General features: G+C 48.1%; 60 protein-coding genes and 1 riboswitch (1 of these 61 running past the window's edge). Of the genes, 49 read left to right on the forward strand and 11 right to left on the reverse strand.

What is annotated here, in order from left to right; genetic code table 11:
- Both ACFVRY_RS14565 and ACFVRY_RS14570 read left to right on the forward strand, forming a co-directional pair.
- On the forward strand, nt 1-191 hold the 3' end of the coding sequence (locus ACFVRY_RS14565; RefSeq protein ID WP_387500902.1) for a three-Cys-motif partner protein TcmP. It extends 910 nt beyond the left edge of the window; only the last 191 of its 1101 coding nucleotides appear in the window; the start codon falls outside the window, past its left edge; the stop codon is at nt 189-191.
- Nucleotides 192-233: 42 nt separating this feature from the next.
- Nucleotides 234-980, forward strand: a complete 747-nt coding sequence (locus ACFVRY_RS14570; RefSeq protein ID WP_387500903.1) for a DUF5131 family protein — start codon at nt 234-236, stop codon at nt 978-980.
- 419 nt (nt 981-1399) lie between these two features.
- Here the strand turns inward: ACFVRY_RS14570 and ACFVRY_RS14575 are convergent, their stop codons facing one another.
- Together ACFVRY_RS14575 and ACFVRY_RS14580 are read right to left on the reverse strand one after the other, a co-directional pair.
- Complete coding sequence (locus ACFVRY_RS14575) at nt 1400-1627, reverse strand: hypothetical protein (RefSeq protein WP_387500904.1); 228 nt, start codon at nt 1625-1627, stop codon at nt 1400-1402.
- 114 nt (nt 1628-1741) lie between these two features.
- On the reverse strand, nt 1742-2584 hold the full coding sequence (locus ACFVRY_RS14580; protein ID WP_387500906.1) for a hypothetical protein: 843 nt from the start codon (nt 2582-2584) through the stop codon (nt 1742-1744).
- A gap of 220 nt (nt 2585-2804) precedes the next feature.
- On the opposite strand from ACFVRY_RS14580, the gene ACFVRY_RS14585 reads away from it, so the two are divergent.
- Genes ACFVRY_RS14585 through ACFVRY_RS14595 form a run of 3 tightly spaced genes read left to right on the forward strand, consistent with a single transcriptional unit; the run spans nt 2805 to nt 3623 of the window.
- Nucleotides 2805-3002, forward strand: a complete 198-nt coding sequence (locus tag ACFVRY_RS14585; RefSeq protein ID WP_387500907.1) for a hypothetical protein — start codon at nt 2805-2807, stop codon at nt 3000-3002.
- Complete coding sequence (locus tag ACFVRY_RS14590) at nt 2995-3282, forward strand: helix-turn-helix domain-containing protein (protein WP_387500908.1); 288 nt, start codon at nt 2995-2997, stop codon at nt 3280-3282. Before ACFVRY_RS14585 ends, ACFVRY_RS14590 begins: the two co-directional genes overlap by 8 nt.
- A gap of 14 nt (nt 3283-3296) precedes the next feature.
- Complete coding sequence (locus ACFVRY_RS14595) at nt 3297-3623, forward strand: YolD-like family protein (RefSeq protein ID WP_387500909.1); 327 nt, start codon at nt 3297-3299, stop codon at nt 3621-3623.
- Between the two features lie 16 nt (nt 3624-3639).
- Here ACFVRY_RS14595 and ACFVRY_RS14600 read toward each other — a convergent pair whose 3' ends face one another.
- Nucleotides 3640-3861: a helix-turn-helix domain-containing protein gene (locus tag ACFVRY_RS14600; RefSeq protein WP_387500910.1), complete on the reverse strand. Its 222-nt coding sequence runs from the start codon at nt 3859-3861 to the stop codon at nt 3640-3642.
- Nucleotides 3862-3989: 128 nt separating this feature from the next.
- Between ACFVRY_RS14600 and ACFVRY_RS14605 the strand changes: the two genes are divergently transcribed.
- The 23 genes from ACFVRY_RS14605 (at nt 3990) to ACFVRY_RS14715 (ending at nt 26371) form a co-directional block, all read left to right on the forward strand.
- Nucleotides 3990-4232, forward strand: coding sequence for a DUF7667 family protein (locus tag ACFVRY_RS14605; RefSeq protein ID WP_387500911.1), 243 nt, complete (start codon nt 3990-3992; stop codon nt 4230-4232).
- A gap of 347 nt (nt 4233-4579) precedes the next feature.
- Nucleotides 4580-5044 (forward strand): ferric iron uptake transcriptional regulator, encoded by a 465-nt coding sequence (fur, locus tag ACFVRY_RS14610; RefSeq protein ID WP_066363568.1) that lies wholly within the window; start codon nt 4580-4582, stop codon nt 5042-5044.
- 203 nt (nt 5045-5247) lie between these two features.
- Nucleotides 5248-5481 (forward strand): DUF4227 family protein, encoded by a 234-nt coding sequence (locus ACFVRY_RS14615; protein ID WP_387500912.1) that lies wholly within the window; start codon nt 5248-5250, stop codon nt 5479-5481.
- A 165-nt stretch (nt 5482-5646) separates the two neighbouring features.
- Nucleotides 5647-6570, forward strand: a complete 924-nt coding sequence (gene xerD / locus ACFVRY_RS14620) for a site-specific tyrosine recombinase XerD (RefSeq protein ID WP_387500979.1) — start codon at nt 5647-5649, stop codon at nt 6568-6570.
- A gap of 163 nt (nt 6571-6733) precedes the next feature.
- On the forward strand, nt 6734-7912 hold the full coding sequence (gene deoB, locus ACFVRY_RS14625; protein ID WP_387500913.1) for a phosphopentomutase: 1179 nt from the start codon (nt 6734-6736) through the stop codon (nt 7910-7912).
- A 47-nt stretch (nt 7913-7959) separates the two neighbouring features.
- Complete coding sequence (locus ACFVRY_RS14630) at nt 7960-8784, forward strand: purine-nucleoside phosphorylase (protein ID WP_387500915.1); 825 nt, start codon at nt 7960-7962, stop codon at nt 8782-8784.
- Between the two features lie 58 nt (nt 8785-8842).
- Nucleotides 8843-10174: a pyrimidine-nucleoside phosphorylase gene (locus ACFVRY_RS14635; RefSeq protein ID WP_387500916.1), complete on the forward strand. Its 1332-nt coding sequence runs from the start codon at nt 8843-8845 to the stop codon at nt 10172-10174.
- A gap of 232 nt (nt 10175-10406) precedes the next feature.
- Nucleotides 10407-11453 (forward strand): acyltransferase family protein, encoded by a 1047-nt coding sequence (locus ACFVRY_RS14640; RefSeq protein ID WP_387500917.1) that lies wholly within the window; start codon nt 10407-10409, stop codon nt 11451-11453.
- 277 nt (nt 11454-11730) lie between these two features.
- Entirely contained in the window at nt 11731-12657 is a 927-nt protein-coding gene (locus tag ACFVRY_RS14645; protein WP_387500980.1) for a class I SAM-dependent methyltransferase, read from the forward strand.
- Nucleotides 12658-12863: 206 nt separating this feature from the next.
- The gene (locus ACFVRY_RS14650; RefSeq protein WP_387500918.1) at nt 12864-14066 is read left to right on the forward strand and encodes a D-alanyl-D-alanine carboxypeptidase family protein; all 1203 of its coding nucleotides are present in this window, start codon (nt 12864-12866) and stop codon (nt 14064-14066) included.
- Nucleotides 14067-14246: 180 nt separating this feature from the next.
- Entirely contained in the window at nt 14247-14600 is a 354-nt protein-coding gene (spoIIAA, locus tag ACFVRY_RS14655; RefSeq protein ID WP_066363552.1) for an anti-sigma F factor antagonist, read from the forward strand.
- Entirely contained in the window at nt 14597-15052 is a 456-nt protein-coding gene (gene spoIIAB / locus ACFVRY_RS14660; protein WP_387500919.1) for an anti-sigma F factor, read from the forward strand. Before spoIIAA ends, spoIIAB begins: the two co-directional genes overlap by 4 nt.
- Nucleotides 15053-15063: 11 nt before the next feature.
- Nucleotides 15064-15819: an RNA polymerase sporulation sigma factor SigF gene (gene sigF / locus ACFVRY_RS14665; protein WP_387500920.1), complete on the forward strand. Its 756-nt coding sequence runs from the start codon at nt 15064-15066 to the stop codon at nt 15817-15819.
- 572 nt (nt 15820-16391) lie between these two features.
- A complete protein-coding gene (locus ACFVRY_RS14670; RefSeq protein WP_387500921.1) occupies nt 16392-16955 on the forward strand; it encodes a TetR/AcrR family transcriptional regulator C-terminal domain-containing protein in 564 nt (187 codons plus the stop codon).
- 303 nt (nt 16956-17258) lie between these two features.
- Nucleotides 17259-18122: a glycerophosphodiester phosphodiesterase family protein gene (locus tag ACFVRY_RS14675; protein ID WP_387500922.1), complete on the forward strand. Its 864-nt coding sequence runs from the start codon at nt 17259-17261 to the stop codon at nt 18120-18122.
- A complete protein-coding gene (locus ACFVRY_RS14680; RefSeq protein WP_387500923.1) occupies nt 18119-18871 on the forward strand; it encodes a glycerophosphodiester phosphodiesterase in 753 nt (250 codons plus the stop codon). The genes ACFVRY_RS14675 and ACFVRY_RS14680 overlap by 4 nt, the downstream gene beginning before the upstream one ends.
- 50 nt (nt 18872-18921) lie before the next feature.
- A complete protein-coding gene (locus ACFVRY_RS14685) occupies nt 18922-19986 on the forward strand; it encodes an ABC transporter ATP-binding protein (protein WP_387500924.1) in 1065 nt (354 codons plus the stop codon).
- Nucleotides 19983-20861, forward strand: coding sequence for a carbohydrate ABC transporter permease (locus ACFVRY_RS14690; protein WP_387500925.1), 879 nt, complete (start codon nt 19983-19985; stop codon nt 20859-20861). The genes ACFVRY_RS14685 and ACFVRY_RS14690 overlap by 4 nt, the downstream gene beginning before the upstream one ends.
- A 17-nt stretch (nt 20862-20878) precedes the next feature.
- A complete protein-coding gene (locus ACFVRY_RS14695) occupies nt 20879-21700 on the forward strand; it encodes a carbohydrate ABC transporter permease (protein ID WP_387500926.1) in 822 nt (273 codons plus the stop codon).
- 27 nt (nt 21701-21727) lie between these two features.
- Entirely contained in the window at nt 21728-23053 is a 1326-nt protein-coding gene (locus ACFVRY_RS14700) for an extracellular solute-binding protein (protein ID WP_387500927.1), read from the forward strand.
- 208 nt (nt 23054-23261) lie between these two features.
- The gene (locus ACFVRY_RS14705; RefSeq protein WP_387500928.1) at nt 23262-24956 is read left to right on the forward strand and encodes an oleate hydratase; all 1695 of its coding nucleotides are present in this window, start codon (nt 23262-23264) and stop codon (nt 24954-24956) included.
- A gap of 379 nt (nt 24957-25335) precedes the next feature.
- Entirely contained in the window at nt 25336-25752 is a 417-nt protein-coding gene (locus ACFVRY_RS14710) for a contact-dependent growth inhibition system immunity protein (RefSeq protein WP_387500930.1), read from the forward strand.
- 106 nt (nt 25753-25858) lie between these two features.
- Nucleotides 25859-26371, forward strand: coding sequence for a hypothetical protein (locus ACFVRY_RS14715; protein ID WP_387500931.1), 513 nt, complete (start codon nt 25859-25861; stop codon nt 26369-26371).
- A gap of 272 nt (nt 26372-26643) precedes the next feature.
- On the opposite strand, the gene ACFVRY_RS14720 is transcribed toward ACFVRY_RS14715, so the two are convergent.
- On the reverse strand, nt 26644-26778 hold the full coding sequence (locus tag ACFVRY_RS14720) for a hypothetical protein (protein WP_387500932.1): 135 nt from the start codon (nt 26776-26778) through the stop codon (nt 26644-26646).
- Nucleotides 26779-26914: 136 nt separating this feature from the next.
- On the reverse strand, nt 26915-27892 hold the full coding sequence (locus ACFVRY_RS14725; RefSeq protein WP_387500981.1) for an ABC transporter substrate-binding protein: 978 nt from the start codon (nt 27890-27892) through the stop codon (nt 26915-26917).
- A 303-nt stretch (nt 27893-28195) separates the two neighbouring features.
- Here ACFVRY_RS14725 and ACFVRY_RS14730 point away from each other — a divergent pair, with 303 nt between their 5' ends.
- The 4 genes from ACFVRY_RS14730 (at nt 28196) to ACFVRY_RS14745 (ending at nt 33277) form a co-directional block, all read left to right on the forward strand.
- Complete coding sequence (locus tag ACFVRY_RS14730) at nt 28196-29254, forward strand: FecCD family ABC transporter permease (protein ID WP_066363520.1); 1059 nt, start codon at nt 28196-28198, stop codon at nt 29252-29254.
- Nucleotides 29255-29256: 2 nt separating this feature from the next.
- Entirely contained in the window at nt 29257-30285 is a 1029-nt protein-coding gene (locus tag ACFVRY_RS14735; RefSeq protein WP_387500982.1) for a FecCD family ABC transporter permease, read from the forward strand.
- A 111-nt stretch (nt 30286-30396) separates the two neighbouring features.
- Nucleotides 30397-32112 carry an ABC transporter ATP-binding protein gene (locus ACFVRY_RS14740; RefSeq protein ID WP_066363518.1) on the forward strand — a complete coding sequence of 572 codons (1716 nt, stop codon included), beginning with the start codon at nt 30397-30399 and terminating at the stop codon, nt 32110-32112.
- Between the two features lie 124 nt (nt 32113-32236).
- Nucleotides 32237-33277 (forward strand): NAD(P)/FAD-dependent oxidoreductase, encoded by a 1041-nt coding sequence (locus tag ACFVRY_RS14745; protein ID WP_387500933.1) that lies wholly within the window; start codon nt 32237-32239, stop codon nt 33275-33277.
- A gap of 771 nt (nt 33278-34048) precedes the next feature.
- Here the strand turns inward: ACFVRY_RS14745 and ACFVRY_RS14750 are convergent.
- Both ACFVRY_RS14750 and ACFVRY_RS14755 read right to left on the reverse strand, forming a co-directional pair.
- A complete protein-coding gene (locus tag ACFVRY_RS14750) occupies nt 34049-35017 on the reverse strand; it encodes an ABC transporter substrate-binding protein (protein ID WP_387500934.1) in 969 nt (322 codons plus the stop codon).
- Nucleotides 35018-35168: 151 nt separating this feature from the next.
- Complete coding sequence (locus tag ACFVRY_RS14755; protein WP_387500935.1) at nt 35169-36770, reverse strand: helix-turn-helix domain-containing protein; 1602 nt, start codon at nt 36768-36770, stop codon at nt 35169-35171.
- Nucleotides 36771-36944: 174 nt separating this feature from the next.
- Here ACFVRY_RS14755 and ACFVRY_RS14760 point away from each other — a divergent pair, with 174 nt between their 5' ends.
- The 8 genes from ACFVRY_RS14760 to ACFVRY_RS14795 all read left to right on the forward strand — a co-directional run bounded on the left by ACFVRY_RS14760 (nt 36945) and on the right by ACFVRY_RS14795 (nt 44079).
- Complete coding sequence (locus tag ACFVRY_RS14760) at nt 36945-37304, forward strand: (2Fe-2S) ferredoxin domain-containing protein (RefSeq protein WP_387500936.1); 360 nt, start codon at nt 36945-36947, stop codon at nt 37302-37304.
- 416 nt (nt 37305-37720) lie between these two features.
- Nucleotides 37721-38857, forward strand: a complete 1137-nt coding sequence (locus tag ACFVRY_RS14765) for a glycoside hydrolase family 88 protein (protein ID WP_387500937.1) — start codon at nt 37721-37723, stop codon at nt 38855-38857.
- Between the two features lie 217 nt (nt 38858-39074).
- On the forward strand, nt 39075-39884 hold the full coding sequence (locus tag ACFVRY_RS14770) for a GNAT family N-acetyltransferase (RefSeq protein WP_387500938.1): 810 nt from the start codon (nt 39075-39077) through the stop codon (nt 39882-39884).
- A 48-nt stretch (nt 39885-39932) separates the two neighbouring features.
- Nucleotides 39933-40448: a DNA topology modulation protein gene (locus tag ACFVRY_RS14775; protein WP_387500939.1), complete on the forward strand. Its 516-nt coding sequence runs from the start codon at nt 39933-39935 to the stop codon at nt 40446-40448.
- Nucleotides 40449-40536: 88 nt separating this feature from the next.
- Entirely contained in the window at nt 40537-41694 is a 1158-nt protein-coding gene (locus ACFVRY_RS14780; RefSeq protein ID WP_387500940.1) for an AI-2E family transporter, read from the forward strand.
- 20 nt (nt 41695-41714) lie between these two features.
- On the forward strand, nt 41715-43193 hold the full coding sequence (locus tag ACFVRY_RS14785) for a carboxylesterase/lipase family protein (protein ID WP_387500941.1): 1479 nt from the start codon (nt 41715-41717) through the stop codon (nt 43191-43193).
- A complete protein-coding gene (locus tag ACFVRY_RS14790) occupies nt 43193-43678 on the forward strand; it encodes a DinB family protein (RefSeq protein WP_387500942.1) in 486 nt (161 codons plus the stop codon). The genes ACFVRY_RS14785 and ACFVRY_RS14790 overlap by 1 nt, the downstream gene beginning before the upstream one ends.
- A complete protein-coding gene (locus ACFVRY_RS14795) occupies nt 43675-44079 on the forward strand; it encodes a VOC family protein (RefSeq protein ID WP_387500943.1) in 405 nt (134 codons plus the stop codon). The genes ACFVRY_RS14790 and ACFVRY_RS14795 overlap by 4 nt, the downstream gene beginning before the upstream one ends.
- Nucleotides 44080-44257: 178 nt before the next feature.
- Here ACFVRY_RS14795 and ACFVRY_RS14800 read toward each other — a convergent pair whose 3' ends face one another.
- Nucleotides 44258-44698 carry a hypothetical protein gene (locus ACFVRY_RS14800; RefSeq protein ID WP_387500945.1) on the reverse strand — a complete coding sequence of 147 codons (441 nt, stop codon included), beginning with the start codon at nt 44696-44698 and terminating at the stop codon, nt 44258-44260.
- A gap of 301 nt (nt 44699-44999) precedes the next feature.
- Between ACFVRY_RS14800 and ACFVRY_RS14805 the strand changes: the two genes are divergently transcribed.
- Both ACFVRY_RS14805 and ACFVRY_RS14810 read left to right on the forward strand, forming a co-directional pair.
- Nucleotides 45000-46058 carry an alkene reductase gene (locus ACFVRY_RS14805; protein WP_387500946.1) on the forward strand — a complete coding sequence of 353 codons (1059 nt, stop codon included), beginning with the start codon at nt 45000-45002 and terminating at the stop codon, nt 46056-46058.
- 156 nt (nt 46059-46214) lie between these two features.
- Nucleotides 46215-46709 (forward strand): MarR family winged helix-turn-helix transcriptional regulator, encoded by a 495-nt coding sequence (locus tag ACFVRY_RS14810; RefSeq protein ID WP_387500947.1) that lies wholly within the window; start codon nt 46215-46217, stop codon nt 46707-46709.
- Between the two features lie 154 nt (nt 46710-46863).
- On the opposite strand, the gene ACFVRY_RS14815 is transcribed toward ACFVRY_RS14810, so the two are convergent.
- Nucleotides 46864-48408, reverse strand: a complete 1545-nt coding sequence (locus tag ACFVRY_RS14815) for an N-acetylmuramoyl-L-alanine amidase family protein (RefSeq protein ID WP_387500948.1) — start codon at nt 48406-48408, stop codon at nt 46864-46866.
- A gap of 490 nt (nt 48409-48898) precedes the next feature.
- On the opposite strand from ACFVRY_RS14815, the gene ACFVRY_RS14820 reads away from it, so the two are divergent.
- Genes ACFVRY_RS14820 through ACFVRY_RS14835 form a run of 4 tightly spaced genes read left to right on the forward strand, consistent with a single transcriptional unit; the run spans nt 48899 to nt 52395 of the window.
- The gene (locus tag ACFVRY_RS14820; RefSeq protein WP_387500949.1) at nt 48899-49861 is read left to right on the forward strand and encodes a metal ABC transporter solute-binding protein, Zn/Mn family; all 963 of its coding nucleotides are present in this window, start codon (nt 48899-48901) and stop codon (nt 49859-49861) included.
- 1 nt (nt 49862) lies between these two features.
- Entirely contained in the window at nt 49863-50597 is a 735-nt protein-coding gene (locus ACFVRY_RS14825; RefSeq protein ID WP_387500950.1) for a metal ABC transporter ATP-binding protein, read from the forward strand.
- On the forward strand, nt 50594-51520 hold the full coding sequence (locus tag ACFVRY_RS14830) for a metal ABC transporter permease (RefSeq protein ID WP_387500951.1): 927 nt from the start codon (nt 50594-50596) through the stop codon (nt 51518-51520). Before ACFVRY_RS14825 ends, ACFVRY_RS14830 begins: the two co-directional genes overlap by 4 nt.
- Nucleotides 51520-52395: a metal ABC transporter permease gene (locus tag ACFVRY_RS14835; RefSeq protein ID WP_066363472.1), complete on the forward strand. Its 876-nt coding sequence runs from the start codon at nt 51520-51522 to the stop codon at nt 52393-52395. Before ACFVRY_RS14830 ends, ACFVRY_RS14835 begins: the two co-directional genes overlap by 1 nt.
- Before the next feature lie 41 nt (nt 52396-52436).
- Here ACFVRY_RS14835 and ACFVRY_RS14840 read toward each other — a convergent pair whose 3' ends face one another.
- Nucleotides 52437-53465 (reverse strand): PstS family phosphate ABC transporter substrate-binding protein, encoded by a 1029-nt coding sequence (locus ACFVRY_RS14840; protein ID WP_387500952.1) that lies wholly within the window; start codon nt 53463-53465, stop codon nt 52437-52439.
- Between the two features lie 201 nt (nt 53466-53666).
- A riboswitch (FMN riboswitch) is annotated at nt 53667-53816 on the forward strand.
- 129 nt (nt 53817-53945) lie between these two features.
- On the opposite strand from ACFVRY_RS14840, the gene ACFVRY_RS14845 reads away from it, so the two are divergent.
- Nucleotides 53946-54899 carry a DMT family transporter gene (locus ACFVRY_RS14845; RefSeq protein ID WP_387500953.1) on the forward strand — a complete coding sequence of 318 codons (954 nt, stop codon included), beginning with the start codon at nt 53946-53948 and terminating at the stop codon, nt 54897-54899.
- On the opposite strand, the gene ACFVRY_RS14850 is transcribed toward ACFVRY_RS14845, so the two are convergent.
- Entirely contained in the window at nt 54859-55110 is a 252-nt protein-coding gene (locus ACFVRY_RS14850) for a hypothetical protein (RefSeq protein ID WP_387500954.1), read from the reverse strand. The two genes, ACFVRY_RS14845 and ACFVRY_RS14850, sit on opposite strands and share 41 nt — an antisense overlap.
- A 58-nt stretch (nt 55111-55168) precedes the next feature.
- Here ACFVRY_RS14850 and ACFVRY_RS14855 point away from each other — a divergent pair, with 58 nt between their 5' ends.
- Both ACFVRY_RS14855 and ACFVRY_RS14860 read left to right on the forward strand, forming a co-directional pair.
- Nucleotides 55169-55834 carry a stage V sporulation protein AA gene (locus ACFVRY_RS14855; protein ID WP_387500955.1) on the forward strand — a complete coding sequence of 222 codons (666 nt, stop codon included), beginning with the start codon at nt 55169-55171 and terminating at the stop codon, nt 55832-55834.
- Entirely contained in the window at nt 55831-56256 is a 426-nt protein-coding gene (locus ACFVRY_RS14860) for a stage V sporulation protein AB (RefSeq protein WP_387500956.1), read from the forward strand. Before ACFVRY_RS14855 ends, ACFVRY_RS14860 begins: the two co-directional genes overlap by 4 nt.
- Nucleotides 56257-57245: the final 989 nt, after the last annotated feature.

The raw sequence follows: 57245 nt of genomic DNA on the forward strand, positions 1-57245 counted from the left end.
GGAGATTCTCTAAGCAAAAAGTAGAAATAGAAAAGATTGAGGATTTTGTTCTTTGTGATACTCCGTACCGAAAAGCTCACTTAAAAAGAAGTACCTTGGTTCCAATGGAAAAAAACTTCGAGTTAAAAGTTTTAACGGAGAGAAAAAAACCATGGAGTTATCCTGCTGGAACAATAATAGAGTTTATTTAATAAAAAGGAACTCATGTTCCCGTTGACTGTGATATAATTTACATGAAAGGAGCGATTAATATGGCCGGAAACTCACACATAGAATGGACCGAGGCTACTTGGAATCCAGTGACGGGATGTTCAAAGGTGTCTGAGGGTTGCAAGAATTGTTATGCTTTGACTATGGCTAAGCGATTGAAGGCAATGGATAATCCGCGATATGTGAACGGATTTGATGTAACTCTTCATCATGATTTGATTGAGATGCCGTTGAGATGGAAAAAACCTAAAAAAATATTCGTTAACTCAATGTCCGATATGTTCCATGAGAATATTCCTTTAGACTTTATCAAAGAGGTATTCAAAGTGATGAACGAAGCTCATTGGCATACATTTCAGATTCTTACAAAAAGGTCACAGCGACTTTTAGATGTAAGTGCTGAGTTGAAATGGACGGATAATATTTGGCAAGGTGTAAGCGTTGAGAATAACAGAGTCACAGATCGTATTGATCACCTACGCCAGACTCCGGCAAAAGTTAAATTTCTCTCATGTGAGCCTTTACTTGGCTCATTGCCTAACTTAAATCTTGATGGAATTCATTGGGTAATTGTTGGGGGTGAATCTGGTGCTCGAGCAAGGCCGATGAAAGAAGAATGGGTTTATGAGATACGGGATCAATGTGTAGAACAAGAGGTAGCGTTCTTCTTTAAGCAATGGGGAGGCGTTCAAAAGTTTAGAAATGGTCGCTTACTTGATGGACGAACTTGGGATGAGTACCCGGAAGTAGATAATGTAATTAATGCATAAGTCAGGACACCTTCGGGTGTTCTTTTTTGCGTTCAAGAAAATTTAACTTATGGTCACATACATAATCCAAATTTATTTAGGTGTTTTTCTATTTTAATTGTCAGTGATAGCGAAATGTGATAATGTATATACTGCAAGTCCGAAAGCTCTTGGTTAACGTGAATTCGCGTTTACTGGGGGTGATGAATATGAAGATAGATCCTCGATTTATTTTAATGTGGATTCTAATGGTTTTAATAGTGGCGATGGGTTTCGTAGTTTGGATGGTTAAATATTAACTAAAGATGCTTTTGGACCGGTACCCTCTTCTTTCGGGGAGGATATCCGGTCAAAGGAATAAATATATATAGAATGCATGAAAAAAAGTTCTGTCACGAGGTACTTCGGACAGAACTTTTTTCAATTGGGAGGAATTGTCTTTATTCATTTGTCTCACCTTCCACACGTAGTCTTATCACTCGCGAGATACTCTCCACATCATTTATCGGTACCCATATCGGACCATCAATCGTGTTGATTTTTACTCTCTCTGGATCCGCTGATACCTCTGCAATACCCTTTATCTTCTCCCCATTCGTGAGCCATGCGACAATCATTTCCTGTCTAACAGCAGCAACTTTCAGACTCTGCTTCAGTTTCCTATCCATAATCCACCTCAGCGTTTTTGATTAGTATAAAGTATCTTTAAAATAGAATCGAGGATTTAGATTACATTAATGCAAAGAACAACCCGCCGGGTTACCTGACGGGTTGTTTCCAAATTATTTAGCTGTGTATTCACTTACTTCAAAGGTCAGGATCTTATCGAAGATCACATAATCAGTACGTTTGCTAAATGGTCCCTTGTTATTATCATGCTTGTTGATACCATATCTAGCTGATCCGGAAGCTGAATCGTACCAACTTAGGAAGGCTGCGACCTCAGACATTGGCAAGTCGAACTCTTTCTCAAGCCCTGTGTTCATTGTTACAACAAGGATTGCACGGTCACCTGATGGTTGTTCAGGTGTTGGTGAAGGGCTTACTATTGGTGTAGGCTCAATGGTTGGTTCTGGCGATGCTGTTGCAGTTGGATCAGGAGATGGCGTAGGTTCTGGTTCAACATATCCAGGATCAAGTAACTCTCCAACAATATCTATTGCATCAATTTGTGTGTAACCTGCGTTTAAACTTTTGATAGTCACAGTATGATTCCCTAAAGGCAAATCCAGTTTTTCATAGACAAGAGCTATATCAACGTTAGGGGATCCAAGGCCGGAATATTGTTCAACTACACCATCAATTGTAATTGTTTTTTGCGAGCGATTTGAATTTATAATGTCTATTATTCTAAGACTTGAACCATAAAATTTAAAAGTAACCGTCTCTCCAACCTTTGTTGTGTAATGCATTGAACCTTTGTATAAATGTGGTTGATTAGATACTTTCCACCCCTGACTCCATACGAATCCTGGGTTCGTATCGTCTATGCGTACCCATCCTTCTTCTGGTTGAGGAAGAGTCGTTCCAACAGAAGCAGCAGTTGCGGTTTTCTGAAAAACAAAGAACGATAATACCATGATTAGAGATAAGACTAGAGTCAAACCTCTTTTCCAATTTTTCAAAACTTTCATCTCCTTTAATATGTATACTTCAAGCCTATACTAATCAAGGGCGAACAAACAGTCTGTTTTTCGACAGAAATTTACAATAGACTAAAGAGTTAAGAAATACTTAATAAATTCAATAATTTCCTAAATGGTGAATAAGTTATATGTTGCATGTGGAACGTAAGTTTGCATATAATACAAACAAATGTTCTTATTTTATCGGAGGCGATCAATCATGAAAATGAGCATCGGCCAAATTATCGAAATCATCTACCTGGACAAAGCAGGCAAGATCACGCAGCGGAAGATCGAAGTAAACGGCATCCGTGAAGGCCGCATCCGGGCCGCCTGCCTGACTACTGGCGCACCACGGGTATTCTTGGCGTCCAGCATCCTTTCATGGCAGCCTGTGACGGAGGAGCGCCATGCTTAGTGATACTGCTCGCAAGTTGCTGATGATCATGCGGCATTCGTCAGTACATCACGGACATATGCCGACCATTGCAGAGCTTGAAACGAAGAGTGGAAGAACGCAGGATAAGATAAGGCTTGGGTTACAGGAATTGGTTGATGAAAAATACATTCAATGGCAGCCCGGCAATCCACCTGAGAGTGCTCTAATACTTGAGGGATGGGAGCGAACCGAGGATAGGCCAGCATCAGTAACCTGGGGCATGGATGGGGGCCAAATCGATTACTGGACCGATTATTAGGAAGGGCGGACATCATGGTACGTAAACTAGAAAGTATATTTGACTGCAGCCGGATGATGCTTCCGGAACACAAGATACGAATTATCAGTGACGAGAGGGCGCAGAGCCTACGTAGCAAGCCGGTGCTTGACTCACAAGAGTGGGAACTGATCGATCAAGTACTCGCTTACTCAAAGCGGTACAGGGAGCAGATAACGATAACTCAATTTGACCCAGTGCGGGATATTAAGATTCGGGGTGTGGTGCTGGCCGTGGATAGGCAGCTGCGGCGGATAAAGCTGCAGATGGAATACGACTACGACTGGATCAAGATCGACGATGTAATTCAAGTGACTACATAAACAATACCCCACCGGATTATTCTGGCGGGGCTTCTTTGTCTTCTATGTATTCCAGCAATTCTCCGGTACTGACCTTTAAATGCTTACAGAACCTGTCTAGCGTCTCCATATCCACGCGCTTGGACGTATCATGGTACAGTCCGGACACCGTGTTAATGGCAAGTCCAGTTTCTCTGGCGACGCCCCTGATGGACTTCCCCTGCTGATCCATTATCTCTTTGACATGGTTAACGATCACGGACAGGCCTCCCTTTTCCAAAAGTATACAGCAGCAGAAAAAATGTATCAACAAACTCATACGTGTATCATCTTCCTGATACGACTGCATACAATGTATTAGGATGATGATACAGGAGGTTGGTTATTATGTTGCCCGTACATTTAAGGTTGGCGGAGATCTTCTATATTAATATGAAGGAAGCACTCACTCTGGAGGAAGCGAAGGAGCTGCAGTACTGCTTGCGGGAGAACGCCAGATACTGCTGGGATTACCTGATGATCGAGAACCAGTCCAGATTGGCAGGTGCTACGAATGATCATGAATGGCAGCTGGAACTGCAGCGGAAGTTAGAGGTTCTGAGGTTGACGGGGAGGGTGCCGAAGATTTAACATGATCCTATAGCTTTAAATAGAAGCTAAATCCGCTAAAGCTCATACTACGTGATTCTCGTCTATAAAATCACGGGAAAGTCACATTTTATCTTTTACTAGGTTTCAATGCGTTTTACCAATCATGCGATATATATCCGTGATCTCAAAATATATGTCATAATTGAACTATATTTCAGCACGTTTAATCGGCCTCATGATGCGCTGGGTCACTCCATCGCTAGTACAAGCCCTGTCCCTATTAACCGTTCATTAAAACCGTTTGACTTCTCAAAGCGACTCCCCCTATAATAAAAGAAGTGGTTTGAAGCCCGGTGTGGTTAATTTTCCAAGGGGGAGGGAGACAGGTGGAAGCCCGGATAGATAAAATCAAACAACAGTTACAATCCCAAGGATACAAGCTTACACCCCAACGGGAAGCGACCTTAAGAGTGCTACTGGAGAATGAAGAGGATCATCTGAGCGCTGAGGACGTGTTCATGCTCGTCAAGGAGAAGGCTCCCGAGATCGGTTTGGCGACCGTATATCGTACCCTGGAACTGCTCAGCGAGCTTCATGTCGTAGAGAAGATCAACTTCGGTGACGGCGTGGCAAGATACGACCTGCGCACAGATACAGCGAAGCATCATCATCACCATCTAATCTGCGTGCAATGCGGCAGTATGGACGAGATCCGTGAGGATTGGTTGGGTCCGCTGGAAGAGCGACTGGAGAAGGAGTACAATTTCTCGGTGCTTGATCATAGACTTGACTTTCATGGAATATGTCATCGCTGCAAGGACAAGAACAATACGGACGGCGAGCCGTCCTAAGCAAGATTATAGATGAAGATTTACCGCACAAAGCTCTCCTACGGCTAGATGGCCGGGGAGAGCTTTTTGAATGAATGTGCTGGTTTTCTTGAATCAGGGGTAAGATACATAACGTTCCATTCCATCGCATAAGTTGAAGGACGGGCCTATTTGAAAGGTCAGAGAAGCCTGATTCTTGTCAATAACGTGGAGGGGGAATATTTGTGATCGTTTCTTTGCCCAAAACGGTGCGTCGGATGTATTTTCTGCTTATGTTTGTGCTGTTGAGCTATTTGCTTTATCATTTCATGAGCTTCATCGGCGAGTGGATCAATCCGATCCAGCAACAAGACATCCCGGAAGGTACCGCGGTCCGGGCCTTTCATGATGCCTACTATGGCAGTGAAGGTATGAACGCGGGGGAGCGCCTGCGCTACTATTACTGGTACGGCGAGTGAGAGCGGCCGAAGTAGAAGCAGGAAATAGATTGAACCATGTCGAATGAAGCTAAGGAGCTTGGGTATAATCTGGCCGAGTCCTTCTTGGCAGCATCATTTGAAAGTCATGCCAAGGAGAGGCAGACTGCCACAAGCGTAGCTGCGTTAGACAGGAGCGTGAATGAGATGAGGTCACACTTGCAGCCCTTTATGCTTTATTTGTCCAGGGATAAAGGTTTGTCAGCGAATACGCTGGAATCCTACGGGCGGGATGTGTCGCAATTTCTGGATTTTGCGGAAGGGCGGGGCGCAGCATCACCGGATGAGATCAGAAAGCCGCTGGTTATGCTGTATCTCGGCTCACTGGGCGCGGCAGGCAAGGCTGCCTCGACGGTGAACCGGAATACAGTGTCGCTCCGCGCTTTTTTTCATTACTTAATGAAGGAACAATTGATGTTTCAGGACCCGACGCTGGAGATGGAATCCATTAAGCCGGATAAGAAGCCGCCGATGGTATTGACGGTGGCGGAGATTGAGAAGCTGCTGGCAGCGCCCGATCAGAGCAGCCCTCAGGGGATGCGCGACAAAGCTATGCTGGAGCTGCTCTACGCTACAGGCATTCGCGTGTCGGAGCTGATCTCTCTGGATGTCGGCGATGTGCATACCGGCATGAAATATGCCCGCTGCACAGGAACCTCCGGCAAAGAGCGAGTGGTCCCTATTGGCGTAATCGCTGCAGAGGCGGTAGCGGTATATACTACTGATATGCGAGACAAGCTGCTCCGACATCATCTGGAGGAGCCGGCATTATTTCTGAACAGTCTGGGTGGTCGCTTGACAAGGCAGGGCTTCTGGAAAGTCATCAAGAAATATGCGCGTGAAGCCCATATTCAGCAGGACATAACGCCGCATACCTTGCGTCATTCCTTCGCAGCCCATCTGCTAGAGGGTGGTGCGGATCTGCGCTCCGTACAGCAGATGCTTGGACATGCAGATATTTCGACGACTCAGATTTATAGCGGCATTGCCCGCAAGAATATGAAGGAAGTCTATGAGCAGCATCATCCAAGAGCATTGGGGCAAGAGGTCAAAGATGCTTTTTATGAGTAATATGGTTATGATGGAATCATACTGAAAAGATAGGCCTTCCGGGAATAGTCGGCGGCCCTCTTTTCACGAAGAACGGATACAGTCCTTATAGAGGCGGTACAACCGTTTCTTCCTGTTGGATAGAGCAATCAAATCAGTCAGATAACGAAGGAGTGAGACGGTCATGTCCTCATTTAAACGGATTGGCTTTATAGTTCTTGACAGTGTAGGGATCGGCGAAGCGCCGGATGCGGCAGGCTTTGGAGATGCTGGTTCTCATACGCTTGGACATATTTTGGAGCGTGTGCCGGGCTTGAAGCTGCCTAACCTGCAGAAGCTCGGGTTGGCCAATATCGCCCCGCTTCCACCGCTTGCACCAGTGGAGTCACCAACCGGATATTACGGTAAAATGCAAGAAGTATCCGTAGGCAAGGACACGATGACCGGCCACTGGGAGCTGATGGGACTGAAAATTGAGGTGCCGTTCAATGTGTACCCGGATGGCTTCCCGGCAGAGCTGATCGAGAAATTCGAGCAGGCAACTGGCCGTAAGGTGATCGGGAACAAGCCAGCCTCTGGTACCGATATTCTGGTGGAGTACGGGGAAGAGCAGATGAAGACGGGTGCCTGGATTGTGTATACCTCGGCAGATAGTGTGTTCCAGCTTGCCGCACATGAGGATATCATTCCGCTCGAGGAACTGTATGCGGCTTGCAAAATCGCCCGAGAGCTGACCATGGCTCCCGAGTTCTCCGTAGGCCGTGTCATTGCCCGCCCATATGTGGGCGAACCGGGACATTTCGTGCGTACGCCGAATCGCCATGACTATGCGGTGAAGCCGCCGGAACCGACCGTGATGAATGCGCTCGAGGATATTGGCAAGGATGTTATTGCCGTGGGCAAGATCAATGATATTTTCACAGGAGAAGGGGTTACCGCTTCTTATCCGACGAAGAGCAACGAGCATGGGATTGAAGTTACCATAGAGGAGCTAAGAAAGCCATTCAATGGATTGTTGTTCACCAACCTCGTGGATTTCGACTCCCTGTACGGACACCGCCGGGACCCGGAAGGTTACGGCCGGGCGCTTGAAGTGTTCGACCAAGCATTGCCCGATATTATCGCTACACTGGGCGAGGATGATCTGTTGATTATTTCGGCTGACCACGGTAATGATCCAGTTCACGCTGGAACGGATCATACCCGCGAGTATGTGCCGTTGCTTATTTACAGCCCATCGCTGACAGCTCCGGGTAGTCTGGGCATTCGCCATACCTTCTCCGATGTTGCAGCAACCATTGCTGATAATTTCGGAGCTAAGGCGCCGAAGTATGGGACGAGCTTCCTGGCAGAATTACAATAGAAATAAAGCATTACAACTGCTTTACCAACTTCAAGGGGGAAATGACAATGAACGTAGTTAGCCAAAATCAGATTCAAGAAGCAGCAGTCTACATTAAGGGAAAAAGCACGGTAGCACCAGAAATCGGTTTGATTCTCGGTTCGGGTCTTGGTGTACTGGCTGACCTGATCACTGACGGGATCTCGATTCCGTATCATGAAATTCCACACTTCCCGGTGTCCACAGTAGAAGGACATGAGGGCGAGCTGTTGATCGGTACGATCGAAGGCCGCCGTGTGGTGATGATGAAGGGCCGCTTCCACATGTATGAAGGGTACGGACCGGAAACAACAGCATTCCCGGTACGTGTGATGAAGGAGCTTGGTGTAACCAGCTTGCTGGTGACTAATGCTGCGGGCGGAGTGAACACGGAATACGCGCCAGGCGATCTGATGCTGCTTACCGACCACCTGAACCTTACCGGACGCAACCCGCTGATCGGGCCGAACGACTCGGCACTTGGCGTACGCTTCCCGGATATGTCAACGGCATACAGCCCACGCCTCATCAAGGTAGCCAAAGAAGCGGCTGCGGCGCAGAACTTCGAGTTCAAGGAAGGCGTATATGCCGGAGTTCTCGGACCTTGCTATGAGACGCCAGCAGAGATCAGAATGTTGCGCACGCTTGGCGCTGATGCTGTGGGTATGTCGACCGTATCAGAGACGATTGTTGCCCGTCATGCGGGTATTGAAGTGCTGGGTATTTCCTGTATCACCAATATGGCGGCCGGAATTCTCGATCAGCCACTTGATCATGGTGAAGTTATGGAGACAGCTGAGCGCGTACGCGAGAGCTTCTTGAAGCTGGTACTGGGCTTTATTCCAAACATGTAGTCACGGCTACATCTGTGGACTTTATTATCTATCCCGCATTCCAAGTGGAGGTTACAGGATGAGAGCAGTAGACATTATTCAGAAGAAAAGAGACGGCGGCGAGCTTAGCAGCGAAGAAATTGCTTTTCTGATTCAAGGCTACAGCCGTGGCGATATTCCGGATTATCAGATTGCATCTTGGGCGATGGCGGTATACTTCCAAGGGATGAATGCCCGGGAGACCGGAGATTTGACGCTGGAGATGGCCAAGTCTGGTGATCAGGTAGATCTTAGTCCTATCGCAGGTATCAAGGTGGACAAGCACTCAACCGGCGGTGTCGGCGATAAGACGACCGTTGTATTGGCGCCTCTTGTCGCGGCTGCTGGCGTACCTGTCGCCAAAATGTCGGGGCGCGGCCTCGGTCATACCGGCGGCACCATCGACAAGCTGGAGTCCATCTCCGGCTTCTCGGTGGAGATGGACCGCGAGCGCTTCTTCGCCCAAGTCGGCGAAATCGGCGCCGCTGTCATCGGCCAGTCGGGCAATATTACGCCTGCCGACAAGAAACTGTACGCGCTCCGTGACGTTACCGCTACGGTAGAGTCCATTCCGCTCATCGCAAGCTCCGTCATGAGCAAGAAGATTGCCGCTGGAGCTGATGCCATCGTGCTCGATGTCAAGACCGGCAGCGGCGCCTTCATGAAGACACTGGATGATTCCATTGCGCTGGCACAGGCCATGGTTGACATCGGCACGCATCTGGGCCGCAACACGGTTGCGGTCATCAGCGACATGGACCAGCCGTTAGGTTACGGCATCGGCAATGCACTGGAGATCAAGGAGGGCATCGAGACCCTAAAGGGCCAAGGTCCGAAGGACCTCGAAGAAGTCAGCCTGATCCTGGGCAGCCACATGCTGGTGCTGGGCGGCAAGGCGCGCAACGAAGCTGAAGCACGGACCATTTTGAAGTCTCACATCGCGGACGGTACGGCGCTGGAGAAGTTCAAGCAGATGGTAGTGGCGCAAAGCGGAGATGTGACGCAGATTGAATCCCCGGACAAGCTCCCGGCAGCGAAACGCCTGATCGAAGTCAAGGCCGCTGCAGCAGGATATGTGGACGGCATCCAGGCTGAGGAAATCGGCATAGCCGCCATGCTGCTCGGGGCTGGACGTGAGACGAAGGAATCGGTGATCGATCTTGCAGTCGGCATTTACCTGACTAAGAAGGTGGGCGATGCTGTGGCAGCTGGTGAGACGCTTGCGGTTCTGCATGTTAATGATGCCTCGGAAGATAAGGTAGCTGAAGCTGAGCGCAAGGTCATTGAAGCTTACCGGATCTCTTCCAGCCCGGTGGTACCACCGCCGCTTGTCTATGCGTTGGTTACCAAAGACGGCGTCACACGCTATTAAGAGGTACTGTTGTACCTATGCCTATAGGGAAAATGAACGATAGCAGTATTTGGGTTAATACTCTGGGTCATCCGGTCAACGGATGGCCCATTTTTTAATGGAATGGTGACGTTCCCTCTAGGTCCTCAGCATGAAAGTTTCAGGAAATAATCATTTAAAATTGAAATGATCATCTCCCTCCCCTATACTATGTTTTCAAAAGAGACTACATCTGTGAGGAGCTGGAGTGCGTATGGAGAAAAGGCGGGAGCTGTGGATTGACGCGGCCAAAGGCCTAAGTATTATTTTTGTAGTGATGGGACATTCGGGCGATGCCTTTGCCAATCATTATTTGTCCTGGTTTCGGATGCCGTTGTTCTTCTTACTGAGCGGGATGGTATTTAAGCCAGTGGACCCCGCACGCTACATAGGCTGGGCAGTGAAACGGACGAAAGGGCTGATGACACCTTATTTGGCCTATGGGCTGCTGATCACGACAGTTTTGCTCTTATTCACATTAAATTTAAAAGGGTTTGCTGAAAATATCGCCAGACTGCTTTACGGAGGACTGTCGCTGACCGGTCCCTACGGTGTGTTCTGGTTCATTACCTGCCTGTTGTTCACACAACTGATCTTCGGGTACATTACCCGTTTCCGCGGCGTGACCCAATTCCTCTTGATCGCCTCATGTTACCTGCTTGCCCATGTGATTTCTATGACTTCCCTGAAGAACTTCAATCTCCCTTGGAACATCGATGTGTCCTTGCTGGCGATTACTTATTATGCCCTAGGGTATTACGGGAAGAAGGCGATTCCGGCCATCATTGGCCGCTGGTTCATTGTTCCGTTCATCTTACTGGCTAGCGCGGCTGCGTTCTATTTGGACCATACCGGGGTAATCAGCTATAGCCTGAATATGAAATACAAGCAATATGATGCGCTGCTGCTGGATCTGATCATTCCGTTAGTCATTTCATTGACCATCTGTGCCCTGGTGTTCTGGCTCTCGAAACTGTTGCCGCTGAAATGGCTGGGAGATTTGGGACGCAATACGATTGCGATCATGTACCTGCATTTGCCGATCAATTATGGTCTGAAGCATTTGCTGGGGACGGATTATGGGCTGGTACCGTTCACGTTGGTGGGTGTAGTCATTCCGCTGCTCCTTGCTATGGTGATTGTCCGTTTTCCAGTGCTGTCGAGACTCTATCTCGGTCACAGTGGCAAAAGCCGCCCTGCTGTAAGCTACAGTGAACGCGGAGCGGCCCGGAATGCCGTTAGCACCGAATCCATTTCATAAATCCATAACCTTTTTGAGCCATAATTGGATCGAAAGCAATGTCAAAAAAGCTTTAAACTACCACCTGCTTTGAGCGGGTGGTAGTTTAAGAAAGATCATATAGTATAACTGATAGAAGTTGAGACTGACTGTCCGTACTTTTACATCTACCAAAACATTTTCAATTTGGGAGGAAAACGTATTGAAACCAACAGAGTCTAACGTAACAGCTTTAGGTTCAGCATTTGACCGAACATACAATAGTGAAAGCGACATACCAGAAGAATTAGATGCTTCTGTGGAAACAGATTCAGAACAAAATGGGGCTAGTTTAACTTCCTTAGTATCAGCTTTTGGTAGGGCGTATCATAGTAGGTATGATTCACCGAAAGTGGTAGATGATTTTATTGTAAATAAGTTGATTTCCAAAGAGGAATTTTCAGCTATCAGTAAAAATTTGATTGACGGTATACAATTTTTTAATAAAGATATCGGAGAAAGGTTTAAAGATGAATCAGATCAAATTTTAAAATGGATTACACAAGTTCAGGTATCTTCAATACCTCTAGCACGCTCTGCCTATTGTGAAAAAGTGTTACTTGATGAAGTAAAGTCTGGCCTAAAGCAGTATGTCATACTAGGCGCTGGCCTGGATACTTTCGCACTCCGGTTTCCGGAATTACAAAGCAGTTTAAAGATCTTTGAAATTGATCATCCGGATACACAAGTGTTTAAGAAAAAAAAGCTAGCCGCTGCTAAATTCGACATCCCTGATCATCTTTATTTTGTACCAATGGACTTTACTACTGAATTTTCCCATCAGAGCTTAGTAAAGGAAGGATTTGAAAACGAGAAAACGTTCTTTAGCCTGTTGGGTGTCACATATTATTTATCAAAAGAAGAGAACGCTGCTTTGATGCAACATTTTTTTGAAAATGTCCCATCAGGTAGTTCTATTGTGTTTGATTATGCAACTGAAAAACTTTTTGAAGAAAAAGGAATGTCTAATCGGGTGGAAAACCTAGTGAAATTTGCTGAAGCAAGCGGGGAACCGATGAAATCAGGATTTACATGGGATGAAATTACAAGCATATTGGAAAAGTCAGGATTGCAGATTAAAGAGCATCTATCACCTGAAATGATGAACAAACTCCTATTTAAGAATAGGACGGATTATTTGTCTGCATTCGAGACAGTACATTATATTCATGCTGTAAAAAAATAGTTTTTTAAGCCTAAAGCCTATTAAACATTACTTCCAAGTCGCTAGTTATCGCACCTTATTCGGATTGAAATCCGCCTGATGAAATGGATTCTGCCGGAAAATAATTCAGATTTTTTCCCTGCAAAATGGAATATTAATGTCCCTTTCTGACGAAACTGGAACACAGTACCTGTGAAATGAAGGTTAACGTTCAGGAGGGGACTTTTGTGAGAAAAAAACGTTGGACAGCTTTGCTACTGGCATTCTGTATCAGTACCGCGGCCCTGGGTCCGGCCTCAGGTGTTTTTGCGGAGGGAAAAAGTAAGGCTAAGGGTGGCACGCCTGCCGCTGTTGACCTGGCCCCAGGGGCGCGTTCCGCCATCCTGATGGATGCGGGTACCGGTACAGTGATCTATGAGAAGAACAGTCATGACAAGCTGCCACCGGCCAGTATCACCAAGATTATGACGATGCTGCTGACGGTAGAGGCGCTGGATGATGGCCGGCTGAAGCTTGATGACAAGGTTCGGACGAGTGAATATGCGGCGTCGATGGGCGGCTCGCAGATTTTTTTGGAGCCAGGTGAAGAAATGACGGTGGATGAGATGCTGAAAGGCATCGCGATGGCCTCCGGTAATGATGCTTCTGTGGCGATGGCGGAGAAGCTGGCCGGCTCGGAAAGTGCCTTTGTCGATATGATGAACAAGCGGGCGGAGGAACTGGGACTGAAGGATACCCATTTCGCCAACTGCAATGGTCTTCCAGCTACCAACCATTACTCTTCAGCCCACGATATCGCCGTTATGAGCCGGGAACTGCTGAAGCATGAACGGATTATTAAATATACCGGCTCCTATCAGGATTATCTGCGCAAGGATTCGTCCAAGCCGTTCTGGCTGGTGAACACGAACAAGCTGGTCCGCTTCTACACAGGAGCAGATGGTTTGAAGACCGGCTATACTTCGGAAGCTAAATTCTGCCTGTCCGCTACAGCTGCAAGAGATGGTCTGCGCGCCGTGGCCGTTGTGCTGGGCGAGCCGAACACGAAGACCCGCAACAGCGAGGTGTCAGGCATGTTCGACTACCTGTTCTCGCAGTATAAACTGCATACGATCCACAAGGCTGGTGACACTATCGCCACGCTTAACATTGAGAAGGGCGTGAAGAAGACGTTGCCGATTACAGCCAAGGATGCCTACAGCGTTCTGCTGAAGAAAGGTGTCACTCAGGAGGGCATCCGTCATGAATTGGTGCTGCCGGAGAGTATTAAAGCGCCTGTTGCTGAAGGGCAGACTGTCGGCAAGCTGGTCGTATACCAAGGTACAAGTGTGATCAAGGAATATGAACTGAAGGCTGGCGAGGCGGTGCCGAAGGCAGGCTGGTGGAAGCTGTTCAAGCGGACGGCTGGGTCGCTATTCACAGCGGATTAATTCCGTACATTTTGTAGATGCCCCCTATGTATTCTGTAGATTCATAGGGGTTTTCTTCTAGTTTTGTCGGGAGGCAGGATTCCTGATTTGCCGCGTAGAAAACCTTGTCTTGTGAAGAGTGAGCAAGTGATTCCTGTTCATGGGCAGTTTTTCAAAGCAACGAAGAGGAGAGTGGCAAGCATGAATTCTCATGTGGAAATGGAGCATCACCGGGGTGTGCTGATTGTCCGTTTGTCAGGGGAGCTGGACCATCACGCCGCCGATTATGTACGGATGGATATGGATGAAGCGATTATGCGGGGCCAGGTCGAGCATCTGGTGCTGAGTCTCAAACATTTGCAGTTCATGGACAGCTCGGGCCTTGGTGTTATTCTGGGAAGGTACAAGCTGATTCGCGCTAAAGGTGGCAAAATGGCGGTATGCGATGCGACCGCACCCGTACAGCGGCTGCTTGAAATGTCGGGCCTGTTCAAGATTATGCCCTTATATGACGACGAGAGCGCTGCACTCTCGGATTTGGAGGTTGCGTTATGACTAATAGCCAAGCCGATAACTTCATGCATGTGCAGTTCGCTGCGCTCTCGGAGAATGAGTCGTTCGCACGTGTGGTGGTGGCGGCTTTTGTCTCCCGGCTTGATCCAACGATGGATGAGCTGAATGATCTAAAGACAGTCGTGTCGGAGGCCGTCACCAACTGCATTATCCACGGGTACGACAGTGACCCCAGCGGCGTTGTCAGCATCTCGGCATCCATTGATAACGAGACCGTACGCTTGACCATTGAGGACAAGGGACGGGGGATCGAGGATCTGGAGCTGGCACAGCAGCCACTATATACCTCCAAGCCGGAGCTGGAGCGGTCGGGAATGGGTTTTACCATTATGGAAAATTTCATGGATGAGTTTGAAGTAACCAGTGAACCGGGGCGAGGTACCTCCATCACAATGAAGAAAACCATCGTCTCGAAAAAAGCTTTATACAATTAGGGGTTGGAGCCATGGATGCTGAAGCTAAAAAAGCTCCGCCGACCTATTTGGACGATGCGGAGGTCAAACGTCTTATCGCGCTTAGTCAGGCCGGGGATAACCTGGCCCGCGACACGCTCGTAAGCTGCAATATCCGCCTGGTCTGGTCGGTGGTGCAGCGGTTCATGAACCGCGGATATGAGCCTGACGATTTGTTCCAGATCGGTTGTATCGGACTCTTGAAGTCCGTTGATAAATTCGATCTCAGCTATGAGGTCAAATTCTCTACCTATGCCGTGCCGATGATTATCGGTGAGATTCAGCGCTTCTTACGCGATGATGGCACTCTGAAGGTCAGTCGTTCCCTCAAGGAGATGGCCAACAAGGTGCGCAAGATGAAGGATGAAATGTCCAAGACGCTGGACCGCTTGCCGACCATCGGCGAGGTGGCCGAAGCACTGGGCGTAACACCGGAAGAAATCGTATTTGCTCAGGAGGCCAACAAGCCGCCAACCTCGATTCACGAGACCGTGTTCGAGAACGATGGCGATCCCATCACCCTGATTGACCAGATTGCCGATGAGAGCCAGGAGCGGTGGTTCGATAAGCTGGCGCTGAGCGAGGCCATTGGTGCCTTAAGCGAGCGGGAGCGGCTGATCGTCTACCTGCGCTACTACCGGGATCAGACGCAATCCGAAGTCGCCAGCCGTCTTGGCATCTCTCAGGTTCAGGTGTCGAGGCTGGAGAAGAAGATCCTGGCGAATATCAGGGAGCAGATTGCCCAGTGAGCCATAAATGGGTAAAGTAGGAGTATGACGATAAAAGGATTCAGATAACAAGGTGACTTCTACATCTGTCAGAAGTCATCTTTTTTCATGAGTGAATTGTACTTTTTTTCACATGTAAATGGAATGATCTATAGCATCTTAAACTAATGTTGACTGAGTACCGTTTTTAATGCTGATACGTTCAACTAATAAGCAAGAGAAGACCGCACTGATGTATGACAAGCACTCTTTATTAATGTGAATTCTTTGCTCCCGTATCTATAGAAAAAGTTGGCTTATGGGCATAAGCCGCACAGCGAGGAACGAAGGAATGTTGTAGAATCGAAGCGTTCAACTTTAAGGTTTTAAAAACGTTGATTTACGCACAAAAGCCGCACAGCGGAGGGGCGAAGGGATGCTGGAGAAGCGAAGCGCTCGCCTTTAAAGTCCGATTTCAACATTAACAAAATTCAATCACTGAAATCGGACTTTAACAGCGATCGTAAGCACCCTTCGCCCCGCAGCGTTCACGCCCACGTAAGATGACGCACGTTCTTAAAACACCAATTTAGCTCACCCCAAGGAGGTAACACATGTCTAATTCGCAGATTACGAAAAATGCCCTGGCTCGTTCGTTGAAAAAGCTGATGCTGACGAGACCTCTCCCTAAGATTACAATCGGCCAGATCACCGATGATTGCGGTCTGACCCGGCATACCTTTTATAATCATTTTCACGATATTTATGAGCTGCTCGGCTGGGTCTATCAGACAGAAATTATTGAGGGATTGGAGCAATATCGCAATTATGCTGGCTGGCAGCAGGGCTTCCGAAGCGTGCTGCACTACACGAAAAAGAACAAAACCATATGCCTCAACACCTTTCATTCACTCGGCCGCGAACATCTGGAGAAGTTTCTATACGACGTCATCTATGGTGTAGCTAGTGAAGTTGTTGATGAGCTGGCGAAGGACCACACGACAAGTTCACACGCTAGGAAGGAGATCGCTGACTTCTATTCACTCGCTATTTTGGAGCAAGTGATCCAATGGTTGAAGGCTGGAGCCAACACTGATCCCGATGTAATTGTGCATAAAGTCAGTAAGATAATGGGCGGTTGTATAGAAAGAAGCCTGGTTCAGTATCAAGATCTATAGCTTACATATGGAGTGAATGATCAATCTAATGTAAAACGAAAGAACGGTCTTTTTCACGAAAATACGACAATTTTACTTCATTATTCCACTATTTGAAGCGAGAATCCGCATTCATATGAAAAAATGGACAAATTTAATAGATAAAAATGTGGGTAAATTTAATGATTTTTTTAAATCACGAGAATAAATATTCTCTACTCTATAGAGGTGGACCATAACATTCACAGTTTTGAAGGAGAGAAGACACTCGTATACGTAGTCCCTGGCACTGGATCAACAATAAAATGAAAAAGGAAGTTGGTTATGGAGCAGCTAAAAATATGGGCACACCGGGGAGCAAGCGCGTATGCTCCGGAGAATACAATGGAAGCCTTCAAGCTTGCCGTTCAGCAGCAGGCTGACGGACTGGATATCACTATTCATCGTACAAAGGATGGGGAAATTGTTGTTATCCATGACGATACCATCGACAGAACCTCGAATGGTACTGGCAAGGTTTCCAATTATACACTTGCAGAGCTGAAGGAATTCAACTTCAATGCTAGATTTGAGCAGGAGTATGCACGAGCTGAGATTCCCACTTTTTTAGAGGTCTTGCAATTTGTTGAAGAGAACAACCTTGCGTTGAACATTGAGGAGAACTTCATTTTTTCAGATCATGACCTTTCAGACATCAGTTTGGAAGCTGCAAGACTGGTCGCAGAACATGGATTGACGAAGCAAGTTAGTTTCTCTTCCTTTGACCATGGCTCGATGGCCCAACTGAAACAAGCCTTTCCAGACATCAGAACCGGGCTGTTGTTTCTTGAAGAATTGCATCGCGGTGAAGCTTATGCAAAAACAGTAAATGCTGATGCGCTCCATGTGTTTTTTATAAATACCGGCCATGAAAACATTAGTCAGATGCATGAGGCAGGTGTGAAGGTACATGCTTGGACCGTTAACGATGTTCCCTACATTAAGTCCATGCTCGATGCCGGGGTTGATGTTGCGATTACGGACTGCCCTGATGTTTGTTCTGATCTTAGAAGTCTGGACAAGACCGCCCGTGATGGGCTCGACGAAGAGAAGTTCAAAGCTGGTTATGGAGAAGTGAAATCCTATTCTTTTTTAGAGAGCTTATATGACAAGATGGCGAAGAACGAAGGACAGGAGGGCCAGGAATGATGAGCAACCTCAAAGTATTGGCACACCGGGGAGCAAGCGCGTATGCTCCGGAGAACACGATGGAGGCCTTCAAGCTGGCCATTGAACAGAGAGCGGACGGCTTTGAAATAGATATTCACATTACAAAAGACGGGGAAATCGTGGTCATCCATGATGATACTATCGACAGAACCTCGAACGGCAAGGGGAATGTTACCGATTTTACGCTGGCCGAACTGAAGCAATACAATTACAACGCCCGTTTTGAAGATAAGTATCCCACTGCAGAGATTCCAACCTTGCGGCAGGTGCTGGAGCTAGTCAAGGAACATTCTCTGTACCTGAATATCGAGATCAAGGATATTATGGTCCAATCGCAAAAATATGATGGCCTTAATGTGGCAGCGGCAGAATTGGTAAAAGACTATGATTTGGTGGATCAGGTGATCTTCTCCTCATTCAATCACAAATCCATGTTTGAGCTAAAGCAAGCCTGTCCGGAAATCAAAACAGCCCTGCTTCATTTTTCCAAATTGCATAGAGGCGAGCAATATGCCAAGACCGTCCAAGCCGATGCGCTGCATCCATTGTTTATCTGTGTGGACTCTAACGTGGTGGAGCAAGCACATCAGGCCGGTGTTCAAGTCAATGCTTGGACTGTAAATCAGGTCTCGGTCATGAGACAAATGATCGATGCAGGTGTGGACGCGATTATCACAGACTATCCTGATATCTGCGCCAATCTGGTTAAACCATCTGGGCTAGCTTAACTATAGTATCGGCCCGCACAACTATCGACAGCTAGGCGGAGGTATGGGAAATGAGCAGTATTGTAATGGAACGTGTAGAGAAGAAATACGGTGACAAAGCTATCATTGAGAACCTCAACCTGAGTATCGAAAGCGGCAGCTTCACGGTCCTGGTGGGTCCTTCTGGCTGCGGGAAATCCACAACCCTGCGCATGATTGCCGGTCTGGAGAATAACACCGGAGGCTCAATCATCATTGGGGGCAACAACATGAACGGTGTGGAGCCGGGTAAACGGAATCTGGCGATGGTTTTCCAGAATTATGCCCTCTACCCGACAATGACCGTAGAACAGAACATTGAATATGGATTGAAGAATAACAAGGTGCCTAAGGATGAGCGGATGCAGCTGATTAAGGATATTGCCAATACGGTTGGCTTAACTAAGCATCTGCATAAGCGGCCGGAATTTCTCTCCGGCGGGGAGAGACAACGCCTGGCACTGGCCAGGGCGATGGTTAAAAAACCAGCGATTTTCCTGATGGACGAGCCGCTCTCCAATCTGGATGCCAAACTTAGACAGCAGATGCGTTCCGAACTGATCGAACTGCATCAAAGACTGGGCGCAACATTCGTATATGTTACTCATGATCAGGTTGAAGCCATGAGCATGGGCACCAAAATTGTGTTAATGGATGGCGGGAAAATAATGCAGGAGGATACACCTCGTGGCATTTATCATGATCCGCAAAATATTTTCACCAGTAAATTTATCGGTACACCTGCTATGAACGTTCTTGAGCTGGAGCATTGTGATGATGTCAAACTGCAGGCTCTTGCACCTGCGGAGTCCAAATATGTAGGGTTTAGACCGGAGAAGGTTAAGTTCACTATTGAGGATGAAAAAGCAGGGGGCAACTCGCAATGTATTTCTTTTGACGGCATGCTGACTACACGGGAAATCTTGGGCTCCGAGATCATATACAAGGCTGAGCTCGGTAGTAACTCCAGTATTGCTATCAAATGCTTTGACAGTCAGGAACGTCCGCTTGAGCATGTAACGGTATATGTGGAAGAGTCCAGTCTAGTCTTCTTCGACGGGAACGAACAGAGAATCTACGGGGCGAACAGAGTATGAAGCAAGACAATAATACTCTGCGAATCCTCCCTTATGTGATGGTCGCTCCAGCTGTGCTGATTCTAGTGGCATTCTACATTTATCCGATTGGCTACAATATGTATTTGAGTTTCTTTTCCTGGAATATGCGCGGGCCAATGAAATTTATCGGCTTGAAGAACTACAAAGAGCTGTTCACCAGCAGTGACTTTGCCCATACGTTAATGAACACTATAGGATACATGGTGATGGAAGTAAGTATGGTTCTTATTCTAGGTTTATTGATGGCGCTATTTTTGCAGAAAAATACGTTCATTAACCGTTTTATCCAGACGATCAGCTTTACACCTAATATTATTTCACTAGTATCCGTATCGTTGATCTGGATGTGGCTCATGAATACGGACAAGGGATTGTTCAACTATATCCTTTCTCTCTTTGGAGCGGATCCGGTTGGCTGGTTGACAGACAAGAACGTGGCCCTATTCTCTGTCGTACTGGTCTCGGTGTGGAAATCGCTCGGCTTCAATGTCCTGATCATACTCTCGGCGCTGGGGGCAATTCCGCCATATTTATACGAAGCTGCAGCTTTGGATAATGCCAGCCGGCGTTCTGTATTTTTTCAAATTACGCTGAAAATGATCTCGCCTACGTTGTTCTTCTTAATTCTGATGAACATTATTGGCTCGTTTCAGGCTTTTGAGACGATCAGTGTCATGACGAATGGCGGGCCGTCCAATTCAACCAATACTTTGATCTACAGCATTTACAAGCAAGGCTTTGAGTATTACCGGGTAGGGTATGCGTCTGCTATGGCTGTCGTACTGATGCTGATCGTCGGACTCATTACGATCCTCTACTTTAAAGTATTGAATAAACGTGTGCACTACAGATAAGGGGGAGAAGGAAACAGATGTGGCTGAGACTCCCTAAAGTAACCGTTAGACTGCTGCTGTCTGTGTTATTGATTATTATCTTTTTGGCCCCATTCTATTGGATGATTCTGACCGCATTCAAGACACTGGACGAGGTGGTCGCTGTCCCTCCAAAGTTCTGGGTGGATAAGCTGCAATGGGTCAATTTCAAAGATGCGTTTACGCGGATTAATTTTCTTCATTATACGAAGAACTCTATCCTTATCACTTTGGGTACTCTTGTTGGTCAAATGTTGGTTGTTGTGCCGGCCGCCTATGCTTTTGCCAGATATCAATTTAAAGGAAAGTCATTACTGTTCGGCCTCGTACTTGCGACGATGATGGTTCCCGGACAGCTTATTTTCCTGCCTGTGTTCGTGATGTTTGCCAATGTGGGGTTATTGAACACCTATGTGTCCCTAATTGTACCTTTTATCGCGAGCGGAATGGCTATATTCATGCTCCGGCAGACCTTTATGCAGGTTCCCGATTCTATCCTGGAGGCAGCACGGCTGGACAATTCCAGTGAATGGAAAATCATCCGCACGATTATGCTGCCGATGGCGATTCCAACACTATCTACACTCGCTCTGCTTACGTTTATCGGGACGTGGAACAGCTATTTCTTCCCACTAGTATGGACAACTACTGACACAGTGCGTACTTTGCCGCTAGGGGTTAAGAAGCTGCAGGATGCAGAGGGGCTAAATCCGCAAATCGTTATGGCCGGCAATATGATGCTGATCCTACCCATTCTGATTGTCTTTATGTTTGCGAGAAAACACATTATTAAAGCATTCACTTACAGTGGTGTGAAGTAAATCTAACAACATGACCTGGAGGAAGCTATGACTAATCAATGGAATCACATGAAGAAGAAGTTTGCAGTAGTTTTAACGGCAGTGGTAGGAACAACTGTAATTCTTAGTGGGTGTGGACAAGCCGGTGCAAACGAGAGTGCAGTAAAGTACACTAAAGGCGACCAGGTGGTCGAACTTAAGTTTTGGACGTCGGCCATGGAACAAGTCAATAAAGATTTGGTGGATCAGTTCAATCAGACCAAAGGTACTGAACTGAATATTCATGTGAGCGCGGAGTATCAAGGCGATTATTCGGAAATGCAGCAAAAAGTTAACGCAGCGGCGGTTGCTAATACGCTTCCGAATGCTTTCATTGGTGAAGTATCCCAGACCAAAGGCTTTGCGGACAGCAATACAATCGTGGATCTGGAACCTTTTATGAAGGTGAACGATTTCAAGAATGACGATTTCAAGATTGGTGACCTAGGCAATCTCTATGTAGACAAGGATATGTACGCTTTCCCACATATGCGGAGTCTGCCAGTGATGTACGTGAACAAGACCTTGGCTAAAAAAGTAGGCTTGAATGAAAATGGACCAGCCACTTTTGACGAGTTGGAGTCTTATCTGGAAACCGCCTATAAAGCAACTGGTAAAACTCCGATGTACCTGCTTAATAACGACCTCTGGGTTCTGGAGGCACTGCTAGCTTCTTACGACAATACGAACATGCTGAATGATGAGGAAACGGCTACGAACATCAATAGTAAGGGCGCAGTAGAACTGATTTCATTTTTGCGTGATGGGGTGTCCAAGGGACTGATCAAAGTATTTAATCCAACGCAGATGAACGACTTCATCGGTGCTGTATCCAATCCGGATACCTTGCTCACCTTCTCCAGTATTGGCGGTTATAAAATCTTCCTGGGGATGGCTGCTAAAAGCCAATATGAGCTAGGGGTAGCGATGATTCCTGAAGGCAAGGGAGGAACCCGCGGTGTACCAGTAGGGGGTTCAAACGTCTATATGGCGAACACAGGTACGGAAGAGGAGAAAGCAGCCACCTTTGAATTCATGACATGGTTGTCGGGCACAGAGCAGGCGGCTTATGCTTCCGCTAACACTGGATATTTGCCAACAAGACTTTCTTCATTGGACACGGATCTTATGAAAAAGACCATGGCTGAATTCCCAGGCTATAAGGTTGCGGTAGATGAACTGAAGTTTAGTAAAATGAGACCGACGACTGGAGTTTATCACGAGGTTGAGACACTGGTAGTGTCCCGCTTAGGTGATATCCTTACAGATAATAAAGATGTTCAGCAAGGCTTAGATGCTTTGGCGAAGGACGTAGATGCCATTCTGAACAGATAGGCAGCAGAAGCACCTCATTCCCGAAACGTGATCGGGAGAGAGGTGCTTTTGTATGCCATAGACTATTCATAATGAACACAAAAGAGAGTGATTGTGTAATCTCTGTACAGATGGCGGAAGCTGTCCATAGGCTTGTTTTCGCGGTGGAGGTATAGTGAGGGCAGCTCAAGAGTAACCTTACTACTTCAACCTCGAAAGGAAGATGAACATGGGAACTTATCAACGGATTCACCCTGTAATGCCAGAAGGGATTGCTTCACGAAAAGCCTATTTGGTCGGCGGAGGGATTGGCTCGCTGTCGGCAGCAGCTTTCCTGATCCGCGACGGGCATATGCCCGGCAAGAACATTCACATTCTGGAGGAATCGCCAGTGTACGGCGGCTCTATGGACGGAGCAGGCAACGCTAAAGATGGTTACAGCGCGCGCGGCGGACGGGAGATTGAGGAGCATTTCGAATGTTTTATGGAGCTGTATGGCTTCATTCCATCCCTGAAAAATCCCGACCGCAGTGTGCTGGACGAATTCCGTGAATTCAATCTGGCCGAGCCGGTAGAGTCGCATTGCCGTCTGGTGGAGAATGCCGGACAGAAGGCCGATTTCTCCACACTGGGTCTCTCTACTACCGATTCGTTGCAGCTTGGCAAGCTGACCATGTTGACCGAGGAGCGGCTGGGGGCGACCACGATTGAAGAATTCTTTGACCCGGGTTTTCTGGAGACAAATTTCTGGTACTTCTGGCGTTCAATGTTTGCCTTTGAGAACTGGCACAGCGTAGTTGAAGTGAAGCGGTACATGGAGCGTTTCATGCACCTTATTAGCGGGATGAACCAACTCAAAGGCATCCTGCATACGGAATACAACCAATACGATTCGCTGATTCTGCCGTTGATCAAATGGCTGGAAGGGAAAGGCGTCAACTTCGATAAAGGTCATCAGGTGGTGGATCTCGAGCTCGATCTTTCCAGTGGGGAGAAGACGGTAACGGGGATTCATGTACTTGTGGGCGGCGCATCGAAGCTGATCAAGGTCTTGCGCAGCGATCTTGTGCTGGTCACCAACGGCTCCATGACTGAAAATTCAACGTTAGGTGATTTCAATCATCCGGCGATCCTCAACCGTTCCGTATCCGAACGGGGCTGTTGGAGTCTATGGGAGAAAATGGCCGCGAAGTCCCCAGACTTCGGCCGTCCTGAAGTCTTCTGCGGCGACATCGACAAAACGAAATGGCTGTCCTTCACCATCACCCTTACCGATGACGACATTTTGTTCCCGCACTTGCTGGAATGGACTGGCGACAAACCGGGCATGGGTGGCGTAGTCACAATTAAGGATTCTAGCTGGCTCATGTCCTGGACCGCACCAACCCAGCCGCACTTTATCAACCAGCCAGAGAACGTCAAAGTATTGTGGGCATATGGCCTGTTCCCGGATGCAGAGGGCGATTATATCAAGAAGAAAATGTCCGATTGTACCGGCCGCGAGCTGTTCGAGGAGCTGCTGCACCATATGGGACTGGGAAATCGCATTCCAGAAATTCTGTCCCACACGACCAACGTCATTCCGTGCATGATGCCATACATCACTTCACAGTTCATGCCGCGCGTCATGGGCGACCGTCCGCAGGTTATCCCGCAGGGCAGCACGAACTTATCTTTCCTTGGCCAGTTCGCCGAAGTGCCGGACGACTGCGTCTTCACCGTCGAATACTCCGTCCGCACCGCCATGATGGCTGTGTACGGGCTGTTGAAGCTTGAAAAAGAAGTGATTCCTGTGCACCCAAGTAAGTACGACGTTCGTGTTCTGCTAACCGCAGTCCGTACCTGTCTCGGGAACAAGTCGTTGCCGCTGGATAAGACGCTGGGGCAGATTTTGAGTGGGACTGTGATTGGGAAGTTGTTGTAAGGGGAAAGTATTATTAATGTTGTGCGAAGCCGTCCTTTATGGGCGGCTTTTATTTTATAAAAAAACAAATGATGACTGGTGAGATCTGCAATGAAGAGAAAGGACTTTAATATTTAAGAGTGTAGTATTATGATCCAAGTATAGAACGTTTTAGTAAAACGATTGTTGAATGATGAAACAGTTATCGGAAGAATTAATAATCCACGGCTGTTGAATCTTCTTTTATGATAAAGATGGAACAATCAGAAACCAATGTTGACAAAAGATCGGAAAACTGAAAAACACTCAGCAAAACAAATCTTTTCAAAAGAACGCTTCAGAGTTTTTAGAGGAGGTTAAAGATGTACGAAATTCGGTTATGCCGTAGGAGTGATATTTTATGAAGCATAATTTAAGAAATCTAACAATTAATGAAATATCAAAACTAGAGGGTTTTACTGAGGAGTTCAAGGTTGACGAAGATGTTCCTCTTTCCGTTTGGTATAATAATATTCAAAGGTTAAGTGACTTGAGCGATGGGGACATAGCAAAGTTAATCAGACAAACAATGCATCTTCGATACACTATTCCAGAAGCAATGAGTAGGTTAAGAGAGAACCCGCTTGCTGGTTATTTAGGGGATGGTGAAATATTAGAAGCAATTGCACAATTAGACGAAAAGGAATGGGATGATAACCCTCCTGTAGCTAGTATACTTGGTTCATTCATAGAAGACTTTTTGACTTTATTCAGCAATAACAAACTAGCCTTTCCGGAAGATAGGGAAAGATTTTCTACTCAAGATAGAGAAGAGTAGTATGAATTATTATTAAAAATAAAAACCACTCTTAAGAAATCTAAACACTAATAACATTCTCTAGAGTGGAGTACTAAAATGATCGAAATTCGCTGGAGGGAACAAAATGATTTATTTAACCCAGTGTTATGCTAAAGAAACATGGTACTTTGAAGCAGATGAAGAAGGAACAGTATTCAGACAGGTTTTAATCGAAGAGGGGAAAGAAAGTAAGATTTCTAATTTGAAAAAGTTTGATTTTTTCTTATCAGAAAAAGAGTTATCTTTAGATGATCCAGATTTAATAAGAATCTCTAAGGAAACATTCGAAAAAGTATGGAATGAAATTAATATAAATCAATTGGAAACATGGCTTGAGCAGAAAGAACTCCTCCCGCTTGGAACCAAAGTAGAAGGATATATCGAAGTATTTTATCCGCACGGGGTGATCGTGAGCATCGCGAGTCATGAGGCCTTGGGAGTAGCTGATTATAATGAATGTGCCAAAAACTCACAAAAAGCTAATATGCATAAGGATTTAATAGTTAGGGCTGAGATCATAGGATATGATGAAGTGAACTATTGGTTTACTTTGGGGAATCCAGAAGTTTTAGATCGTGAATATAATAGTAGAAGATAGAATAGAAGCTTGCAAGTCCCCAAGCCCTAACTTGGAAGTGTAGTTCTGATTTAGCAGGAAAAACTACCGTTAATTTCCTCCCTTTCAAAGGGTTTTCTCTAATTAAAGGTGAATTCTCCAGTTAATCTTCCTAATTTATAAGGGAATTAGCGAAATCATCAATATTAACAGGAGTTTTTCCAGTTATTTTTCGGAAACGCTACATTTTCGAATAATTAACGGGAGTATTTCCAGTTATTCAAGCGTTGCATCTTTTTCACATCTAATTTGATTTATTGGATGCCCAAAGTGGCTGCTTCCTCCCCGGGTGGTGCCACCCGCAGGCCGGGCGGCTTTCGCTCGCCCATCACTTGCCCGCGAAAGTTCCGTGTAGAACGAAAAAAGGAAATGGCAGGTTCAGGAATCATCCTGAGCACCTGCCATTTCCTTTTTTTGTATCATTATTCAGGCGGATGGGCTTCTCATCAAGAAATACACATAGTTCTGGGCCAGCCCATTCGCACTGAATATGTTTTCTCTAAGCAAGCACCATTTCCACCAGAATTACTTCTTATTCTCCTCGTTCCGTGCAATGATCATGTCCACGAACAGATCAATCTGCGCGGTGATGGCGATGGGATCATAACGGTAGTAAGTATCGAAATCATTGTAGAACAAATGATTGTTCTTGGCAGCCGGGAGTCCTTTCCAGACCGGGGAGTCTTTCAGCTCTTTAAGCTTGTCGCCTTTTTTCTCAGGATCATAGGTGGTCAGGAACATATAGTCTGCGGCGTATTCCGGCAGTAATTCCATGGAGAGCTGAAGCGTCTGGTTATCATTTTTGTTCTTCTCTGGCATTTTCAGCTTGAGAGCATTGTAGAGCACTTGTCCGCCGCGGCCAGCGTTGTCTCCGAAGATCCATAGCTCACCTTTGTCAGTCAACTCATAGATTCCGAAGGTGTCGTCTTCTTTGACGATGCCTTTCAGCTTCTCGCGGCCTGCGGCTGCTTTTTTGTCAAAGTCGGCCAGGAAGGCTTCTGCTTTGTCAGGTGCGCCAACGATGTCGCCGAACAGCTTGACGGTCTCATAGATGTTAGTAGCGGTTCCGTAAGGGACATAGATTGTCGGAGCAATTTTGGACAATGCGTCGTAGTTGCCGTCGTACATAACAACGATCAGGTCAGGAGCAAGCTCCAGGGTTTTCTCTGCGTTGATGGGATAACCGACGTCCGTGGTGTTTTTGAGCAGATCGGTCAGGAATGGATTCTCAAAAGCACTAGGCTCTACGCCAACAACGTTGGCTCCTACCGATAGCAGTTCACCCCCATAGAAGTCGGTCGCGATACGCTTGGGCTTCGTGGGAATTTTCACGGTTCCCTTGGGAGTCTCGTAATCACGGAATTCAGCTGCCGGAGTAACGGTAGCGGCCGGTTGTTCTGATGCCGCTGGTGCTGAAGCTTCCGCAGTGGCAGCCGGGGCTGGGCTTGAAGCAGTGTTGCTGGTTCCTCCGCAAGCCGTCAAAATGATCGTGAACAGCATCATCAATACGGCGGTTGACAGTAGGGACTTTCTCTTTAACATGATGGACCTCCCAGTATAAATAGTGGATACAAATCAGATAATGATAATCATTATCACTTGAGCATCAATTTAGAATCTACCAAATTACCAGTGAACCTGTCAACGAAATCGACTTGATTTCAGAAAAGGGGATGGAGAAATGTACGTTCATGCAGAAAAGATAAATAATAAGATCACAATTATCCATTGCCAAAAGGAAGAGATTTCATTTACAATACAAAGATGATAATGAGAATCAATTTCATACGAAAACGGGTGACATGCATGAGTTTACAGGCAACAGGTAGAATAGAGGCCAATAACGAGGCGGAAAAGCAAAAAATCCGTTCACGTCCATGGGCAGCAACGCTGATATTGATTGGCGGATTGATTGCGCTGGCGCTGGGGATCGCGATATCGGTCTCATTTGGTGCGGCAGACATCAAGCTTTCCGTGGTATGGCAAGCTATCTTCCATTTTAATCCGAACCTGACGGATCATCAGATTATTCAGGATTTACGTCTGCCACGGGTGCTTGGTGGTGCCATGGTTGGTGCGAGCTTTGCAGTGGCAGGGGCTGTTATGCAGGGGATGACCCGAAATCCGCTCGCGGATTCAGGGTTGATGGGGATAAATGCTGGAGCTGGTTTTGCGTTGGCGCTATGTTTTGCCTTTTTCCCAGGTCTTTCGTTTATGTATTTGATTATGTATGCCTTTATCGGAGCCGGAATGGGCGCCGCTGCCGTATATGGTGTCGGATCACTGGGTAAAGGCGGATTAACACCTTCACGTCTCGTTCTTGCCGGTGCCGCATTCAGCTTGCTGCTGCAGGCACTCAGCGAAGGTATAGCTTTATATTTTCGTATTGGACAAGACTTGGCCTTCTGGTATGCAGGCGGTGTAGCGGGAACAAAGTGGCTGCAACTTAAGATCATGTTCCCTTGGGTTGGCGCGGCCATTCTTGGGGCGATCATTTTGTCCCGCTCGATTACGATGCTCAGTTTAGGTGAGGATATCGCCAGAGGTCTTGGACAGCGCACGGGTCTTGTTAAATTGGCTGGTGTCATCATTGTACTGATTTTGGCCGGCTCCTCGGTTGCTGTGGTCGGTACGGTGGGTTTCATCGGGCTGATTATTCCGCATTTAACCCGGTATTTGGTTGGCGTGGATTACCGCTGGATTATTCCATGTTCGGCAATTCTAGGCAGTTTGCTAACGGTCTTTGCCGATCTTACCGCACGAATGATCAATCCGCCGCATGAGACGCCGATTGGCGCGATCATTGCTCTGATTGGTGTGCCGTTCTTCCTCTATCTGGCGCGTAAAGAAAGGAGGGAGCTGTAATGATGGAGAAATCCGTATTCTCATCTTTTGATCAAATCAGACATAGACGTGGACTATTAGTCATGACTATTTTGTCTATTCTCATTGTGGTTGTTTTCATAATCAGTGTTAACACTGGATACATACGATTGAGTCCTATGGAACTGCTACGGACGATGTTCGGACAAGGCACAGACAAGCAAAGCTTGATCCTCTTTGATTTCCGGCTGCCACGTATTGTCATCTCCCTGTTGATTGGGGCTTCACTGGCTGTATGTGGCGCAGTTATGCAGGGGATTTCACGGAATGCACTGGCGGACTCCGGTATTCTCGGTATAAACGCCGGAGCAGGACTGATGGTCATGCTGCTGATTTCCTTTTATCCGACTACCGCAGCTGCCCCGGTATTTCTGCTGCCTGTTGTGGCTTTTGTCGGCGCAAGTTTAACGGCCGCCTTGATTTACGCCCTTGCCTACAAACGCCATCAGGGCTTGTCTCCTACGCGTTTGCTGTTGACAGGGGTTGCAGTTGCCGCAGGGATGAGTGCAGCGATGATTGTACTTACGCTTCGTCTTAACCCGGACAAATATCAATTTGTCGCAACTTGGCTTGCCGGCAGTATCTGGGGAACAAGCTGGAAGTTTGTGCTTTCCCTGCTGCCTTGGGTACTTATCTTGCTTCCTTACGTATTCTACAAGTCACGGGTTATGAACGTCCTTAATTTGGGGGAACAGACAGCAACTGGCCTCGGGGCGCCTGTCAATAAGGAACAGTTTCGTCTTTTGGCTGCTGCAGTTGGCCTTGCTGGAGCCAGTGTGGCTGTGAGCGGTGGGATCGGTTTTGTCGGTCTAGTGGCTCCCCATTTGGCAAGACGTCTAGTGGGTCCGAAGCACCAGTATATGCTGCCAACTTCGGCCCTGATCGGGGCGCTGCTCGTCATTACGGCCGATACGATTGGTCGCTGGATTCTGCAGCCATCGGAAATTCCAACAGGTATCGTGGTTGCCGTTATTGGCGCTCCATATTTCCTGTATTTGCTGGGACGCAAGTAATCCTAGCGGGGTTAAAGCCTCACTATGTTGTAATCATTCTGTCCGGATGAAGCAGACAGGGGGCTTGCAGCTCCCTCTTCTTCGGACTATCGGTAAGGAGTGTAACCGGAAATGCTGCGTCGTTTTTTTGCCTACTATAGGCCTTATAAGGGGCTGTTTATTCTAGATTTCTCTTGTGCCATCGCCGCAGCTCTGCTGGAGCTTGTATTCCCGCTTGCGGTCAACCGGGTGGTGGATGATCTCCTGCCAAGCGGCAACTGGAGAGTGATCCTATACTCCTGTCTAGGCTTGTTAGGCATCTATGTAATTAGTTCATTCATGCACTTTGTAGTCACTTACTGGGGACATAAGCTGGGTATTAATATCGAATCGGATATGCGAAAAAAACTGTTCGATAGGGTACAGAAGCTGTCCTTTAACTTTTTTGACAACACCAAAACCGGGCATCTGGTCTCCCGGATGACTAATGATCTTATGGATATCGGGGAGATTGCCCACCATGGGCCTGAGGATTTCTTCATTGCCATCATGACGCTGATCGGGGTGTTCGCCATTATGCTGAATATTAACTGGCAGCTCGCGGTGCTGACCTTTGTAATTGTGCCGCTGATGATTTATCTGTCCATGTACTTCAGCCGTAAAATGTCAGCAGCTTTTAAAACGATGTTCTCTGATATTGCTGATTACAACGCAAGAGTTGAGAATAATGTGAGCGGGATTCGTGTAGTGCAGGCTTTTGCCAATGAAAAGCATGAGATTTCCCGTTTTGCCGAAAACAATGAACGTTTCCGCATTACAAAACTACTGACATACCGAATTATGGCCTGGAACTCTTCTTTCAGCTTTATCCTTATGAAGTTTGTTTCGTTGTTTGTACTCCTGTGTGGCACTTGGTTTGTCATTCAGGACAAGATGACCTATGGCGAGTTTATCGCCTTTGTGATGCTGTCCAATGTATTCTTTGGTCCGTTGCAACAGATCAACTCTGTGATTGAGACTTATCCTAAGGGTATCGCCGGGTTCAAGCGTTATTTGGAACTGCTGGAGACGGAGCCGGACATCGATGATGCCAAAGATGCCAAGTCTGTCCAGAAGCTTACCGGAAATATTGAGTTCAAGGGAGTTACCTTCGGATATGACAACAAGGAGAAGATCCTCCGGAATGTCGACCTGTCAATCAATGCGGGGGACACGGTAGCTCTTGTAGGTCCATCAGGAGCCGGTAAGACAACGCTGTGCAGCTTGCTGCCTCGTTTCTATGATGTGAATGAAGGCAGTATTGCCATTGACGGTATGGATATCCGTTCGATGACGCTGGAATCGCTCCGTTCCCATATTGGAATCGTGCAGCAGGATGTCTTCCTGTTCGATGGAACCATCCGGGAGAATATTGCCTACGGTAAGCTGGGCTCATCAGATGATGAGATATGGGAAGCTGCCCGGCGTGCCCAATTGGTGGAACTGATCCGATCACAACCCGCTGGTCTGGATACGATGATCGGTGAACGCGGCGTGAAGCTTTCCGGTGGTCAGAAACAGCGTCTCTCTATTGCCCGCATGTTCTTGAAGAATCCGAGTATTTTGATCCTGGATGAAGCAACGTCTGCGCTCGATACTGAGACAGAGCAGGCCATTCAAGAGGCTCTCGCTGAATTGTCGCAAGGTCGGACGACACTCGTGATCGCCCATCGTCTGGCAACCATCAAACATGCAGACCGCATACTAGTTGTAGCGGAAGGCGGGATTGCCGAGCAGGGCAAGCATGAGGAATTGCTGAGAAATCCAGGGATTTATAGTCGTCTGCACGAGGCGCAGTTTGGGGCGTAAAGCCATGGCAGTACCGAAAGTTCAAACATTCACCGTAATGACGATCGAGCTTTAGTAGTGACGATTGAGCTTTTAAGTGAAGATCCTAAGTTTGTCTTATATAAATACATTTGCGGAGGTTAGCATGAGCGACCAACTGGAATTATATGATGTTACGATTATTGGCGGTGGACCCGCTGGGATGTATACAGCGTTTTACAGCGGTATGAGAGATCTGAAGACCAAGTTGATCGAAGCCAAGGAAGAACTCGGCGGAAGAATGCTGATTTATCCGGAGAAAATGATCTGGGATGTTGGCGGCGTCACTCCGACGCTATGTCATCAGTTGGTTAAACAGCTGAAGGAGCAGGCCATGACCTTTGAGCCAACCATTGTACTGGGACAACAGATTACGGGTCAGGAGCTGCAGGAAGACGGCACTTATATTCTGACTTCAGCCAGCGGTGAAAAGCATTGGACACGGACAGTCATCCTGGCGATCGGATATGGTATCCTGCAAATGGCGAAGCTGGAGATCGAAGGTGCGAACCGTTATGAAGTGACGAATCTTCATTACACGGTTCAGGAGCTGGAGCCATTCCGTGGCAAGCATGTGCTGATTTCCGGTGGCGGGGATTCGGCTGTGGATTGGGCCAACGAGTTGGAGCCGATTGCAGCCAGCGTGACAGTGGTGCACCGCCGCGAACGGTTCGGGGGCCATGAGAAGAATATTGCTCGGATGAAATCTTCTTCCGTTGAGGTTCGTGTTCCTTATGCTTTGACACAGCTGCATAGCAGTAATGGCGAGACGATTGATCAGGTGACGATCAGCCATGTGGAGACCGGAGAGACTGAGGTTTTTGCGGTAGATGCGATTATTGTCAATCATGGTCTAAAACACGACTTCGGTCCGCTGCGTGAGTGGGGGCTGGATATGGGCGAGTGGTGTGCCAATGTCTCCGATAAGCTGGAGACGAACCTGCCCGGTGTCTTTGCGGCAGGAGATTTTGTGGACTACACCAGCAAGGTCCGCCTGATCGCCGGTACCTTCACCGATGCGGTCCTGGCACTGAACAGTGCCAAGTTGTACATCGATCCGACTGCGGATAAAGTGGCTTATGTCTCCTCCCACAACGACCGGTTCAAGGAAAAGAACAAAGCCCTTGGCGTCGTAGACGATCATTAGGAGCGTTCGGATTGTCTGGATCGTGCAAATCTTGCAAATCGTCTAAATCCGGCTTATAAGTATAGCCTTTTCAAACAAAAGCGTACAGGGAAGTATCCAGATGGATATTTTCCTTGTACGCTTACTTTTTTATTACACGAATTCACGTGATTGGAGATGCTTGCAGCTTGCCTCCATGCTGCATTTAATGAAAGAATTATATTAACCGAACAAAAGAAGTTAGCAAAAATCGAAGATGAGCGAACGGGGAAGTTTGTAACTGTAGGCGCAAAGGTCTCGTCTGAAAGCTTTCCATAGGAACTGTCGCAAACTCCGGTTGAACAATGTCAGCATAATAGGGCGCAAGGCGTTCCTGCCTGAAAGCTTCCCATAGGAAATCTATCACTAGGACATAGACTGTCGACAGATTTCAACCAACTAGAAGGGGTATATTCCCCTTCATCAGTCGTCTTAACAGTTCAAAAAGAGGGATCACCTCCCCAACTAACAGCATTTTTGTACCTTATTTCTCTTTAATATAGGTAAAAGAGGGAAATAAGGGCATTATTGTATCTTATTTTTCGAAAAAGCACGCTGGACGGGGTATTCTGGAAGATTTAAGGTACAAAATTGCACTTAATCTCCGATAACCCATAGCTGCAGAGGATTTAAGGTACGAAAATGCCATTAATTATTCTTCGATACTTCTTATAAAAGTGAGATTTCTGTGCATATTCAAAAGCCAAGCAGCGATCCGGTGTAACCGGTAATCGTTGCTTGGCTTTCGTTCTACTATTTACCTTTTGTAAGCCAGTCCGCCAGTTCCTCTGTCTGGGAGAGAACGGCAAGAGGATCGTAGTACCAGGAACGTTCCTCTTTCCACGCATAGAGACGATTATTCTTGACAGCAGGCAGGCTGCCCCAGAGGGGATCACTTTTGAAACTCTCGACTGTGCGTGAATTGGAGGTTAGGATGATGTAATCTCCAGCGTATTTGCTGATGACCTCTGCGGATAATTCAGCCCACTGCTTCTCCATAATTTCGTCAGCGACTTCTGCCGGAGGTTTGCGGCCCAGTGCCTGATAGATGGGTTGGCCGCCTCGCCCAAAATTGTCGCCATAGACATAGGTGTTTTTATCGGCATCCTCCATAATACTGAAGGTAGCCTCTGCAGGAATGACCTTGTCCACCTTGGCTTTGGCGGCGGCAATCCGCTCGTCGTATTCAGCGAGCCAGTCTGCCGCTTCCTTTTCTTTACCTAGCAGTTGGCCAAAATAGGTAAGCTCTTCGTGGGCGTTCTTTAGTTCCCCGTAAGGCACGACGATCGTAGGAGCTATTTTGCTTAACGCCTGATAGCTGTCGTTGTTTCCTGTTATGATCAGATCCGGATCTAGCGCGAAGATCTTCTCTGCGTTCATTTTCCCGTAGGTACCAGTGTCCGTGACATCTTTCAATGCTTCTTCAAAATACATATTCTGCAGAGTCAGGCCGGGAGCACCGACAGGGATGGTACCTAAGGGAATCAGGCTTCCAATATATTCTTCTGCGACAATCCGCTTAGGCAGGACAGGGATTTCAATGTCACCGTTCATCGTTTTTACGGTTTTGGTGGCCGGGGGTTCCGGTGTGCTGCTCTCGGCGGCAGTCGGCGACTCTGAAGTCCCTGGCGTATTGGAAGTATTGCTACCAGTGCCTTCGACAGCTGGTGCAGCATTGCCGCAAGCCGATAAAATAAGGGTTAGTGTTAGCAGTAGAGACATAGGAAACCATAGCCTTCGGTTTCTGCGGCTCTTGTGTAGGTCGAGCAAGATGTATATCCTCCTTATGAATAACGATTATCATTCTCAATATAACTGTACAGAGTTCACCCGCTAATTGCCATGACCTGAAATGATCTTCGCCTATGTATATTTATGATGTTAATGCCCGGAGCAAGACATGAAGCTGTGCCTGTGAGGAGAGGGGATCGAATCCGTAGAACATATCTGGCTGGCCTAGGATATGGACCCGATTATTGCGGACGGCTTCCAGTTGCCGCCACTGCTCGGAATGAAAGAGACGGTCAATCCGCTGGAGTCCCTGGGGATCGTCTGGCAGGCCGGTAACAATGATATGGTCAGCAGGATAGTCTGGAATGTCTTCAATAGCTGCCTTGATAAAACCTCGGTTGGCAATATCTTGATCTATGACCTCTTGTGGTAACTTAAAGCCCAGATCGTTGTAAAGCACCTGACAGCCTCGTCCGTAACTACTGCTGAAGCAGTAAGCGCAACCGTGGCCGATCTCCCAGACGATCGCCGTACCTCTTACTCCCATGTTCCCGTCAAGCTGTAAGTTGGCCTCATGGCAGAGCACATCATAGCGGTGGAGCCATTCTTCAGCTTGTAGCCTTCGGCCAGCAACCTCGGCAATAAGAGTAAACTGCTCGCGCCAGCTCATTTGCATGAAGGGCAACTCAATGACCGGAGCTAGGCTAAGCAGCTGTTTGTTCTCCCCGTATAATGCATAGCTGATAATTACATCTGGGCGGGCGGAGGCTACAGAATTGTAGACCGCAGAAGCACGCCGTGCCTCCAGCGACAGCTTCCGGGCTGTAGGTACGGTGTCCAGACTTTCCAACCAAGCGGAGTAGGCTCCCAATTGCGGTGTGATCTCCAGTGCCCTCAGGCTGGCGGTATGGTTGTAGTTCAGTGTAACGATCCGCTTATTTTTACTGTGGTAGGCAGTGGGAGAGAGCCCCACGATTTGTTTGAACTTTCGGCTGAGGTATGTACCTTCGCCATAACCGACCTCAAGTGCCAGATGACTCAGATTTGGCGTTCCGGTCAGGAGTCGCTCTTGAACTCTACGTATCCGAAGAAGTGAAAGATAAGCGCCGAAGGTCTGCCCAGTTGTTTTACGGAAGGAGCGTGAGAAGTGCTCCGGGCTTACTCCCGCTAATCCGGCCATCTGTGAGCGCGTCAGATCCTCGGAATAATGGTCATCTATGTATTGCAGAACAAGGGGGAGCCAATGGCTAGGATTCTCCACAACGTTGGTCACTACGGGAGTGCTGTTTACCTTCATGATGATATCGGTGAACAGGGCTTGTACTGCAAACGGCTTGTCCACTCGGGGCTTGGTCCAGGCGCTGTGCAGCTCTCCTCCCAGTCCTGTTATTTGAGAAGGGCATTTCCGCAGTTGCGGGATAAGGTCATTGTCCAGTGGGGACTTCATTAGTCCGTCCGGCATGACGCCTGTGTACTCAATCCAAACCCCGTGCAGGCCGGACTGGGGAGGAAGCTTGAAGCTCGTAGAGCCAGGGAAGGAGAGGACACAGCCGGGGGCAAGATGTAGAGGTTCATTATTGATCTCAATATAACCTTCCCCGCCCTGCACCATAATCAGGATGGCATAGGAGGATTGTGTTGTTGAATTTTCGTCAGCGCTAAGATGACTGAGGACAGTCACCCGGATAGGCATATAAAAGCAATGGTCGTGTTGCTTGGGACTGTTGGAGCAGCGGGTAGTCATGATGAAAGCTCACTTTCTTTTATTGATAATAATTCTCAATTATATTATAACGAAAGAAAACAGGGAATCATAGTCCTTCGTCTTGACGCAAAGTATCCGGTTTAGTAGAGTGTAGAATATTCGATTTCCCCTCGGGCGGGAATTACTATATATAAAGGGAGAAGGAACGCTGAAGTGACGACTTGGAATCTGCAAGGAACCCACTGCCATTTGCTAATCTGCAACGGAAGCAGCTGCAAGAAAAATGGAGGGAAAGAGGTAGCAGAAGCTATTGAGAAAGAGATTGAGAAGCAGGATGCTGGCAGCTTTTTTCATACAACTGCGACCGCTTGCAACGGAAGATGCTCTGACGCTTGTGTGGTCATTGCCTATCCTGAAGGTGTATGGTACAGAGGCATTACTCCCAAATTAGGAAAAGTGTTGGTCCGCAAAGCCTTAAAGGGAAAACGACTAAAGAAGAACGTGGTCTACAAATTCGACAAGGAGCTTAGGGCCAGTTCCGAACGGGGGATGCGCGGTAAAAAGAAGAGGTAGCTCTATAGCGACCATAATTGTGAATAAGCTAGAGCTAACATGAATTAGAGTCAAAATACCGTCAAGAACTGACGGTATTTTTTTATTTTACTGGTCTCAGGAGGCAAGCACCTAAGTGATGCTGAAAGGAAACTATGGAATAGATTTGAAGGCAGTGAGGGGTGTGGGATCTACTGGAGTTTGCGATGTTCATGTTGCTGTTTCTGCTGGCGTCGGGATTTGGGGAACCTTGGCTATATATTTCACTGTAGTGACGATCGAACATTATGTTTGGATCTTAAGTTCGTCATATATAGTTGGCAGGATATAGTTGGGTCGATATTGAATGCTTATATAAGTGCCTCCTTCCTAAAATAAGGGATTTCTTGATCGGGATGCACAATCAATTTCTAAACTACAGAATGGCGGTGCTAGTGATGACAACAAAGACAAAGCTGGACTGGGTAGAGGAAGCATGGAGTAAAGCGCTGGAGAAGACGCAGCATAACAGCTTGCGTATTGGAGCAGAATTTCCGCATGCCAGTCAGGGCGGTAAATACATATTGGAAGAGCCAGGTTGGTGGACAGCCGGATTCTGGCCGGGGCAATTATGGCTGCTGTATAATGTAAGCGGAGATGAATCGCTAAGGGCTATTGCCGAACAGTGCGAGCAGCGGCTGGATGAGGTCCTGAACGAATATGTGCGACTGGACCATGATCTTGGCTTCATGTGGACGCTGACGAGCGTAGCTTCTTACAAACTGCTGGCCAACGAACACTCTAAGGTCCGGGCGCTTAAAGCGGCGAATTTCCTCTCTGCCCGCTTCAATCTGAAGGGTAACTTTATCCGAGCTTGGAATCCCTGGTCAAACGGAGACGACAACAGTGGGATTGCTATTATCGACTGTGCGATGAATATGCCGTTGCTCTTCTGGGCTGCGGAGGTCACTGGCGATCCACGTTATCGTCATATCGCTGAAGCGCATATGGACACGGTTGTGAAGCATTTTGTTCGTCCTGACGGATCGGTGTATCATATCGTTCGTTTTGACTCGGAGACCGGTGAATTCGTTGAAGGTATCGGCGGGCAAGGGTATGATGCCAGTTCGGCCTGGTCACGTGGGACTGCCTGGGCGATCTATGGTCTGACGTTGGCATATCACCATACAGGTAAGATCGAGTATCTACACACCGCGCAAAAAGTGGCCCATTTCTTCCTGGCCCGCTTGCCGGAGGATTATGTGCCACATTGGGATTTCCGTGCGCCAGAGGAGGCGCGCAGCTTCCGGGACTCCTCCGCCGGAGCCTGTGCCGCTAGTGGGCTGTTGCTCTTGGCTGAGAAGATAGGTGGCGCTGAGGGCGCCGTGTACCGTGAGCCAGCGGTCAAGATATTGGAATCACTTTACCGCAATTACGGTACATGGGGCAATGATGAAGAGGAAGGTCTCATCCTGCACGGAACCGGTCATTATCCGGCTGGTCAAAACATTGATATTCCGCTGATTTATGGGGATTTCTTCTATGTGGAAGGCCTGGCGAGGCTGAAAAATAAAGGACCGTTTTACTGGGAATAGACCCCGTAAAGGGGCTCGTCTACTTTTCATCAAAGCGATCTAACCCGGTCCACAGAACGGTTAACTAAATTCCCGGAAGGCGCTTATAATCAGCGCCTGAATTAAAAAAGGCCAACTGCTGGCAATTCCGTCGTGCATCCGAATAACGGGGCGCGGCGTTTTTTTTACAAGGAAGAGGATTATGATAGAAGGAAAAGTATACTCGGGAGGGAACAAGATGTTTGAACATTTTTCAGCTGGTGACGGCGTTCTACTTGGGGAAGCCTTTGTAAAAGATGAGGTAAAATTCAATCTGATTCATATGACCACAGGATTTGAAAGTAATCTGAGGTTGAAGACACCGGAGGATACACTGGTATTCGCTTACTCCCAGGGTTTTCGTCCCTGGCTGTGGATTTCGTCTGAGGTCAGTCACAGTGAGAAGGAAACTTTGATACAAGGATTAGCAGAGCATCTGAAGGAAGAAGAACTTCCGGGCATCATATCGGAGCCAGATATAGCGAGGCGATTTGCGGAAGTTTTTTGTCAAGCGAAGGGCACGTCATTCTACACACATCTGATGCTGGAAGTCTATCATTGTCCTGCTGTACATAAACCTATTAACGTCAAAGGACATGTAGTACAGGCAAGCATTGAAGATGCCCCACTGATCGCCAAGTTCCTGGCTGGTTTCTCGGAGGACGCTTTTGGTAAACCGGTGGATCCTAAAGATATGCTGCCTATGGCCGAGGGAGATGCTGCTTCCGGTCAGATGTACCTGTGGGTGGTAGACGGCATTCCGGTATCCATGGCTAAAATTGCTCACCGTTCACCTCGGCATGCCCGGATCAATGATGTCTATACGCCACGCGATCAACGCAAAAAGGGATATGCCAGCGCCATTGTTGCCGCAATATGCGAGCGAGTGCTGGAGGAGAGACTCATCCCGATGCTGTATGCAGACGGCCATAATCCTGATGCCAACAAAGTGTACCAGAGCATTGGATTTGTAAATGCAGGTAGGATGAATGATCTGAAATTCGACTGATAAGGATGGCCTGCTATGATCTGAAGGATAACGACAAGGAGGTCAGGTATGCAGCGTATTCTGATTGTAGGCTCTGCCGGGGCTGGAAAATCCACATTAAGCCGGAAGCTGGGTGAAATCCTGAACATTCCGGTGGTTCATCTAGATAAGCATTATTGGAAGCCAGGTTGGGTAGCCACGGAGAAGCAGGAATGGGTCCAAATTGTAGTTGAGGAGACGCACAAGGAACGGTGGATTATGGACGGCAACTACTCAGGAACACTGGACCTGCGGATCGAAAGAGCAGATACGGTTATTTTTCTGGATATGCCGCGTTGGCTGTGTCTATACCGTATTTTCAAGCGGCGTATTCAGTATCATGGCAGAACTCGTCCAGATCTGGATGAGGGTTGTCCGGAGCAATTGGACTTGAATTTTGTCCTTTGGGTCTGGAATTTTCCTAAACGTAGCCGGGATAAGATCGTCAGTACCTTGAAGAAGACCAATGAAGAGAAAAACGTGATTGTTCTCAGTAATCGGCGGAAAGTCAGCGGCTTTCTGGAGAGCCTTTCTTCCGAAATTTGACTTGTTACCCGTACGTTGACTATGCTATTTGATAAGTATCATTCAAATGGAATTCAGTCAGAGTGTTCATCGTAAGGGGGAAGGTATTATGGAGAGGCTGCAAGTATGGCCGGAGAGGTTCAAAAGGTTTTTTTTGAATAATAAATTTGTTGTGTTTTTGCTGGTGCTGCTGTTGATCGGGGTTAATATTCTGATCTTTGCGAAGATACCGTTTATTTTCAAGCCGCTAAAGGTCTTGTTCCACACGGTGGCACTGCCGCTGCTACTGTCAGGTGTCGCTTATTATCTGCTCAATCCGCTGGTTGACCTACTGGAAAAGCGCAGCAACATCAAACGCGCCTACGGAATTGTTATTCTATATCTGCTGATCGTGGGGATCATTACGCTTATCCTCTTAACGGTCATCCCGATCCTCCGCAGTCAGCTGCTGGGATTGATAGATAATTTCCCGAGGTACAGCCAACAAATTCAGGATGAGTTCATGAACCTGACCGGCAGTGAGTTCTTTGGGCAGATGCAGCAAAGCATTGGACTTGATTTTACCGATATTACGAGAAAAGCCACGAGCTGGGCGACTTCTTTTCTGAACAATGCCTTGACTGGCGTAGGTAGCTTTGTGGGAGCGCTCACGGAAGTTGTGCTAGCGGTCGTAACCACTCCATTTATCTTGTTCTATCTGTTGCGTGACGGCAAAAAGCTTCCGGATTATATCCTGAAGTTCATACCGTTCCGGCTCCGTCCGCAGACTAAAGAAGTAATGTCCGAGATGAACGGCAAGGTGGCTTCTTACATACGCGGGCAGATTATTGTCAGCTGTTGCATTGGAGCGCTGCTGTACATTGGTTATCTGATCATCGGTTTGGACTACTCCCTTGTGCTTGCCATCGCAGCTGCGTGTACAGCGGTGGTTCCTTATCTTGGACCAGCCATCGCGATTACGCCGGCTCTGATTGTAGCTCTGGTAACTTCGCCGTTCATGCTGCTGAAAATGGTCATCGTCTGGACAGCGGTCCAACTGATTGAAGGTAAATTCATCTCGCCGCAAATTATGGGCAAGTCGCTCAAGATTCATCCAATCACCATTATATTTGTGATCTTGTTTGCAGGGAAAATGTTCGGTATCGTCGGTATTATCCTTGCAGTTCCTGGTTATGCAGTGCTGAAGGTGGTATTCACCCACTTGTTCGAATGGTTCCAGATAGAGTCAGGTTTATACAGAAGCTTGGTAGAGAAAAAAGAAGAGTAGACGAAAGAGGGATGAATGCAATGGAGGGGCCAGTAGCAGTAACCAACTATGGCAGAATAGGGGGACAGCAGACCGGTGATGTGAATGTCTGGCGGGGAGTTCCATATGGTGCTCCTCCCGTTGGCAAGCTTAGGTTCCGGGCACCGGAGCCGCCGGAATCCTGGACTGGCATCCGGGAAGGGGCGGGCTTCGGTCCGGTCAGCCATCAGCCGCCGGATACGCGGGGTACCCGATTTGGAGGAGAGAATCCGCTGCATTCAGAGGATTGTTTATACTTGAATATTTGGTCACCCGCTGCCGGTGGAGAAGGTCTGCCGGTGATGTTTTGGATTCACGGCGGAACCTTTATTACAGGGGCGGGTAGCCAGCCGCTGTTCGACGGCAGCAGTCTGGCTGCTCGGGGTGGGGTTGTTGTCGTGACGATTAACTACCGGCTCGGGCCCTTCGGCTTCTTGCATTTGTCGCCGCTTGGCGATGGGCTGGCCTCCAACCAGGGCCTGCTCGACCAGATCGCCGCGCTGGAATGGGTGCGCGGCAACATCGCCGCCTTCGGCGGCGACCCGAACCGGGTGACCGTGTTCGGGGAATCGGCGGGCAGCATGAGCATTGCTGCCCTGCTGGCCATGCCTGCCGCGAAGGGACTCTTCGCGGGGGCGATCATGCAGAGCGGGGCGGCGCAGACTTTGCCGCCCGCGCTAGGCAGCGAGATTGCAGCAGCCCTGCTCGCCGAACTTGGGATCGCGCCCGGCGGCGATCACGGCGCGCTGCAATCCATCCCGGCGGAGGAAATTATGGCCGCCGCCGGGCGAATGAGCTTGAAGCTTGCCGGTGGCTCGCTGAGTATGCCCTTCCAGCCGGTCATTGACGGAGCAACATTGCCAGAGGACCCGGTAGTTGCGATCACAAAGGGAGCGGCGGCAGGGGTTCCGCTGCTGATCGGAACCAATCTGGATGAAGGAAATCTGTTCTTCCGTGAGAACATGCCGGTGCCAGCCTTCGCCGATTCGTTAAAGGCACTGGAATTGCTGATGGGTGTCAGCGGCCTGGGAGAGCATGTCGGCAATTATAGTCCCTCCTGGGAGGGGCAGGCAGAAATATTAACCGATTTCTACTTCTGGAGCAGTTCCATTTCTTTCGCGGAACACCAAGAGGTTCATGCCCCAGTCTGGATGTACCGGTTCGACCTGAAGGTTCCCGGCCACCCGCTATTTGGCAAAGCCGTACACGGCGCAGAGATTCCGTATGTGTTCCACAATTTGAATCATTTGCAGCGGCTGGGAGCGGAGGTTAGCCCAGACATGACTGCTCTGGCGGATGCCATGCAGGAAGCCTGGCTGGCTTTTGCTCATCGGGGAGACCCCAGCACACCTCAGTTACCATGGCCAGGATATCATCCGGATGACCGTGCTACGCTTCTTTTTGCTGAGGCTCCGCAGGTGATGCTAGATCCCGAGTCACTCAAGCGTCAACAACTGGCGGCTGCAAGGGGGGAACATTGATGACCTTGCAACCGCAAGGCAGACGAGATGATCTGCTGCGTCTATTCAGTCATGCCCATTGGGCGAATGAAGAGATATTCAAGGCGCTGCAAGGTTCTGAGGTCGTATCCGAGAAGTTCATGGCATTGTTCAGTCATCTGCTGACGGCAGAGAAAGTGTGGCTGGAACGGCTGAACAAGCGAGAAAGTACAGTTCTGAGCATATGGCCTATGTACCCGCTGGAGGACTGCGGGTTGCTTCTACAAGAGAATGCCACAGGGTATCGGCTATTCATCACAGAACTCAAGGACGGAGATCTGGATAGCCTACTGACTTATCGGAGCAGTAAGGGAATTGTGTTTACTAGTGCCGTGTCGGACATTTTACATCATGTGTCCTTGCACGGGAGCTATCATCGGGGTCAAATCTCAACCTATTTGCAGCTGGATGGGCTTGAACCGGTGAATACGGACTTTATCATGTTCGCTAGGTTGGATGCGGAATGAAGGTCACAGGCTTTAATCATCTCACGCTAAAGGTGAAGGATTTGACGGACTCTTTAAACTTTTATACATCCATTCTGGGTTTGGCACTGATTCATCGAGGTAAGAGTGATGCTTACCTGGAATGGGGCAGTGCCTGGATCTGCCTGATAGAGGTGCGTGATGCCGAGACGAAATATTCAAATATTGTCCGGGAAATAAATGGTGTAGATCATATTGCTTTTTCAATTGCAGAGGAAGACTTTGCTGGAGCGGTACAGATACTAAAGAGTCATAAGGTGCCTATTGTCCGAGGCCCTGTCCAGCGCGGCAAGGGCTGGTCGGTGAACTTTTTCGATCCGGATGGGATTCAACTTGAGTTACATACTTCCAATTTACAGGAGCGCATGACTATCTGGAAGTAGCACCCAGTTAGGATGTCACGCCGCAACGTAATAGTCAGTGCATGCCAAGACAATCCGGCTATAAGGATTTGCCCAGATAATCTGCTCATAAGATTTCTGAAGTCCTTTATTTTTCGGGTTATGTTTAGTTTCAATGTTGATGTAACTGGAGTAAGAAACCGCCTTTGAGGCGGTTTTTTTACTGTAATCGACGTTTTCGTACCCATAGCCAAACGGCACAACCTACGATAATAAAGCCAATGAGGAATAGCATGATCGGCTTGGTATAGTTTGTTTTACCGTTATATTTGCCGTGATAAAGCAAGGTTGCGTACCGACCATCGCTTTCTTGTACCGCGATGACTGCGGAATCACTGACATCGAGGATACGGTAGTAGGGCGTCCCTTTCGGATAGGTATTCGAGTAATTACCGGAATACGTCCCTTCACGATCGGAATAGAACGTTACTTCGCCGATTTTCTTTCCTATTTTCTCAACCGGTGTATATGTACCTTGATGGACATATACAGTCCCGTTATACACAACGAACTGGAATGCCCAATCGGCAGATACCGTTGTGCTGGATATAACGTACGATAAGATTAAGAGCATGGATCGTGCAACTCTGCGAAGATTCAATAAATCCCCTCCAATCTAGTTACGATCCTTTCTTTCCTTTTCCAGACTTGAAATAGCGGATATTTGTTTCTATTCCCCCACTACCTTGCATTACCCATTCCTAAAATATGACAAACTAAACATTGAGTTTAGGTTCAGGCATATGATGCAATTTGCTGTCAAAGTGGTACTTTCAAGGTCTTCTTATGCAAAAGTTTATTAAAATATGTTGCCGGAAACATAAATATGTTGACATTCGAATGTCCTCCTGTTAAATTTATGTTGCCGGCAACATTTATTTAAATTGAGAGGAGTTTTTTTAATGAGTACAATTTGGAAGCCAGTAGTAGTTGGGGATATAAATTTACAGCATCGTTTGGCACTTGCGCCAATGACAAGATCGCGCGCTCAATTTGACGGAACTCCAGGAACACATAGTGCGGAGTATTATGCACAACGAGCATCAATGGGCCTTCTAATCAGTGAAGGAGCGCAGCCTTCGGAGGATGGACAAGGTTATTTATTTTCACCAGGAATTTATACAGAAGAGCATATTGCAGGCTGGAAACAGGTAGCTGATCGCGTTCACGAAGCTGGTGGACACTTGTTCATTCAGCTTATGCATGCAGGGCGCATGTCACATCCAGACAATACACCTCATCACCGTCAGCCAGTGGCACCGTCAGCAATTGCTCCTAAGACACAAATGTACACAGCAACAGGCTTGCAAGATGTTCCTGTTCCGCGTGAGTTAAGTTTGGAAGAAATCCAAGAAACGATTAGTGATTTCCGCAGAGCAGCCGCAGCGGCCATACAAGCAGGCGCTGATGGGGTGGAAATCCATGGGGCAAACGGTTATCTGGTACATCAATTTATTTCCGAGAATGCAAATGTACGCACAGATTCGTACGGAGGTTCGATTGAAAATCGCGCTAGATTTGCTCTCGAAGTGGCGACTGCAGTAGCTGAGGAAATTGGAGCTAGTCGTACAGGAATCAGACTTTCCCCTGGGGTTCCTATTGGAGATCTTATTGAAGGCACAGACGGTCCTAAAGTATATGAATACTTGGTATCTAAACTGGCAGAACTTAACTTAGCCTATCTTCACATTCTACATGGTGGCGATGAAGAACGGCTTAAGGAAATACGTTCGGCTTGGCCAACGGTGCTGATCGTTAATCGTCCTGGACGTCCTTTGGAAGAACTGGACAGAGACTTGAAAGATAATTTAGCTGATATTGTCTCGGTAGGAACCTGGGCGCTAGCCAATCCTGATTTAGTAGATCGTTTGAAATCAGGAGCTCCATTAAATGCAGCCGATCCTACAACCTTTTATGGCGGTGACAGCCACGGCTATACCGATTACCCGACTTTGAAATAAGTTTTGATCTATAATTTTCATTTGTGCGGCGCCATAATACAGCAGAATTGAAGCTGTGTTATGGCGCGATTTTTTATGTATATATCCGCTTCTTTACAAGTGTAGAATAATTCTCTACGCTTAATATTAAGTAAAAGCGGAAAGGTGATAAGAAAGATGAATAATTTCGAAGAGACTGAGCAGAGCGCCTGTTCACCTAAGGATGAGCAGGATACGCATGTTATCCAGCGATTTCCCATTAATTTCGCCGTTTTTTCTATGGCTAGATCGCACCGTGGTTTGGCAGCCAATTTGTTGCGTGAGGCTGGTTTATTCGCAGGTCAAGAGATTATGCTGATGCAGTTAGGAGAGCAAGACGGACAATCACAGCAATGTCTCGGACGTACTATGCGACTTGATCATTCTACTGTTGCCAAGTCAGTTCGACGATTGGAGGAAGCAGGGCTAGTCACTCGCTCCCGCTCACCCAAGGATGGACGTGTCACACTTGTTAAATTAACGGAGGTTGGTCGGGAACTCGTGGATAAGGCTACTGCCGTTTGGACGGAAATGGAGAAAGCGGCTTCCCAAGATCTTTCAGAAGAAGAGCGGAAGCTATTAATATCGTTATCTCAAAAAATTTCCGCTAATCTGGACGGCTTCATGGTATAAAGATAATTTATCATGATTCCAAATCCCCCAATTACTTATTTTGGACAATCGACAGGCCTAATAGAATATAAATAAAAAATCCAGCCCGTTGCAGGGACTGGATTTTTTGGCTTTAAGCAGTTGGTTAGTTTCACATCGGAACCTCTCCACCTGACTAAATGTTCAAATATTCCTTGATGCCGGCGACAACCGCCTCGGCAACCTTTTGCTGGAAATCATCGGAGTACATCAAAGCCTCATCCTTCGCGTTGGTGAGGAACCCAACTTCCAGCAGAATGGCTGGCATTTTGGTTTCCCTCGTCACGTGCAGGCTGGTCTGTTTAATTCCACGGTCTGGCAGGCCGGTGGCCTGAATCAGATATTTGTGGACGATCTGAGCAAATTGAAGGCTTTCTTTACGAGAATAATGGGTCTCCGTTCCACTTGGGCTGGTTTTGGTCCCCACTGGAGGACTGTTGCCATGTACGGAAACAAACAACGAAGCATTAAGATTATTAGCTAGCTTGGCTCTATCTTGCAGCGTTGGATATGTATCTCCACTGCGGGTAAGCACGACTTGGATATTTGGTTCGTTCTTCAGTAGGGCCTCGATTTTGAGGACAACTGCGAGTGTGAAGTCCTTCTCTTTGAAATTGTTCAGGCTGCCGGCTCCGGGATCGCTTCCGCCGTGTCCGGCATCTATTACGATCACCTTCTTGCCAGAGTCGCCAGGCAGTGGCGTCACGGATGTATCCGGCGTTGGTGTCGGGATCGGAGTAGCACTCGGGGCAGGGATATAGCCGCCGGTCCCGTTCAAATCAATAATCAGCAGACCATCATTAGCATTGGTCACACCGTACGTTTTAGCACTATTCAAGTCCAGAACAATACGTATCGTTGACGGTGTGCTGCTGAACAGGGAATATCGGACTCCGGTGACATCAGGATAACCTGTTATTGGCACTTGTCCACTTTGTCCAGCAGTCAGCGGCAGTCGCTGGCTGAAGGCTTGTCCAAAGTTGGTATTTGGCAGGTCGATAACGATCCGGTCAGTACCGGTCATCGTAAAGATGCTCGGATTCACACTTCCGTTCAAAGAGAGGATCAACTTGTTGTCATTAAAGTTCATATCTGTCAAGGATGCCGATGTTGTACTTGCCGGAGGAGTAGGGATACCTCCCGGCGGGGTGACTTCGCTTCCATTATTGGGTGCCTGGGAGGGTATACCTCCAGGTGCAGGCGTAGGAGAAGGCGATCCTCCGTTACCGACGCCAATCTCCTGTGCCGGTGAGGTTAAGTATACGGTCTTGGTAATATTGTCCCAACCGACGGTGGCACCTGTCTGCTCTCCGATAAATCTTAACGGAACAAACGTGATGCCTTTGCTTAGGAAGGGCGGATTATCGAGGTTGATTTTCACACCGTCTGCGTCCGCTTCTTTCTGGTTCACGACCAGTTGCAGCATACGTCCAGCCTGCTCAATCGTCGCTGTCTTCGAGATATTATCCCATTTGACGCCATACCCTAGCTGCTCCGTGACGAGACGAAGTGGCACCATGACACTTCCGTTCACAATCTGGACCTGAACATCCCCTGGCATCACCAGATCGTTACCATCCAGATTAATGTGTGTGCTGGGTGTGGCGGCATGTCCCGTAACGGGAAATACCAGTACGAGCGCAAGAATCAGCAGCACTGCCCACAAACCGTACTTCTTCATTTCACCATCTCACCATCCTTGTGTATTGATCCTATGTATGAACACAGTCTATTTATCTGCGATGCCTATGACGGCATATATATAGGTTAGACGACAAAACTTTCCAAAAGTTGCAGTGGTTTAAGTATAAAACATTTCATTTTAGACTGACAAGCAGAAGTGTTTTTTCATTGATAGAAAGATAGCGACTACAATGAAGTGAAAAGTGTTTCATTCATTAAATTTTTTTAGTATATGTAAAGTTCATGTGGAAATGGAGCCTGTAATCCCTGTTAAATCAACGTTATGGGTAAACATACTGATATTTATATCGGAAAATAAATTGAAGAAGTGTACAGATTGTATGATTAATTTCTTGACAAATCAGCGATAAGGAATTAATTTTGGTTATAGAAACAATTGTTTCCCTAGGGAAAAATATTTTCGTGAGGTCATTTATTTATTTTCTGAAAATTACCTGATCATCAGGTTGTCAAGAGGAGGAAACAAAATGAGAGAGAGACTGAAGGGTAGGAAGGCAAGGAGTGGCATCGCGCTGTCCTTGGTGTTGTCATTGGTATTATCGGCATGTTCAGCGGAAGGTCAGGAAGGTAAGGGAGCAGAATCGGACGGGAAAATCGCTATTGTCACCACCATCGCGCAGATTGCGGAGCCGCTCTCCATTATTGGTGGGGATAAGGTCAGCGTCAGCAGTTTGATGGGGCCTGGCGTGGACCCTCACTTGTATAACGCGACGCAGGGGGATATTAAGAAGATGGCTTCGGCGGACATTGTGTTCTACAGCGGACCTCATTTGGAGGGCAATATGACGGAGGTCTTTGAGCAGATAGGCAAAACCAAGCCCGTAAAGGCGATTGCTGAAGCCATCCCCGAGGATTTACGACTGAAGGATGAGAAGGGGGATACCGATCCCCATGTTTGGTTTGATATTGATCTTTGGGGAACGGCGCTTGGCTCCGCTACAGACGGGCTGAAGGAGCATTTCCCGGAACATGCCGAGCTGTTCGAAGCGAACAAGAATGACTATCTTAAAAAGTTGGATGAATTGAAGACAGAGTCAGCACACATGATGAGCACCATTCCTGAAACGCAGAGAGTATTGGTAACCGCCCATGATGCTTTTGGCTATTTTGGACGGATGCATGATCTGAAGGTGGTCGGTCTGCAAGGCCTCAGTACTGAAGATGAGATTGGTATTACGGATGTGGATGATACTATAGGGCTGCTCCTGGAGTATAAGGTTCCTGCTGTGTTTGTAGAGAGTAGCGTCAACCAGAATTCGATCAATGCGGTGATCCAGGGCGCAGGCAGCAGAGGGCTTAAGGTGAAGCTCGGCGGCGAGTTGTTCTCGGATGCGATGGGAGACGGCGGGACCCCGGAAGGAACCTATATCGGGATGTATCGACATAATGTTAAGACCATTGCTACGGCGCTTGGCGGGGGAGGTAACTAATATGCAGGGACTAAGTGTCACAGGTTTGTCGGCCGCTTATCGGAAAAGTAAAGTCCTGGACGAAGTCAATTTCGAGCTGCCTAAGAAATCGCTAACGGGAATTGTCGGCCCCAACGGCGCGGGTAAGTCGACCCTGCTGAAGGTGATGCTGGAGCTGCATCCAAAGCTGGGGGGAACGGTTCAATTTGCTGGAGAGCCGCTGAAGACGATGCGCAAAAAAATCGGCTATGTCCCGCAGCGTGGCTCCGTGGACTGGGATTTCCCCACAGATGCGCTGGATGTCGTAATGATGGGGCTGTATGGAAATGTGGGGTGGCTGAAGTCGCCCAAAGCACGGCACCGCGACCAGGCGATGACGGCACTGGAGCAGATGGGCATGGCAGATTATGCCCGCCGCCAGATCAGCCAGCTGTCTGGTGGACAGCAGCAGCGGGTCTTTCTAGCCCGTGCACTGGTCCAGGATGCCGAGCTGTATTTCATGGATGAACCGCTCGCAGGTGTGGATGCGGCCACGGAGCAGGCAATTATGACCACGTTGAGAGAACTGAAGGGGCGCAGTAAGACAGTTATGGTCGTGCATCATGATCTCCAGACCGTGGAGGATTACTTTGATCATGTGCTGCTACTTAACCGCACGGTGATGAATTATGGGGAGACGGCGGATGTGTTCACGAAAGACAATGTGTACCGGACCTACGGGGCAGGCCTGCGCTGGAGACAAGAGGTGCCGTCATGACGCTCTTACTGTCACCCAATGCTTGGTGGGTATTGCTTAGCATGCTCGTGCTTGGTGTCGCCTCAGGAATGATTGGTTGTCTCGCTTATTGGAAGCGGCAAAGTCTGATGAGTGACGCGCTGTCCCATGCGGCACTGCCGGGCGTAGTTATTGCTTTTGCCATCACCGGTGTGAAGATGCTACCTGTTCTGATCTTGGGTGCGGCCATCAGCGCACTGATCGGTGCTTTCCTGGTGCAATGGGTAGTTTCCTCCAGCCGAATCAAGGAAGATACAGCGATGGGGATCGTGTTATCCGTATTTTTCGGACTTGGGATTATGCTGCTCACGATCGTGAACCGGACCGGGGGCGGCAATGTTAGCGGTCTCGACGGATTCATTTTCGGGCAGGCAGCTTCTATGGTTCGCACTGATGTCTACACTATGAGTGCGCTGGGCCTGGTGGTCATCTCCATCGTCTGGCTGGGGTTCAAGGAATGGAAGCTGTTTCTGTTCGACCCTGCTTTTGCCAAAGGTCTTGGTTTGTCAGTCCGGTTGATGAACAGTCTCTATTCAGGTGTGCTGGTACTGGTAATAGTCATCGGGATTCAAGCTGTCGGGGTTATCCTCATGTCAGCCTTATTAATTATTCCAGCGGTGAGCGCACGGTACTGGACGCATTCCTTTAAATGGATGCTGATCGGTGCAGCCCTTATCGGGGGAGGATCAGGTGTCATTGGAACGGTGATAAGTACGATGGGTAAAGGATGGCCTACGGGTCCGTTCATCGTTGTTTCATCTGCGGCCTTCTTCGTAATTTCTTTGCTGTTCGGTGCCCAGAAAGGTCTAGTGATTGTCCGCCTGCAGCAGCGAAGCAGAATAAAGAGTGAATTGTCGGCTCCGGCCGAGAGAGAGAGAACAGTCGTGAAGGAGGGGGGATACTGATGAGCTATACAGGCTGGATTTTGCTTACCGCATCTCTGGTAGGTCTGTCATGTGGCACAATCGGCGTCCTGTTGATTTTGCGCAGAATGGCGATGATGGCGGATGCCATCAGTCATACCGTGCTCCTGGGTATTGTTGTTGCTTTTTTGGTCACCCGTGAACTTAGCGGGTATCACATGCTGATCGGTGCTGTCGTGGCAGGATTATTGACTTCGATATTAATCCAGTGGCTGCAGTCGCGCGGAGTACAGGGTGAGGCGTCGATTGGGGTGGTGTTCACAACCTTGTTTGCGGTGGGAGTGATCTTGATCGCTACGAAGGTGGGTAATGCGCATTTGGACGTGAAGCATGCTTTGATGGGCGAAATCACTTTTGTACCTTGGACGACGGTGCATTTGCCATGGATCGGCGACATTCCCGAGGCCACATTCATCCTATCCATTGTATTGTTGGTAGTTCTAGCGGCAGTGATTGGATTCTATAAAGAATGGAAAATCACATCCTTTGATCCTGCCTTGGCTGCAAGCATCGGGATTCCGGTTGTCGTTATGCACTACGCATTCATGTCGTTGCTGTCTATTACTACAGTGGCAGCGTTTGATGCGGTAGGGGCGATCATGGTCGTCGCCATGCTGATCACTCCAGCAGCTTCAGCTTATCTTTGGACAGACCGCTTGTCTTTGATGTTTGTGCTCAGTGGGGGCTTTGGTGTCCTGGCTGCAGTGGCAGGATACTATACCGCAGCCTGGCTCGATACGTCGATATCAGGTTCGATGGCTTTCGCTACCGGGGTGCTGTTCATGATCAGTTTCCTGGCTTCCCCGAAGCATGGACTGCTTTCAAAGCTACTGTCACCTACAGTGGCAGCAGAATAAGCCAATGGATGTTCCAAGCGTATGGGAATACCCAACAGATCTCATTTCAAAGAAGTATAACCAGTCTTCTCCACCAGTTCTTGTCCCTGCGGTGAGGTGATCCAGTCGAGAAACGGCTCGATGTTAGGGTTGCTGCTGCCGGCAGTGACGGCATAAAACGCGGTGGCAAAAGGATATTCACCCCTACGGATCGTCGTCCTCTCCGGCCGTACCCCATTGATCTCCAGTAATGCAATTTCTCCGTCATGGTTCAGCTCTGAGGCGTAGAACAGGAAGCTGTAGCCCAGCGCATTCCGGAAATTACGGTAGTTTGCGGTCCAGCTGATGATACCGCTCATGAGGTCGGCAACATCTTTTTTCGGAGGGGTCATAAGCGGTGTGTGCCCCATGACCTTCTGAAGCATGGTCTGGCTGCCGCTGTCTTCAGGGCGCTGGAAGGCCCGAATCCGGTCATTGCTGCCTCCTACCTCTTTCCAGTTAGTGGTTTTTCCCGAGTAGATTTCCTGGATCTGTGTAATGGTAAGCCCCTTGACCGCATTGCGCCGGTTCACGAAGAATACGAAGGCCTCCCGGCCAATCGGCGTCAGCTTAAGCTGCACGCCTTTTCGCTGTGCTTCTTCCTGCTGAGACTGTGATGGGGCCGCGGCAAAGATTATATCGACCTCGCCTTCAAGCAAGTGTTTATAGGCTTCTGGAGTTGTTGAACAGGTGATTACGCTGTCTGCACCATAAGGCTGGTACTCGCCTGAAGGATACACAGCCTGGGCAAAGGATGCAGATGCATATAGCGGATAAAGAGCTGTGGCGCCGTCAAGACGCGGAAGATTTTCACGAATGGTAAAGGTCGTAGGTTCAGTGAGTGCAGCAGCTTTGGTATTGAGGGTACAAGGGGCGTATTCTGCCAGGTTGACCTCTTGCTCATTGATCTCGCCAAAGCTGTTCACATACACTTTACTAAGCTCAAAGCCAGCAGTAGATAGTAGGCAGAGCCCGGTGAATGAGAGCAGTACGATGTGCCTAGTCCGCCGCTTCAATATTTGGAATATCGTGATGACAGAGTAGATGGCCAAGAAGACAGTGACAGTGATCAGAAGCGGCGCATAGAATTTGAGGAATTATAACTTAAATATCCCATATATGTAGTGGGAAATCTCTCGCTCTCAGAGACGAAATTGCTTTTGTTGTATGAAAGAAATATGAATATTTTCATAAAAGGCTGGACGAATGGCGACAGAAGGTTTATTGTTGGTTGTGAAAATAATAACGGAATACAAGATTCTCGGGGTAGGTGAAATTCCTAACCGGCGGTAATGTTCAGAGTGAACAAAGCCCGCGACTCGTTTCCACCTGTTAGCAGGAGAGGCGACTGATCTGGTGCAATTCCAGAGCCGACGGTAAAGTCCGGATGGGAGAGGATCATAAGATAAAGGCGCGGGGCCTGTTTCCTGTACGCTTTTATTGATAATACCCCCGAGTATTGCCTGTTCTAAGGCAAATCGGGGGTTTTTGGTCTCTTAATCGAGGGATTGTATCGACAAGGAGAATGTAAGATGAGTAATGTATCTGCTTCATCATCCGTAGTGCGCCCGGCGCGTCTGCGGAGCGGTTTTTGGCTGGTTGTCATGGGAGCGGCGCTCTGGGGCGTGGACCCGCTGTTTCGCATCATCCTGCTCAAGTCGTTGACCTCTTTGCAAATTGTATTGCTGGAGCATATCGTGCTGTTTGTAGCCGCTTTTCCGGTTCTCTGGCGCCACCGCGCCGAATTGAAAGCTATCCGCTTCCGCCAGGCGGGAGCACTGCTGATCGTCTCCTGGGGTGGTTCAGCAGTTGCTACGATTCTGTTCACCATGGCATTGTCCAGTGGGGATCTCAATGCTGTACTGCTGCTGCAGAAGCTGCAGCCATTGTTCGCTATCGGGCTTGCGGCCCTCCTCCTCAAGGAGAGGTTGCCGAAGCATTTTGCCCCCCTGATGATCGTAGCCTTGGCCGGAACGTATTTGCTTACCTTCGGCTGGAGCATTCCATTCGGTCATGTGAACAATTTTATTAGCATCAGTAGTGTCATGGCGCTGGGAGCAGCTGCGCTGTGGGGAGGGTCCACTGTAATGGGCCGCTATCTACTGGGCTCTATGAAATATGAGACGGTAACGTCGCTGCGTTTCATCTTGGCCCTGCCTTTATTGTTCGTCGTTACGGCGTTTGAACGCGCGCCTTGGCAATTCCAAGGGGGGCTTGGAGCTACCTCTGCTGTGGCTATCAATCTGCTGCTGCAGGCGCTACTGCCGGGACTACTAAGTATGCTATTGTATTACAAGGGACTTAGCACAACCAAGGCTTCTTTTGCGACACTAGCCGAGCTTAGCTTTCCAATGACGGGTGTCGTCATTAACTGGGTGGTATTCAACCAACTGGTCACTCTTCCGCAAATTATCGGGTTTGCACTGATCTGGACCGCGCTGTTCTTCATCTCAAACCAACAGTCCAGGCAGCAAAGCCCCGGATAACATATTTTGTTTCAGTAGCATTGTACGCCTGAGGGGACATACCCCAGGGCTCAGATTCGTTTAAAAGCACCTGTTCCACTGGATGATCCAGGGAAACAGGTGCTTTTTTATATGCCTCAAAGCAGAATGTCGCTACGTGAAAACCTCCAATTCCCATTGCAAGAGTAAAATTCAGCCTTTTCTCCCATACTACCCTTATTCTTTTCTTCAACCCCTATGGAGTCTAGCCCACCTTAGGCAACTCCAGATCCCCTTTAGGAGGAATACGGATGACACACCATTCGGCGGCCACCATCTTCATACAGCTCAAAAACCGGGTGTCAGTTCCCAAAGGTCAGGGGGTGATGCTCCGGGATATTGCCAATCTCATTACGGCCCCGGAGTGGGAGGACGCGCTGTACTCTCTAATGTTGATTCAACCCAAGCAAAGTGATGGCAACTTGATTCTGATTGATCTGCTAATGGTAATTCCGCGAATTCACGAGATTCTGCCAGGCGTAGAAATCCAGCTCATCGGCGAAGGCAGGACGATTGTACAGATTATAGGACCGGTGGAGTCGCGGCCTCCGTCAACGGCGCTGTTCGTGCTTGTGTGGTTGTTGTTGTTCTTCGGTTCAGCACTGACGATTATGAACTTTCATGCGGATGTAAGCATGCAGGAGGTGCAGATCCGCATTGTAGAGATGCTGACCGGGCATAAGGATGAGCATCCTTATCTGTTCCAGATTGCCTATTCCGTGGGCATTGGGCTGGGGATGGTGATCTTCTTCAACCATTTATTCAAGAAAAAATGGAATGAGGAGCCAACCCCGCTGGAAGTCGAGATGTTCCTGTACCAGAAAAATATTGACCAATATGTGGTTAACGAGGAGTACGCAAAAATGAAGCGGCGTGAAGCCGTTATACCCGAGAACACGGAGGGTGGGGGGCAATGACAGCACCGATATCGTTAGGAATTAATCTATTGCTGGGCATTGCGGGAGGGATCGCCGTCGGCGGTGGCGTCATTGCTCTCTTCGTTGTGCTGGACATCATCCCCCGCCTGGCTCAACTGACCTCTTCTTACGATAAAGTGCACTGGTATGAAGGAGCGATGGTCGCAGGGTCGCTGCTGGGTACCGTCAGTGATTTCTGGAACTGGAAAATAACCTCGGGTCCATTGGTAGAAATAGCCGTGGGCTTGTTTGACGGTATCTTCATCGGCATGTTAGCCGCCGCATTAACTGAAGTATTGAATGTGCTCCCCATTCTGGCGAAACGTCTGCAAATGGTTCATCGCCTGTTCGGGCTGTTGATGGCAATGACTGCTGGTAAGGTCATGGGCTCATTGTTTGACTGGTTTGTGTATTTAAAGTAAAGGAGGGTATGGAATGAACAAATATATTCACAGCGGGGATTCTATAGAGAAAAGCGAGCCAGTAAAAAAATCAGAATCCAAAGAAGGAACGAAGATTTCGTCGGGAGATGATGTGAAAAGTAGGAATCAGGAGCTTGAGGCTTCCGGGGAGTTGGGTACCGAGGAGAGGAACTCTGAAGAAACTACAGAGGCAGGAGAAGCAAGCAATGCTACAAGTAGCCTCGCAGGAGAAGGTGCTGCAGGTGACGGATCAATCAGTGACAGCGCTAGGGGAGAAAGTGCAACTGGAGACGAATCAACCAATGGCAGCACCAGAAGCGAAGGAGCTACTGGAGACGGATCAACAAGTGGTAGCACAGGAGGCGTAGGAGCTACTGAGGGCGGATCGGATAGCGGTAGTAGTGCCAGAGACGAAGGTGCTACTAGCGGCGGAACAACAAGCGGTAGTACTAGGGGAGAAAGTGCAACTAGAGACGGATCAACTAGCGGGAGCACCAGGGGGAAGGGCTCAACTAGCGCTGACCCCAGTAGTAATGATTCAGCAGGCGATCATACTAAGCTTAATAGTTCCACGGCTGAGCATCAGACTACGGAAGGTTTTAGTAGTGAGCGTTCCAGTCATGATGACCATGCAGCCGCTGATAATTCTTCTGTAGGGGGTGCTACCTCTGCTACCACTGGTGCTGCCAGTGAAGGGACTGGCTCAAAGTCCAACAAAGAGAGCGGAGAAAGAATGGGGAACAGTCATGCAGAAGTGGAGTTTGCGATGGAATCGGGTTTGGCCTCCAGCAAGACAAGCGCCGAGGCGGAGGCTTCCCGAGTAAACCCGGCATGGGTTAACGGGAACAACGGCGGCGAGGAGCAAGGTCAGAACGAAGGAAGCGATTCTGGCGCCCAAAATTCTTCGGAGGCGAAGCAGCAGACGGGTTCCCAGAAATACGGAAAGGATTCCAAGACGGCAGAGCCTGGGTCCTCCTCTGAACAAGGTG

Source organism: Paenibacillus sp. NPDC057934, from assembly GCF_042887565.1.
In the GTDB taxonomy this organism is placed as follows: domain Bacteria; phylum Bacillota; class Bacilli; order Paenibacillales; family Paenibacillaceae; genus Paenibacillus_AQ.

Bases quoted from the DNA above. Each gene is read 5' to 3' on its own strand.
- ACFVRY_RS14680 (WP_387500923.1), top strand. From the start codon at position 18,119: ATGATGAGCAACCTCAAAGTATTGGCACACCGGGGAGCAAGCGCGTAT.
- ACFVRY_RS14810 (WP_387500947.1), top strand. From the start codon at position 46,215: ATGAATAATTTCGAAGAGACTGAGCAGAGCGCCTGTTCACCTAAGGAT.
- ACFVRY_RS14590 (WP_387500908.1), top strand. From the start codon at position 2,995: ATGCTTAGTGATACTGCTCGCAAGTTGCTGATGATCATGCGGCATTCG.
- ACFVRY_RS14575 (WP_387500904.1), bottom strand. From the start codon at position 1,627: ATGGATAGGAAACTGAAGCAGAGTCTGAAAGTTGCTGCTGTTAGACAG.
- sigF (WP_387500920.1), top strand. From the start codon at position 15,064: ATGGATGCTGAAGCTAAAAAAGCTCCGCCGACCTATTTGGACGATGCG.
- ACFVRY_RS14695 (WP_387500926.1), top strand. From the start codon at position 20,879: ATGTGGCTGAGACTCCCTAAAGTAACCGTTAGACTGCTGCTGTCTGTG.
- spoIIAB (WP_387500919.1), top strand. From the start codon at position 14,597: ATGACTAATAGCCAAGCCGATAACTTCATGCATGTGCAGTTCGCTGCG.
- ACFVRY_RS14860 (WP_387500956.1), top strand. From the start codon at position 55,831: ATGACAGCACCGATATCGTTAGGAATTAATCTATTGCTGGGCATTGCG.
- ACFVRY_RS14780 (WP_387500940.1), top strand. From the start codon at position 40,537: ATGGAGAGGCTGCAAGTATGGCCGGAGAGGTTCAAAAGGTTTTTTTTG.
- ACFVRY_RS14845 (WP_387500953.1), top strand. From the start codon at position 53,946: ATGAGTAATGTATCTGCTTCATCATCCGTAGTGCGCCCGGCGCGTCTG.
- ACFVRY_RS14585 (WP_387500907.1), top strand. From the start codon at position 2,805: ATGAAAATGAGCATCGGCCAAATTATCGAAATCATCTACCTGGACAAA.
- ACFVRY_RS14740 (WP_066363518.1), top strand. From the start codon at position 30,397: ATGCTGCGTCGTTTTTTTGCCTACTATAGGCCTTATAAGGGGCTGTTT.
- ACFVRY_RS14745 (WP_387500933.1), top strand. From the start codon at position 32,237: ATGAGCGACCAACTGGAATTATATGATGTTACGATTATTGGCGGTGGA.
- ACFVRY_RS14685 (WP_387500924.1), top strand. From the start codon at position 18,922: ATGAGCAGTATTGTAATGGAACGTGTAGAGAAGAAATACGGTGACAAA.
- ACFVRY_RS14790 (WP_387500942.1), top strand. From the start codon at position 43,193: ATGACCTTGCAACCGCAAGGCAGACGAGATGATCTGCTGCGTCTATTC.
- ACFVRY_RS14700 (WP_387500927.1), top strand. From the start codon at position 21,728: ATGACTAATCAATGGAATCACATGAAGAAGAAGTTTGCAGTAGTTTTA.
- ACFVRY_RS14570 (WP_387500903.1), top strand. From the start codon at position 234: ATGAAAGGAGCGATTAATATGGCCGGAAACTCACACATAGAATGGACC.
- ACFVRY_RS14830 (WP_387500951.1), top strand. From the start codon at position 50,594: ATGACGCTCTTACTGTCACCCAATGCTTGGTGGGTATTGCTTAGCATG.
- ACFVRY_RS14825 (WP_387500950.1), top strand. From the start codon at position 49,863: ATGCAGGGACTAAGTGTCACAGGTTTGTCGGCCGCTTATCGGAAAAGT.
- ACFVRY_RS14820 (WP_387500949.1), top strand. From the start codon at position 48,899: ATGAGAGAGAGACTGAAGGGTAGGAAGGCAAGGAGTGGCATCGCGCTG.
- ACFVRY_RS14705 (WP_387500928.1), top strand. From the start codon at position 23,262: ATGGGAACTTATCAACGGATTCACCCTGTAATGCCAGAAGGGATTGCT.
- deoB (WP_387500913.1), top strand. From the start codon at position 6,734: ATGTCCTCATTTAAACGGATTGGCTTTATAGTTCTTGACAGTGTAGGG.
- ACFVRY_RS14670 (WP_387500921.1), top strand. From the start codon at position 16,392: ATGTCTAATTCGCAGATTACGAAAAATGCCCTGGCTCGTTCGTTGAAA.
- ACFVRY_RS14675 (WP_387500922.1), top strand. From the start codon at position 17,259: ATGGAGCAGCTAAAAATATGGGCACACCGGGGAGCAAGCGCGTATGCT.
- ACFVRY_RS14750 (WP_387500934.1), bottom strand. From the start codon at position 35,017: ATGTCTCTACTGCTAACACTAACCCTTATTTTATCGGCTTGCGGCAAT.
- ACFVRY_RS14720 (WP_387500932.1), bottom strand. From the start codon at position 26,778: ATGATTCCTGAACCTGCCATTTCCTTTTTTCGTTCTACACGGAACTTT.
- ACFVRY_RS14735 (WP_387500982.1), top strand. From the start codon at position 29,257: ATGGAGAAATCCGTATTCTCATCTTTTGATCAAATCAGACATAGACGT.
- ACFVRY_RS14730 (WP_066363520.1), top strand. From the start codon at position 28,196: ATGAGTTTACAGGCAACAGGTAGAATAGAGGCCAATAACGAGGCGGAA.
- ACFVRY_RS14595 (WP_387500909.1), top strand. From the start codon at position 3,297: ATGGTACGTAAACTAGAAAGTATATTTGACTGCAGCCGGATGATGCTT.
- ACFVRY_RS14715 (WP_387500931.1), top strand. From the start codon at position 25,859: ATGATTTATTTAACCCAGTGTTATGCTAAAGAAACATGGTACTTTGAA.
- ACFVRY_RS14770 (WP_387500938.1), top strand. From the start codon at position 39,075: ATGTTTGAACATTTTTCAGCTGGTGACGGCGTTCTACTTGGGGAAGCC.
- ACFVRY_RS14805 (WP_387500946.1), top strand. From the start codon at position 45,000: ATGAGTACAATTTGGAAGCCAGTAGTAGTTGGGGATATAAATTTACAG.
- spoIIAA (WP_066363552.1), top strand. From the start codon at position 14,247: ATGAATTCTCATGTGGAAATGGAGCATCACCGGGGTGTGCTGATTGTC.
- ACFVRY_RS14835 (WP_066363472.1), top strand. From the start codon at position 51,520: ATGAGCTATACAGGCTGGATTTTGCTTACCGCATCTCTGGTAGGTCTG.
- ACFVRY_RS14795 (WP_387500943.1), top strand. From the start codon at position 43,675: ATGAAGGTCACAGGCTTTAATCATCTCACGCTAAAGGTGAAGGATTTG.
- ACFVRY_RS14775 (WP_387500939.1), top strand. From the start codon at position 39,933: ATGCAGCGTATTCTGATTGTAGGCTCTGCCGGGGCTGGAAAATCCACA.
- ACFVRY_RS14765 (WP_387500937.1), top strand. From the start codon at position 37,721: ATGACAACAAAGACAAAGCTGGACTGGGTAGAGGAAGCATGGAGTAAA.
- ACFVRY_RS14630 (WP_387500915.1), top strand. From the start codon at position 7,960: ATGAACGTAGTTAGCCAAAATCAGATTCAAGAAGCAGCAGTCTACATT.
- ACFVRY_RS14855 (WP_387500955.1), top strand. From the start codon at position 55,169: ATGACACACCATTCGGCGGCCACCATCTTCATACAGCTCAAAAACCGG.
- ACFVRY_RS14785 (WP_387500941.1), top strand. From the start codon at position 41,715: ATGGAGGGGCCAGTAGCAGTAACCAACTATGGCAGAATAGGGGGACAG.
- ACFVRY_RS14755 (WP_387500935.1), bottom strand. From the start codon at position 36,770: ATGACTACCCGCTGCTCCAACAGTCCCAAGCAACACGACCATTGCTTT.
- ACFVRY_RS14815 (WP_387500948.1), bottom strand. From the start codon at position 48,408: ATGAAGAAGTACGGTTTGTGGGCAGTGCTGCTGATTCTTGCGCTCGTA.
- ACFVRY_RS14725 (WP_387500981.1), bottom strand. From the start codon at position 27,892: ATGATGCTGTTCACGATCATTTTGACGGCTTGCGGAGGAACCAGCAAC.
- ACFVRY_RS14690 (WP_387500925.1), top strand. From the start codon at position 19,983: ATGAAGCAAGACAATAATACTCTGCGAATCCTCCCTTATGTGATGGTC.
- ACFVRY_RS14635 (WP_387500916.1), top strand. From the start codon at position 8,843: ATGAGAGCAGTAGACATTATTCAGAAGAAAAGAGACGGCGGCGAGCTT.
- ACFVRY_RS14710 (WP_387500930.1), top strand. From the start codon at position 25,336: ATGAAGCATAATTTAAGAAATCTAACAATTAATGAAATATCAAAACTA.
- ACFVRY_RS14640 (WP_387500917.1), top strand. From the start codon at position 10,407: ATGGAGAAAAGGCGGGAGCTGTGGATTGACGCGGCCAAAGGCCTAAGT.
- xerD (WP_387500979.1), top strand. From the start codon at position 5,647: ATGAGGTCACACTTGCAGCCCTTTATGCTTTATTTGTCCAGGGATAAA.
- ACFVRY_RS14605 (WP_387500911.1), top strand. From the start codon at position 3,990: ATGTTGCCCGTACATTTAAGGTTGGCGGAGATCTTCTATATTAATATG.